Origin of the sequence: Lactiplantibacillus sp. DA1 (assembly GCF_032681335.1) — a bacterium.
In the GTDB taxonomy this organism is placed as follows: Bacteria; Bacillota; Bacilli; order Lactobacillales; family Lactobacillaceae; genus Lactiplantibacillus.
In genome coordinates, this window is the sequence record NZ_JAWHTQ010000007.1 from 1 (window position 1) to 57,671 (window position 57,671).

Annotated in this window: 57 protein-coding genes, 2 pseudogenes and 1 other annotated feature (1 of these 60 running past the window's edge); of the genes and pseudogenes, 17 read left to right on the plus strand and 42 right to left on the minus strand. The window is 44.4% G+C overall.

Annotated elements, in window-relative coordinates; all coding sequences use genetic code 11:
* Window positions 1–243: 243 nt before the first annotated feature.
* Window positions 244–600, minus strand: a pseudogene (locus tag RXV91_RS11435) (cation:proton antiporter); the annotation flags it as partial.
* Between the two features lie 516 nt (window positions 601–1,116).
* On the opposite strand from RXV91_RS11435, the pseudogene RXV91_RS15320 reads away from it, so the two are divergent.
* A pseudogene (locus RXV91_RS15320) lies at window positions 1,117–1,784 on the plus strand (transposase); the annotation flags it as partial.
* A 109-nt stretch (window positions 1,785–1,893) separates the two neighbouring features.
* Here the strand turns inward: RXV91_RS15320 and RXV91_RS11440 are convergent.
* The 6 genes from RXV91_RS11440 to RXV91_RS11465 all read right to left on the minus strand — a co-directional run bounded on the left by RXV91_RS11440 (window position 1,894) and on the right by RXV91_RS11465 (window position 6,845).
* The gene (locus tag RXV91_RS11440) at window positions 1,894–2,082 is read right to left on the minus strand and encodes a hypothetical protein (protein ID WP_050495850.1); all 189 of its coding nucleotides are present in this window, start codon (window positions 2,080–2,082) and stop codon (window positions 1,894–1,896) included.
* An 11-nt stretch (window positions 2,083–2,093) separates the two neighbouring features.
* The gene (plnc8A, locus tag RXV91_RS11445; RefSeq protein ID WP_003643800.1) at window positions 2,094–2,237 is read right to left on the minus strand and encodes a bacteriocin plantaricin alpha peptide precursor; all 144 of its coding nucleotides are present in this window, start codon (window positions 2,235–2,237) and stop codon (window positions 2,094–2,096) included.
* A 14-nt stretch (window positions 2,238–2,251) separates the two neighbouring features.
* The gene (gene plnc8B, locus RXV91_RS11450; RefSeq protein WP_015379764.1) at window positions 2,252–2,419 is read right to left on the minus strand and encodes a bacteriocin plantaricin beta peptide precursor; all 168 of its coding nucleotides are present in this window, start codon (window positions 2,417–2,419) and stop codon (window positions 2,252–2,254) included.
* Window positions 2,420–2,898: 479 nt separating this feature from the next.
* Window positions 2,899–4,083: a cation:proton antiporter gene (locus RXV91_RS11455; protein ID WP_061876047.1), complete on the minus strand. Its 1,185-nt coding sequence runs from the start codon at window positions 4,081–4,083 to the stop codon at window positions 2,899–2,901.
* Between the two features lie 44 nt (window positions 4,084–4,127).
* Window positions 4,128–5,504: a branched-chain amino acid transport system II carrier protein gene (gene brnQ / locus RXV91_RS11460; protein WP_011100994.1), complete on the minus strand. Its 1,377-nt coding sequence runs from the start codon at window positions 5,502–5,504 to the stop codon at window positions 4,128–4,130.
* Between the two features lie 165 nt (window positions 5,505–5,669).
* Window positions 5,670–5,949, minus strand: a binding site (T-box leader).
* 80 nt (window positions 5,950–6,029) lie between these two features.
* On the minus strand, window positions 6,030–6,845 hold the full coding sequence (locus tag RXV91_RS11465; RefSeq protein WP_003641966.1) for a Cof-type HAD-IIB family hydrolase: 816 nt from the start codon (window positions 6,843–6,845) through the stop codon (window positions 6,030–6,032).
* 159 nt (window positions 6,846–7,004) lie between these two features.
* On the opposite strand from RXV91_RS11465, the gene RXV91_RS11470 reads away from it, so the two are divergent.
* From RXV91_RS11470 to RXV91_RS11485, 4 genes are all read left to right on the plus strand, one after another.
* A complete protein-coding gene (locus tag RXV91_RS11470) occupies window positions 7,005–7,877 on the plus strand; it encodes an AraC family transcriptional regulator (protein ID WP_003641965.1) in 873 nt (290 codons plus the stop codon).
* A 70-nt stretch (window positions 7,878–7,947) separates the two neighbouring features.
* Window positions 7,948–8,739, plus strand: coding sequence for a Cof-type HAD-IIB family hydrolase (locus RXV91_RS11475; protein WP_011100993.1), 792 nt, complete (start codon window positions 7,948–7,950; stop codon window positions 8,737–8,739).
* Between the two features lie 3 nt (window positions 8,740–8,742).
* A complete protein-coding gene (locus RXV91_RS11480; RefSeq protein WP_316439961.1) occupies window positions 8,743–9,897 on the plus strand; it encodes an MFS transporter in 1,155 nt (384 codons plus the stop codon).
* Window positions 9,898–9,900: 3 nt separating this feature from the next.
* On the plus strand, window positions 9,901–10,518 hold the full coding sequence (locus tag RXV91_RS11485; protein ID WP_015379760.1) for a sugar O-acetyltransferase: 618 nt from the start codon (window positions 9,901–9,903) through the stop codon (window positions 10,516–10,518).
* 151 nt (window positions 10,519–10,669) lie between these two features.
* Here RXV91_RS11485 and RXV91_RS11490 read toward each other — a convergent pair whose 3' ends face one another.
* The 6 genes from RXV91_RS11490 to RXV91_RS11515 form a co-directional block, all read right to left on the minus strand.
* Window positions 10,670–11,392, minus strand: coding sequence for an MIP/aquaporin family protein (locus tag RXV91_RS11490; protein ID WP_080468212.1), 723 nt, complete (start codon window positions 11,390–11,392; stop codon window positions 10,670–10,672).
* A gap of 14 nt (window positions 11,393–11,406) precedes the next feature.
* Window positions 11,407–13,236 (minus strand): type 1 glycerol-3-phosphate oxidase, encoded by a 1,830-nt coding sequence (gene glpO / locus RXV91_RS11495; protein ID WP_027821514.1) that lies wholly within the window; start codon window positions 13,234–13,236, stop codon window positions 11,407–11,409.
* 14 nt (window positions 13,237–13,250) lie between these two features.
* Window positions 13,251–14,768 carry a glycerol kinase GlpK gene (glpK, locus tag RXV91_RS11500; RefSeq protein WP_220675333.1) on the minus strand — a complete coding sequence of 506 codons (1,518 nt, stop codon included), beginning with the start codon at window positions 14,766–14,768 and terminating at the stop codon, window positions 13,251–13,253.
* Between the two features lie 477 nt (window positions 14,769–15,245).
* Window positions 15,246–16,577, minus strand: a complete 1,332-nt coding sequence (locus RXV91_RS11505; RefSeq protein WP_316439962.1) for an NAD(P)/FAD-dependent oxidoreductase — start codon at window positions 16,575–16,577, stop codon at window positions 15,246–15,248.
* 78 nt (window positions 16,578–16,655) lie between these two features.
* A complete protein-coding gene (locus RXV91_RS11510) occupies window positions 16,656–17,627 on the minus strand; it encodes an ABC transporter ATP-binding protein (protein ID WP_021731941.1) in 972 nt (323 codons plus the stop codon).
* The gene (locus RXV91_RS11515; protein WP_316439963.1) at window positions 17,628–19,154 is read right to left on the minus strand and encodes an ABC transporter permease/substrate-binding protein; all 1,527 of its coding nucleotides are present in this window, start codon (window positions 19,152–19,154) and stop codon (window positions 17,628–17,630) included.
* A 237-nt stretch (window positions 19,155–19,391) separates the two neighbouring features.
* Between RXV91_RS11515 and RXV91_RS11520 the strand changes: the two genes are divergently transcribed.
* Window positions 19,392–19,838, plus strand: a complete 447-nt coding sequence (locus RXV91_RS11520) for a ribonuclease H (protein ID WP_316439964.1) — start codon at window positions 19,392–19,394, stop codon at window positions 19,836–19,838.
* Between the two features lie 304 nt (window positions 19,839–20,142).
* On the opposite strand, the gene RXV91_RS11525 is transcribed toward RXV91_RS11520, so the two are convergent.
* The gene (locus RXV91_RS11525) at window positions 20,143–21,054 is read right to left on the minus strand and encodes an oxidoreductase (protein WP_316439965.1); all 912 of its coding nucleotides are present in this window, start codon (window positions 21,052–21,054) and stop codon (window positions 20,143–20,145) included.
* Between the two features lie 136 nt (window positions 21,055–21,190).
* Here RXV91_RS11525 and rihC point away from each other — a divergent pair, with 136 nt between their 5' ends.
* Window positions 21,191–22,111 (plus strand): ribonucleoside hydrolase RihC, encoded by a 921-nt coding sequence (rihC, locus tag RXV91_RS11530; RefSeq protein ID WP_316439966.1) that lies wholly within the window; start codon window positions 21,191–21,193, stop codon window positions 22,109–22,111.
* Window positions 22,112–22,277: 166 nt separating this feature from the next.
* On the opposite strand, the gene RXV91_RS11535 is transcribed toward rihC, so the two are convergent.
* The 3 genes from RXV91_RS11535 to RXV91_RS11545 all read right to left on the minus strand — a co-directional run bounded on the left by RXV91_RS11535 (window position 22,278) and on the right by RXV91_RS11545 (window position 23,898).
* Window positions 22,278–22,850 carry an acetyl-CoA carboxylase biotin carboxyl carrier protein subunit gene (locus RXV91_RS11535; protein WP_003641936.1) on the minus strand — a complete coding sequence of 191 codons (573 nt, stop codon included), beginning with the start codon at window positions 22,848–22,850 and terminating at the stop codon, window positions 22,278–22,280.
* Between the two features lie 103 nt (window positions 22,851–22,953).
* A complete protein-coding gene (locus RXV91_RS11540) occupies window positions 22,954–23,349 on the minus strand; it encodes a hypothetical protein (RefSeq protein ID WP_224271916.1) in 396 nt (131 codons plus the stop codon).
* A gap of 78 nt (window positions 23,350–23,427) precedes the next feature.
* Entirely contained in the window at window positions 23,428–23,898 is a 471-nt protein-coding gene (locus tag RXV91_RS11545) for an Rrf2 family transcriptional regulator (protein ID WP_003646440.1), read from the minus strand.
* A 109-nt stretch (window positions 23,899–24,007) separates the two neighbouring features.
* On the opposite strand from RXV91_RS11545, the gene RXV91_RS11550 reads away from it, so the two are divergent.
* Together RXV91_RS11550 and RXV91_RS11555 are read left to right on the plus strand one after the other, a co-directional pair.
* A complete protein-coding gene (locus RXV91_RS11550) occupies window positions 24,008–25,204 on the plus strand; it encodes a DUF2075 domain-containing protein (protein ID WP_316439967.1) in 1,197 nt (398 codons plus the stop codon).
* A gap of 30 nt (window positions 25,205–25,234) precedes the next feature.
* The gene (locus RXV91_RS11555) at window positions 25,235–25,744 is read left to right on the plus strand and encodes a YbhB/YbcL family Raf kinase inhibitor-like protein (protein WP_316439968.1); all 510 of its coding nucleotides are present in this window, start codon (window positions 25,235–25,237) and stop codon (window positions 25,742–25,744) included.
* Window positions 25,745–25,848: 104 nt separating this feature from the next.
* Here the strand turns inward: RXV91_RS11555 and RXV91_RS11560 are convergent, their stop codons facing one another.
* From RXV91_RS11560 to rpiA, 3 genes are all read right to left on the minus strand, one after another.
* A complete protein-coding gene (locus RXV91_RS11560) occupies window positions 25,849–26,217 on the minus strand; it encodes a DUF1304 domain-containing protein (protein WP_316439969.1) in 369 nt (122 codons plus the stop codon).
* A 246-nt stretch (window positions 26,218–26,463) separates the two neighbouring features.
* The gene (locus RXV91_RS11565) at window positions 26,464–27,969 is read right to left on the minus strand and encodes a multicopper oxidase domain-containing protein (protein WP_316439970.1); all 1,506 of its coding nucleotides are present in this window, start codon (window positions 27,967–27,969) and stop codon (window positions 26,464–26,466) included.
* Window positions 27,970–28,128: 159 nt separating this feature from the next.
* Window positions 28,129–28,797, minus strand: a complete 669-nt coding sequence (gene rpiA, locus RXV91_RS11570; RefSeq protein ID WP_316439971.1) for a ribose 5-phosphate isomerase A — start codon at window positions 28,795–28,797, stop codon at window positions 28,129–28,131.
* Between the two features lie 193 nt (window positions 28,798–28,990).
* Between rpiA and RXV91_RS11575 the strand changes: the two genes are divergently transcribed.
* Window positions 28,991–29,554: a M57 family metalloprotease gene (locus tag RXV91_RS11575; RefSeq protein WP_316439972.1), complete on the plus strand. Its 564-nt coding sequence runs from the start codon at window positions 28,991–28,993 to the stop codon at window positions 29,552–29,554.
* Window positions 29,555–29,889: 335 nt separating this feature from the next.
* On the opposite strand, the gene RXV91_RS11580 is transcribed toward RXV91_RS11575, so the two are convergent.
* A complete protein-coding gene (locus RXV91_RS11580; protein ID WP_033611301.1) occupies window positions 29,890–30,159 on the minus strand; it encodes a hypothetical protein in 270 nt (89 codons plus the stop codon).
* A 102-nt stretch (window positions 30,160–30,261) separates the two neighbouring features.
* Complete coding sequence (locus tag RXV91_RS11585; protein ID WP_316439973.1) at window positions 30,262–31,221, minus strand: L-lactate dehydrogenase; 960 nt, start codon at window positions 31,219–31,221, stop codon at window positions 30,262–30,264.
* Between the two features lie 493 nt (window positions 31,222–31,714).
* Here RXV91_RS11585 and RXV91_RS11590 point away from each other — a divergent pair, with 493 nt between their 5' ends.
* Entirely contained in the window at window positions 31,715–33,031 is a 1,317-nt protein-coding gene (locus RXV91_RS11590) for an ammonium transporter (protein ID WP_316439974.1), read from the plus strand.
* 356 nt (window positions 33,032–33,387) lie between these two features.
* Here the strand turns inward: RXV91_RS11590 and RXV91_RS11595 are convergent, their stop codons facing one another.
* The 5 genes from RXV91_RS11595 to RXV91_RS11615 form a co-directional block, all read right to left on the minus strand.
* Complete coding sequence (locus RXV91_RS11595) at window positions 33,388–34,833, minus strand: MFS transporter (protein ID WP_316439975.1); 1,446 nt, start codon at window positions 34,831–34,833, stop codon at window positions 33,388–33,390.
* Window positions 34,830–35,372, minus strand: coding sequence for a helix-turn-helix transcriptional regulator (locus RXV91_RS11600; protein WP_316439976.1), 543 nt, complete (start codon window positions 35,370–35,372; stop codon window positions 34,830–34,832). Before RXV91_RS11600 ends, RXV91_RS11595 begins: the two co-directional genes overlap by 4 nt.
* Window positions 35,373–35,768: 396 nt before the next feature.
* Window positions 35,769–35,906: a hypothetical protein gene (locus RXV91_RS11605; RefSeq protein ID WP_316439977.1), complete on the minus strand. Its 138-nt coding sequence runs from the start codon at window positions 35,904–35,906 to the stop codon at window positions 35,769–35,771.
* 321 nt (window positions 35,907–36,227) lie between these two features.
* Entirely contained in the window at window positions 36,228–37,319 is a 1,092-nt protein-coding gene (locus tag RXV91_RS11610; protein WP_316439978.1) for an ABC transporter ATP-binding protein, read from the minus strand.
* Between the two features lie 12 nt (window positions 37,320–37,331).
* Entirely contained in the window at window positions 37,332–38,147 is an 816-nt protein-coding gene (locus RXV91_RS11615) for an ABC transporter permease (protein ID WP_316439979.1), read from the minus strand.
* Window positions 38,148–38,946: 799 nt separating this feature from the next.
* Between RXV91_RS11615 and RXV91_RS11620 the strand changes: the two genes are divergently transcribed.
* Window positions 38,947–40,113: a hypothetical protein gene (locus tag RXV91_RS11620; RefSeq protein WP_316439980.1), complete on the plus strand. Its 1,167-nt coding sequence runs from the start codon at window positions 38,947–38,949 to the stop codon at window positions 40,111–40,113.
* Between the two features lie 310 nt (window positions 40,114–40,423).
* Here the strand turns inward: RXV91_RS11620 and RXV91_RS11625 are convergent, their stop codons facing one another.
* The 10 genes from RXV91_RS11625 to RXV91_RS11670 form a co-directional block, all read right to left on the minus strand.
* Window positions 40,424–41,599 (minus strand): pyridoxal phosphate-dependent aminotransferase, encoded by a 1,176-nt coding sequence (locus RXV91_RS11625; RefSeq protein WP_316439981.1) that lies wholly within the window; start codon window positions 41,597–41,599, stop codon window positions 40,424–40,426.
* 2 nt (window positions 41,600–41,601) lie between these two features.
* Window positions 41,602–42,585: a ketopantoate reductase family protein gene (locus tag RXV91_RS11630; protein WP_316439982.1), complete on the minus strand. Its 984-nt coding sequence runs from the start codon at window positions 42,583–42,585 to the stop codon at window positions 41,602–41,604.
* A 20-nt stretch (window positions 42,586–42,605) separates the two neighbouring features.
* Entirely contained in the window at window positions 42,606–43,268 is a 663-nt protein-coding gene (locus tag RXV91_RS11635) for a methionine ABC transporter permease (protein WP_316439983.1), read from the minus strand.
* Window positions 43,261–44,289 carry an ATP-binding cassette domain-containing protein gene (locus RXV91_RS11640; protein WP_316439984.1) on the minus strand — a complete coding sequence of 343 codons (1,029 nt, stop codon included), beginning with the start codon at window positions 44,287–44,289 and terminating at the stop codon, window positions 43,261–43,263. Before RXV91_RS11640 ends, RXV91_RS11635 begins: the two co-directional genes overlap by 8 nt.
* A 12-nt stretch (window positions 44,290–44,301) precedes the next feature.
* Complete coding sequence (locus RXV91_RS11645; protein ID WP_316439985.1) at window positions 44,302–45,141, minus strand: MetQ/NlpA family ABC transporter substrate-binding protein; 840 nt, start codon at window positions 45,139–45,141, stop codon at window positions 44,302–44,304.
* A 392-nt stretch (window positions 45,142–45,533) separates the two neighbouring features.
* A complete protein-coding gene (locus tag RXV91_RS11650) occupies window positions 45,534–45,857 on the minus strand; it encodes a hypothetical protein (protein WP_316439986.1) in 324 nt (107 codons plus the stop codon).
* Window positions 45,854–46,825 (minus strand): biotin--[acetyl-CoA-carboxylase] ligase, encoded by a 972-nt coding sequence (locus RXV91_RS11655; RefSeq protein ID WP_316439987.1) that lies wholly within the window; start codon window positions 46,823–46,825, stop codon window positions 45,854–45,856. The genes RXV91_RS11650 and RXV91_RS11655 overlap by 4 nt, the downstream gene beginning before the upstream one ends.
* 1 nt (window position 46,826) lies before the next feature.
* Window positions 46,827–47,423, minus strand: coding sequence for a biotin transporter BioY (locus RXV91_RS11660; RefSeq protein ID WP_316439988.1), 597 nt, complete (start codon window positions 47,421–47,423; stop codon window positions 46,827–46,829).
* A 130-nt stretch (window positions 47,424–47,553) separates the two neighbouring features.
* On the minus strand, window positions 47,554–47,799 hold the full coding sequence (locus RXV91_RS11665; RefSeq protein ID WP_003641910.1) for a hypothetical protein: 246 nt from the start codon (window positions 47,797–47,799) through the stop codon (window positions 47,554–47,556).
* A 65-nt stretch (window positions 47,800–47,864) separates the two neighbouring features.
* Window positions 47,865–49,277, minus strand: a complete 1,413-nt coding sequence (locus RXV91_RS11670; protein ID WP_316439989.1) for a C69 family dipeptidase — start codon at window positions 49,275–49,277, stop codon at window positions 47,865–47,867.
* 623 nt (window positions 49,278–49,900) lie between these two features.
* Here RXV91_RS11670 and RXV91_RS11675 point away from each other — a divergent pair.
* From RXV91_RS11675 to RXV91_RS11685, 3 genes are all read left to right on the plus strand, one after another.
* Window positions 49,901–50,101 (plus strand): hypothetical protein, encoded by a 201-nt coding sequence (locus RXV91_RS11675; protein WP_316439990.1) that lies wholly within the window; start codon window positions 49,901–49,903, stop codon window positions 50,099–50,101.
* 11 nt (window positions 50,102–50,112) lie between these two features.
* Window positions 50,113–51,015 (plus strand): SPFH domain-containing protein, encoded by a 903-nt coding sequence (locus tag RXV91_RS11680; protein ID WP_316439991.1) that lies wholly within the window; start codon window positions 50,113–50,115, stop codon window positions 51,013–51,015.
* 180 nt (window positions 51,016–51,195) lie between these two features.
* Window positions 51,196–52,512, plus strand: coding sequence for an MFS transporter (locus RXV91_RS11685; RefSeq protein ID WP_316439992.1), 1,317 nt, complete (start codon window positions 51,196–51,198; stop codon window positions 52,510–52,512).
* A gap of 223 nt (window positions 52,513–52,735) precedes the next feature.
* On the opposite strand, the gene RXV91_RS11690 is transcribed toward RXV91_RS11685, so the two are convergent.
* From RXV91_RS11690 to fba, 3 genes are all read right to left on the minus strand, one after another.
* A complete protein-coding gene (locus RXV91_RS11690) occupies window positions 52,736–53,059 on the minus strand; it encodes a hypothetical protein (protein ID WP_316439993.1) in 324 nt (107 codons plus the stop codon).
* 4 nt (window positions 53,060–53,063) lie between these two features.
* Window positions 53,064–53,237 carry a helix-turn-helix transcriptional regulator gene (locus RXV91_RS11695; RefSeq protein ID WP_396426772.1) on the minus strand — a complete coding sequence of 58 codons (174 nt, stop codon included), beginning with the start codon at window positions 53,235–53,237 and terminating at the stop codon, window positions 53,064–53,066.
* A 351-nt stretch (window positions 53,238–53,588) separates the two neighbouring features.
* Entirely contained in the window at window positions 53,589–54,452 is an 864-nt protein-coding gene (fba, locus tag RXV91_RS11700) for a class II fructose-1,6-bisphosphate aldolase (RefSeq protein ID WP_021731972.1), read from the minus strand.
* A 435-nt stretch (window positions 54,453–54,887) separates the two neighbouring features.
* Here fba and RXV91_RS11705 point away from each other — a divergent pair, with 435 nt between their 5' ends.
* Together RXV91_RS11705 and RXV91_RS11710 are read left to right on the plus strand one after the other, a co-directional pair.
* Window positions 54,888–55,688: an aldehyde dehydrogenase family protein gene (locus RXV91_RS11705; protein ID WP_316439995.1), complete on the plus strand. Its 801-nt coding sequence runs from the start codon at window positions 54,888–54,890 to the stop codon at window positions 55,686–55,688.
* Between the two features lie 70 nt (window positions 55,689–55,758).
* The gene (locus RXV91_RS11710; RefSeq protein ID WP_316439996.1) at window positions 55,759–56,253 is read left to right on the plus strand and encodes a hypothetical protein; all 495 of its coding nucleotides are present in this window, start codon (window positions 55,759–55,761) and stop codon (window positions 56,251–56,253) included.
* A 120-nt stretch (window positions 56,254–56,373) separates the two neighbouring features.
* On the opposite strand, the gene RXV91_RS11715 is transcribed toward RXV91_RS11710, so the two are convergent.
* Together RXV91_RS11715 and RXV91_RS11720 are read right to left on the minus strand one after the other, a co-directional pair.
* A complete protein-coding gene (locus tag RXV91_RS11715; protein ID WP_316439997.1) occupies window positions 56,374–57,381 on the minus strand; it encodes an acetoin ABC transporter permease in 1,008 nt (335 codons plus the stop codon).
* Between the two features lie 12 nt (window positions 57,382–57,393).
* Window positions 57,394–57,671, minus strand: the final stretch of a protein-coding gene (locus RXV91_RS11720) for an ABC transporter ATP-binding protein (protein ID WP_316439998.1). Its footprint extends 616 nt past the window's final position; 278 of the gene's 894 nt are visible here — the last part of the coding sequence; the start codon falls outside the window, past its right edge; the stop codon is at window positions 57,394–57,396.

Below are 57,671 nucleotides of genomic sequence, written 5' to 3' on the forward strand. Positions count from 1 at the left end.
AAAATACAACACCAACCCGACCTATCGAACGATATTTTTACAAACGTCATATTTTTAGCTATTATCGTACAATAATTTACCGATACCACGAAAATAGCCGTTTAGTCGACAACCACCACGACAATAAGTCAACATGCTAATGCAACACCCTAACGCCTCGTTCAAATCTACCAGACTCAAAAAACGCCGTAGTCTCAAACTACGGCGTCCAAGCGGTTCTTAACTTCCGCCCAATCTATGTGGTTAATGTTCTTCTATGATGCTATGTGTTGCGGTCACCTGACCGGCACGATGAATGGCGTTCTTTAAGACGAACGGTGCAATCATCGTCACCACAATGATGACCAAAATAATATCCGAATAGTAATCGTTTGATAGTAAGTGCGCTGAAAGCCCAATTTGTGCCGTTATTAGCGCCATTTCACCACGCGAGATCATGCCGGCACCGACTAAGTAATTACTGTGGCGACTGAACCCATTTAACTTCGCACCCAGTCCACAACCCCACAACTTAGTTAACACACGGAGCACCGTCATGACCAAGATTTACCAGACCCCCTTGAACGTCATATTTAAACCCACACTGACGAAGAATAATGGTTCCCGAATTGTCCAATCAAAAGCAGTATTAAAGAATTCAAAATAGGCTCTCATTGTCACTAATTTTAAATACGACTAAACCAGCTTCACAGCCTTCCATTTCACGTTTTATCAATAGCCTAACGGTCAAAAACATCGACAAGTTTAATCAGCTATTGTTGCACGTACCAGATACGGCTTTTGATTGGTATAATTAACAGACATTAGCCCTGGATATTGACTCGACCCACGCCGATACATACGGGCAACAGGAAGCTGTCAGTTATGATGCTCATTACGATACCGAACCAATCTTAGTTTTTGATAGTGTCACCGACTTATTATTAGCTGTTAAACAGCACCCGGTAACGTTTATACTTCTAAAGACGTCGATAGATTTTTACGTCCCATTCTCAGCCATTAGCGTGGTTTAAGTTGCGACATAGACATTTTAGTACACGGTAATAGTGGCTTTTCGACACCCGCATTATATGATTTGTGTGATGAATTTAATTCGATGAATTTCATTGTCATTTTCTAATCAATTTAAAGTGTAACCGCCGACTGGTTACACTGGCCGAAAGCCAAGTCAATTACGATGACCAACCAGATTTTTCAAAGATAGAAGCCCATCAATTTGAGTTTGATTACCAAGTCACAACTTGGTCTAAATCTTATCGATCCGTTTCCCAGAATGTTTGCCCTAGTAATGAATTACTGTACCACCATGAGCTTGTCGTCACTAATTTAAACACGGTTGGGCCGACCGATTTGTTCACTACCTATCATCAACGAGGCGTGGTGGAAAATAACATTAAAGAAGTTAAACTCGTTTTTTTATGGACAAAACTAATAGCCATAGTTTCCTAGCTAATACGTTCCGACTGTTACTTAGTGCAGCCGCCTATAATATGGTCCTGGCTTTAAAAAAACGGTTTACCTACGGAAAAACGGTACTATCAACTCACAACACTCCGTTGGATTGCCTTTCACATCCCTGCGGTTGTCAGCGCCATACCCGGCGCTACATCCTAAAACTAAGTAGTAACAACGTTTTTGATGAGGTCTATTGGTCAATACTAACGCGAATTCGATGCTTAACGCAACGAGCAGTCCTATTTTTAAATTTTCCTGTAAAACCAAGGGATAAGTCTGCCCAAACTGACAGAATAGCGCTCAATCTGAGCTGCCGAATCTACATTTGATTGGTTCAGCCTCAAAAAAATAAGATCTGGGTGAGTCAAAAGACTCATTCAGACCTTATTTTTAAAATGTTTTAATTTTATCGATTCTATGAATAAACCGGGGATAAAATTACTTTTGAAAACTTTTCTTATGAAACAATACGTGGCAAATGCCTAAAATACTAACAATTGTAAAAACAGTCTGCACAATCCAGTCTAAACTGCTCATATCAATATTCACTGCTGCTTTTACGCTAAAAACAAAAACAATCAACCAACCCCAAAAATTAATGTCTTTCAAAAAAAATTTATTAATCACACTGAACACTCCTAAAATTGAACATATGGGTGCTTTAAATTCCAACGTGCTTTCTTGCCAAGATAATATCCCCAAGAGCTCCATAACTTGGTTGTTAAATCACCGCCAGAGATCTTTTCTAGGTTAGATGTACTAATTTTTTCAAATTTATCCATGTATCTCCAACTCCTTAATGATAAAAGCCTTTATTAAAACTTTTTTCAATCGTTTTGCGATGCTTATACGCAGACCATAGAATTTTAATTCCAAGCGTATATACTGAAGTTGGGACTGATCCGCCCTCAATTTGAGACAAGCTACTCTTGCCTAGAGTAGAAAATTTATTCAAGTTATTCATAATATATCCTTTCCATGCATCAAGAGGCTGACAACTCACACAAATTCATTTGCATTTCATATCATACGTTTGAAATGCAATTCCTCACTTTCCATCTCAAACACCCCCTCGTATATTACGTATCACTCAATATTGTTAGGCAATACTATAATTACAAGCCAATTTATCAATACACTATTTTTAATTCGGTTTACTTTTATTGCTTATCAATTCAATACTAATTGCTTTCTATAGCTTTAATATAACACCTACCCGACCTATCGAACGATATTTTTACAAACGTCATATTTTTAGCTATTATCGTACAATAATTCACCGATACCACGAAAATAGCCGTTTAGTCGACAACCACCACGACAATAAGTCAACATGCTAATACAACACCCTCACGCCTCGTTCAAATCTATCAGACTAAAAAAGCGCCGTAGTCCCATACTACGGCGTCCAAGCGGTTCTTAACTTCCGCCCAATCTATGTGGTTAATGTTCTTTTATGATGCTATGTGTTGCAGTCACCTGACCAGCACGATGAATGGCGTTCTTTAAGACGAACGGTGCAATCATCGTCACCACAATGATGACCAAAATAATATCCGAATAGTAATCGTTTGATAGTAAGTGCGCTGAAAACCCAATTTGTGCTGTTATTAGTGCCATTTCACCACGCGAAATCATGCCGGCACCGACTAAGTAATTACTGTGGCGACTGAACCCATTTAACTTCGCACCCAGTCCACAACCCCACAACTTAGTTAACACACCGAGCACCGTCATGACCACGATGAACGGTAGCAATTGCCAGACCCCTTTGAACGTCATATTTAACCCCACACTGACGAAGAATAATGGAATAAACGTCGTGTAGCCCACTGGTTCAATACTAACGTCCACCACGTGTTGGTAATCAGTTTGTGCAATTGCGACTCCGGCGAAGAAAGCACCTATAGCACCACTCAAGCCCACTAGTTCTGCCAACCATGCCAACGCTAAACAAATAATAATCGCCATAATAGTTGGACTGGCAGCCATCAACAGATGATCACTCAAGCGCATCAGATACGGGGCAACCCACTTAATCACGATGAAGACCCCTATGAAGAAGCCAACCTGTTCCAAGAGCACGATACCGAGATTAGTCTGGGCAACGCCACTCTGACCACCCATCATTGCAATCATGATACTCAACAGAATCACCCCGATAATGTCGTCAGCGACCGCTGCCCCTAGAATCGTGGCTCCTTCCTTAGTATCCAACACTTTAAATTCCTTTAGTACCTCCACGGAAATCGAAACCGACGTGGCTGAAAAGATGACACCGATAAACAGTGATTCAAACCAGCTAAACTGAAAGAAGCGACTCGCAAGCCCCATAATAACGACTGGAAAGATCACGCCAATAATAGCCACGATAATGGCAGGGCGTAAATACTTACGTAAAAGTGCTAAGTTGCTTTCCAGTCCACCGATAAACATCAGTACCACGACCCCAATATCTGAGAACGTTTGAACTAAAGTCGTTAAATGGACCCAGTTAAGTAGTGCCGGCCCTAATATCACCCCGACCAGAATCTCACCAATCACGGCAGGAATCCCCGCACGGTGAGCAAAGTGCCCAGCGAGGGTTGTCGCCAAAATCAACAAACAAAGTATTCCCAAAAAATCCATGTGCTCACCCATCCATCAAAAGTCTTACCATCTATCATACACCTTTAGTCCTGGCTCATCTTGTAAGCATGGGCGTTCTGGAAGCGGCGCGCATAGTGCCAGCCCAAGCCGATCAGTAGACCAATAATGGCGGGAAGTGCCCAATCAAATCCTAGTTTAGCTAATGGTAAGTAGCGTTGATCCCATGCAAGAATCGTTTGAACCCATCCTAACCGAGTAATCAGGGCTGGTGCAGCACCTAGACCATCAATGAACGCTGGAATCAAAGTTAACGCCGTCGTCCATCGATAAACGAGCGGATCACGATGAAATAGCGGTGAGGCAATCGCTAAGATAATCAGTGTAATCGCCAACGGATACAGGAACATCAGCATCGGCGTCGACCATGCAATAATTTGATCCAACCCAATATTAGCGATGAGAAATGAGGCCCCACAGGCCAAGCGGTTCCAAGCGCGATAACTGATTTTAGGAAATTTAGCGTGCAAGGCTTCCGCAAACGACGTCGCCAAACCCACTGCCGTTGTCAGACACGTCAAGGTCGCCATAATCGCTAAAACAATCGCACCCGGCGTGCCCATAAAAGCATTGGCAATCTGACCAAAGGCAATGCCACCATCCGCAGACAACTTAAATTGCGATAACGACGTCGCGCCAATCCAGATCAGGCCAAGATAAATGACTGCTTCTAAACTAATACTCAACAAACTAGACTTGGCGGCCGTCTTAGCAATCGCTCCGGCATCCCGTTGACCAAGGCCCCGAATCGTGGTGACAACTGCAATTCCGAACAACAAGGCAGCTAACGCATCCATCGTATTATACCCTTGCAAAAAGCCGTTCAAGAACGCGCCGTGTTGGTAGGCCGCGGTCGGTGTCGCATTCGTGGTCCCTAACGGCCGGCTGAAGGCAATCCCAAAAATTAAGGCGAGCAAAATCAGAAAAGCTGGGTTTAACAATTTACCGATCGTATCGACGATCCGGGTGGGCCTACGAGCTGCCCAGTAAGTGATACTGAAGAAAATCAATGAGTAAGCTAATAAATACCACTGTGCCTGTGCCGAACTCACATGGCTAGCGATGCCAATTTGAAACGGCGTAGTGGCTGTCCGCGGCGTCGCGAACAAGGGTCCCAAAGTCGCACAAGTCAGTACCATAAAAATCGTCGCGTAGCGTTTACCAATTGGCCGCGCTAGCTCATAAATCCCACTACTGTGCGTCACACTGATGGCGATAATTCCTAACAGTGGCAATAGTGTCCCTGTCAGCAAGAATCCCCAACCAGCTGTCAACCAATTGGCCCCCGCTAGCTGCCCTAAGTGAATTGGGAAAATCAAGTTGCCAGCCCCAAAAAACATCCCAAAGAGCATTGATCCAATAATGATGTAATGTTTGATTGTTAATTTTCGCGTTATTTGCATCGTCGTCTCTCCTCCGTTAAGCGTCGTTCTCATCAACCAGTTTGAACAATCACTAGTAAGAGCACTCGATACAAACCACCATCACTACTTGTTAAGCGCATTGTCTCCATCCTCTCAACTGCCATGGGACTAAAAAAGCGTCCTTACAAAATCATCAATTGATTTTGTAAGGACGCTAACGCGTGGTACCACCTTAATTCGTCACGAACCGCAGCTCGTCACCTTTGCGCGTACGGCCAATTACCAACACCGATGACGGGTTTCCCCAAACAGTAATGTTAACTGACGATACGTTGGCCCGTTAATGGGGGCACCCAGCTAACACTCCAGCTCGTCGCATTAGCAGTTCTCAGGCTACTTTCCAGCCAGGCTCACCACCGCTTCACACCATCCAGCGGCTCGCTTAAGATTACCCTGACTTTACTCTCCTGATCATCACGTTTAGTCTCATTTATTTTTAATATTTGCAATCATAAACTCATTGCGTAGTCTTGTCAACTGTTTCGCTAAAAATAATCATCCGAGTTAATCCGATAATGCCCACTGCCGAATCGCAGCTGCGACCCCGTTCGCATCATTAGTAGCCGTCACGTGATCAGCGTGTGCCTTAGCAATATCACTGCCATTGCCCATCGCGACAGCTGTTCCGGCGAAAGCAAACATTGGCAGATCATTCTGTTCGTCTCCCAGTGCCATCACTTCGTCCGGTTGTATTTCCAGAGCTGCCGCTAAATCCTGAACTGCCTGCCCCTTGTTGACACCAGTATGCATCAGTTCCAAGAAGTTAGTTGCCGCACGTACCACGTACAGGTCCCGACCAAAAGTCGTCTTAACTTGCGCTTCTACGGCATCGAGTTGCGGGCCTTCACCTACAAAGACCCCCTTGGCAATTTGAAAATCAGCTGGTAAATCGTCAGGGTCTCGAATCAGCAGCCCAGCTTTGTTTTCCCACGCCTGTACAACTGTGACCCAGTTAACATCGCGGTCAGCTGTATAGATCGTACTGTCCGCATCGAGCACGTTAAAGGGCACGTGATGTTGTTTTCCAAACGCGGTTAATTGCCGATAGTGCGCATTATCCACTAAATGTTTGGCGACGATCCGGCCAGCAATGCTCTCGATTACAGCACCGTTATACGTAATCACGTACTGGTCATCACCAGCAAGGCCTAACGCATCTAAATAATGTTGCGCCCCAGCAAGTGGCCGGCCGGTACACAAAACCACCTTAATCCCTTGGTCGTGGGCTTCCTTAACTGCCGCAATCGTACTTGGTAATAATTGCCCCTTTGAATCCAGAAGCGTGTCATCAATATCAATCGCAATTAATTTAATTGTCATGGATTTTCGTTCCTTTCAACTGCGAATACGGTTACAATTAAGTCATGCCACCGCTCATCGCGAACTATAATTCTAATATAGCATAGCGCGTCAGCCATCAAGGTTGATTTTTGAAAGGAAGCGGTGCGATTTTACAAAATCTTGAAGCGAGGTTTAGTGATGAAAATCTTACACGAGACGGTCCAGACAATTCCCCGCCTCCCCTTTAAATATTACGAACATGATCCATTGACTGATATCAACGTTGCCCCACACTGGCACCAAGGGATTGAGTTAAATTATCTCGTCAGCGGTACGACCTTAAAGTTCGTCACCGATGGACAGACGAATGAATATCGGCCTGGTGACCTTTGGACTACTAATCGACGCGTGGTTCACAGCGCTAGTGGGCCCACCGAAGTTGACTGGGTAGAGTTCGGCATCATCATTGACGACGATTTCCTACAAACTCAAATTCCGGCAAGTGCGAACTGGCAATTGACATTGAACGGCGCGGCCTCATCGAAAACTCACCCACAAGCCTACGCCGATGTCCGCCAACAATTAGTCACGATTCACGACCTGTTGACGACCCCCACGACCGATCTACTGAGATTACAAATCCTCAGCCACTTTTACCAGTTACTTGTCACTCTGGGGCAAACGTTTACCGTTCCTCTGACTGCAACAACGGTCAGCCCTAACTTGACATTAACGGATACGGTCATGACTGCCATCAATCAACATTACGCTGAGCCCATCGATGGTAATACCCTTGCCGAGCAATTTCACGTTTCGTTGACCACTTTGAATCAGCAATTCAATGCAAACGTTCAACTATCCGTTAACCGATACTTACGACTGATCCGATTGATGAACGCCCGTCGCCTCCTGTTAGAGACCGACCATAAGATTGAATATATTGCCATGCAATGCGGCTTTCCGAATAGTAAGACGTTCAATCGGAATTTTAAATCTTGGAAGGGTATGACGCCTACCGACTATCGTCAAGCCTATGCCCGGTATCACCGAATTGATACTAGTTGCCTCTAAAAATGTCCCTTCGTGGTCTGAATTTCGTGGTAAGCTACGGCTATCAATTAAACGACGGGAGATTTTAACCATGATTAAATTAATGGCAACTGATATGGATGGCAGCTTTTTGCGTGACGATATGACTTACGACGAAGCTCAATTTGCACTGCTTTATCAACAATTACAACTACGGGGCGTACGGTTCGTGATTGCAAGCGGCAATCAATATTTCCAACTCAAGTCCTTCTTCAAGGACTATCCTGAGATGATCTACCTTGCTGAAAATGGGGCTTATATCCGCGATGCCGACCACGTTTACGCACTTAACGCCTTTCAGCCAGACGCAATCCAGACGATTCTGAATAAGATTCAAACCATCCCGGATTTAAAGCTACTGGTTTGCGGTGCCAAAAGTGCCTACACCCTAACGACCACTAATCCTGAGCACGTGGCACAAATGCGACATTATTATCATCACTTAGCCGTCGTTGAAAGTTACGACCAGCTTGATGATGACATTATGAAGTTCGCCATCACATGTCCACCAGAACGCACCACAGCGATCGTGACGCAACTACGCGAGTTACTAACGGGTATCGCCGAACCAACCAGCAGTGGTCATGGCGACATCGACATTATCCAACCCGGCATGAATAAGGCGGCTGGCTTAGCGCAACTCGGACAGGTTCTCGGAATCGACCTCGCAGACATGGCTGCATTTGGCGATGGGGGCAATGACCTAGAAATGCTCCGGGAGGTCGGCTGCGGCGTTGCCATGGCGAATGCTCAACCAGCCGTGACAGCCGTAGCCAACGCCACGACAGGTACAAACCAAGAACAAGGCGTCTTACAGTGGATCAAAAACTGGTTGGAGGCGTAAGCCATGCAGCCACGGTTGACCACCACCATCAGTATTCTTAGCCTCTCCACTGTAACAGGCATCACTACCGTTATTACAGGAATCATTCCCCAGCTCAAACGGACCTTTCCCACCGTCCCGACTACGCTGATTGAATGGCTCGTCACCATCGCCAACTGTAGCGCATTGATTACTTTGTTACTCAACCCCCGATTAACAAGCCGGTGGGGATTACGGCCAATCGTGATTAGTGGACTCTTGATCAGCGCCATCATGGGACTGATTCCCGCTATCACGACTAACTTTACCGTAATCATGGTCAGTCGGCTCGGATTAGGATTAGGCGTCGGCCTCTTTTCACCACATGCCATCAGTTTGTTGACCCACAGCTTTACCGGTGATTTACGGGCCCGACTATTAGGTTACCAGACGGGCCTCTCAGCCCTAGGTAACGCGATATTGCTAGGATTGGCGGGCATTCTAATTGGCCTTAGCTGGCACGCCGTCTTTTGGCTATACGGGCTACTGGTGATTGTTGCTGGGGGCGTGGCGTGGTTCGTACCGGAACCCACTGTTCCATCAACAACGACTAATCACGCACGCACTGAAAAGACACAACTACCACGGCACCAGTTGACGTTACTAGGACTTACCTTTATCACCTATCTACTCATCTGGGGCGTTCAATTAAAGCTGCCGAGTTACTTTAGCGCCCGTCATTTTGGTAACGCTGCCACTATCAACTTAACCTTAGCAGCCATGAACATCGGTGGCTTGCTGGCTGGTCTCACCTTTGGCTATCTATACCGCTATTTACACCGGTTCACCTTAACCTTAGGCTATGCCGGAGCAGCTATTTCAGTCTTAGTATTATGGTTGGCATCCAATGCAACTGTGGCTATTGGCGCTGCCGTATTTTTCAACTTTATTTACTCGTACACCGGGCCATATTTGGTCTTCACTAGCAATACTGGCCTGGATACCATTCAAGTCAACGTCCTGAGTAGCTACCTGACGATTGCCACCATTATCAGCGCTTTCTTTGCGCCACTGGTCTGGAACAGTCTCGGCCAACTTGGGCCACAGACGCTCACCGCCAACGTTCTCATTTGGATTATGCTCATTTTAGGTGGCTTAGCCTTGATTACCGGCAGCCATCATCCACGAAAGGAAGTTTAATTAATGACCAATAATAACGATCGTCTTCATACTGGCGAACTCTACTTACCTAACGACCCTGAACTTGAAAAACGCCAATTTGGCTATCTCGATCAGCTCTATGATTTCAACCAAACTCGGCCCAGCGAACTAACCAAGCGCCAAATTCTACTTAGCAAGATGTTCGCAGAAATCGGCCCGAAGTGTTACATCGAACCACCGTTTCACAGTAACTTTGGTGGACACCATGTCCACTTTGGCAAGGGGGTTTACGCCAATTTTAACCTAACACTGGTAGATGATACCCATATTTACGTTGGCGACTATACGATGTTCGGCCCCAACGTGACAATTGCAACCGCGGGCCATCCGATTTTGCCATCATTGCGCGAACAAGCTTATCAGTACAATATGCCAGTTCATATCGGCCGTAACTGTTGGTTCGGCGCAGGTGCCATCGTACTACCCGGTATTACGATTGGCGACAATGTCGTCGTTGGCGCTGGTAGCATCGTGACCAAAGACTTACCCGATAACGTCGTCGCCGTGGGGAATCCCGCCCATATCTTGCGACACATTAATGATCACGACCGTCAGTACTACTTTAAAGACCGCCAGATTGATCCTAGCTTGTTAAATTAATTAAACAAACCCGCTGTATTCTACGCACACATCACAGTAGAATACAACGGGTTTACTTTAGTTTTAGGATGCTTTTCCAAATCCGTTCTATATATAAAGTCTAGTCAAACATCTCGGTTAACTCACGGTTTATATCAAATCAGTCATAAAATTATGGTAATACATTAAACAACATTGCGCCTAACGCACCACCAACCAATGGTCCAGCGATTGGCACCCAACTGTAGGCCCAATCAGAAGTTCCTTTATTGGCGATGGGCAATACCGCGTGCGCAATGCGGGGACCTAAATCCCGGGCCGGGTTAATTGCATACCCGGTCGTTCCACCCAGAGACAGCCCGATAGCGATAATCAGAATTCCGACAACAATCGGGTTTAATCCCGCCGTAAATTGGCCTTTCGTGAAGGCTAACAAGCCAAAGACTAGGACGAACGTTCCAATCACTTCACTGATAAAGTTCCAGAAATACCGCCGGATACCAGGACCGGTTGCAAAAATGCCGAGAATCGCGCCAGCATCCTTAGTTGCTTGCCAGTGTGGGTAGTAGTGCAACCAAACCACGAGGCCACCAATCACCCCACCAGCAATCTGAGCCGCACTATATGGAATCACGTAGGCCCATGGGAACTTACCGGCCACTGCCATTCCTAGTGAGACCGCCGGATTAAGATGTGCGGGGCTCATAAAGCTGGACGCATAGACGCCCATCGTGACTGCAAATCCCCAACCTAAGGTAATCGCGACCCACCCCGCATTTTGCGCTTTGGATTTATTGAGTGTTACCCCAGCTACAACCCCATCACCTAACAGAATCAAGATAAAGGTCCCGAGAAATTCCCCCAACAATTGTAGTGCTAATGGATCTTTCATCATGACCACCCCATTCCTTAGCCCTGCTTCAGTGCTGTTAAGTCCGATTCAGCAATCGTCTGATTCAATAATTCGGTTTGTGCTTTGACCGTTGCAGCATCCCAACCAAGGTAATCGGCCATTGTCGCTATGACGCCATCCTTTAAGCTATCCAGCGTATCTCGCATGAATAACAAGTGGTTAGTGCGCCGCAGCAAGTAGTCGACTGGCGTCAGGGTCATTTCTTCATCCAAAGCATAACGTAAGCTAATCGTTTCGGCTAAGCTCAGACCATGCGTCGGTTCAACTTTACCAATCAAACTAAAGACCCGCGCAGCATTGGAACCGTACATATTTGCAATCCGCAACGCTTCATCATTCGTCAAACCATTATCCGTCCCTTGTTTAGCATAAAATGCAATCGTTGCATCCACGTTGTGCGGATCAATATCGCCACCAGAAACGGGGAGGTTCTTCGAATTGATTTCATTAAAGTGGGCATCATACTTATCTGCTAAAATCTTGGCAATCAGCGCCATGGCACCCGCAGCCATTTTACGGTAATCAGTAATCTTCCCACCAGCAAGGGTCAACAGCCCGTCTGGACTACTAGTCAACGAACTACCGCGTGAAACCGCTGACGGACTGAGTTTGTCCTCTGCCAAGGAAGTTTCCAAGTCATTCAGGACACTTTCGACATCTTCACGACTGGCTTCCTGACTTTCAAACTGATCAACAACCTTGATAACTTCCTTGAAGCTCTTATCACTGATTTTTCCTGAATTACCACCGTTATAATCAGAACTACCGTTAGCGGCGATCAGTGGCCGCAATCCGGCCCAACTAGCCTCAATATCATCTAAGGTGATTTTAGCAGTTGGAAAGCGACGGTTGACGATTTCCAACAAGTAATCAACATCTTCTTGCGTAACGGTCGGGTGTTTCAGATCACCATGATAATCCGTATCAGTCGTTCCGAAATACGTCTTGTTTTCACGTGGCACCACGAAGATCATCCGGCCATCTTGATCACCAGAATCAAAATAGGTTGGTTGTGGCACTGGGAGTTTCTCAGCGTCAACGACTAAATGTACACCCTTGGTTGGCCGCATCTGGGATTGATACTTTTCAGTATGGTCCATCTTACGAATCGTGTCTGACCATGGACCGGTCGTATTGATGACGATTCGGGCATGAATCTCGAACGATGCACCAGTCAATAAGTCTTCAGCGGTGATACCATTGATCCGGCCATCATCATCATGTAAGAGGCCGGTCGCCTTCACATGACTTGCCATAATCCCACCATTTTCGTGAGCCTTCTTAATGTTTTCAATCACTAGGCGCGCATCATTATTCCGAAAATCAAGGTAAACACCGCCACCAACTAAATGTTTAGGGTTCAGCTGTGGTTCCCGTTGTAAGACTTCCTCGCGCGAAAGGGTATAATTGGTGAATTTAGGATCTTTAACTTCGGCGAGCTTATCATACAGATCCATCGCCACTTTGACAGAAAAGAGGTCGAAGGTCGCTCCCGTCTCATCATAAATCGGCAATAACATTGGGTCGGGCTTAGGAATGTGTGGCGCAATCCCCTGGACGACCGCCCGTTCTTTAACGGTATCGGCGACTACCCCCACGTCAAACGTCTTTAAGTAACGAATACCCCCATGGACCAGTTTCGTCGACCGTGATGAAGTCCCTTCTGCAAAGTCTTGCATATCGATCAACCCGGTCTTCATGTTCATTGCAGTTGATTGAATGGCGACACCGGCACCGGTAATCCCACCACCGATAACGAGTAAATCTAACGTTTCATTTTGTAAGCGTTCAATATTTTGTTGACGCGTCGTTGCTGAAAATGCCATGTTGTTGTCCTCCTCTATTTTCCTGCGTGGTATGGGGTGTGCTTAAAGACTTGGGTCGCTTTGACCGCTGCCTGCCATCCCTCGTATAAGTTCGTCCGTTCAGCTGGCCCCATCTCAGGGTCAAAACTCGTGCCGGGCTTATACGACGCTTTTAATTCTTCCAAATCCTGCCAATAACCAACGCTAAGCCCGGCTAAGAAGGCAGCACCAAGCGCTGTCGTTTCCAGATTAGCAGCCCGCATAATTTGCGTATCCAAGATATCCGCCTGAAATTGCATCAACCAGTCATTACGGGCAGCGCCACCGTCAACTTTTAATACTGGAATCTCAATACCGGAATCTTTCTTCATTGTTTCAACCACGTCCCGCGTTTGGTAAGCCAATGCTTGCAAGGTTGCTTTAATAAAATCTTCACGAGTCGTGCCACGCGTCAAGCCAAAGACTGATCCGCGTGCTTCAGAGTCCCAATATGGTGCCCCTAAACCAGTAAAGGCCGGAACCACATAGACTTCATTTTCATTATGCGATTCGCGCGCCGCCCGTTCAGAATCGGGAGCGCTTTCAACCAGGCGAATCCCATCACGCAACCACTGAATCGCTGAACCGGCAACGAAAATTGACCCTTCCAAGGCGTAGTACACTTTACCGTTGATGCCGTAACCGATCGTGGTCAATAGGTTATTATCGGATAATTGGAGTTTTTCACCGGTGTTCATCACGATAAAAGCCCCAGTCCCGTAAGTATTCTTCACGGTTCCCGGTTCAAACGCCAGTTGACCAAACAAGGCCGCTTGTTGATCACCAGCCATCCCACTAATTGGAACTTCCGACCCAAAGAAATGGTAGTCCTTGGTCTTGCCATAAACTTCAGAATTAGTGCGAACTTCTGGCAACATCGCCGCTGGAATATTTAATAATTGCAAAATCTGGTCGTCCCACTTCAAATCATGAATATTGAAGAGCATCGTCCGACTGGCATTGGAATAATCCGTCACGTGGGTGGCCCCACCGGTAAGTTTCCATAGGAGCCACGTATCGATCGTTCCAAAGAGTAATTCCCCCTTTTCAGCTCGTTCTTGGGCCCCCTTCACGTGGTCTAAGATCCAACGAATTTTAGTTGCCGAGAAGTAAGCGTCTGTGACGAGTCCCGTATGTTGATGAATCAAATCACCATAGCCATCTTTAACCAGCTTCTCAGCAATCGGCGCGGTTTGCCGTGATTGCCACACGATTGCGTTATAGATTGGCAAGCCAGTTTGCTTGTCCCAAACGATGGTTGTTTCCCGTTGATTCGTAATCCCAATACCACTAATTTGAGCGGGTTTGATTCCCGATTCAATGAAGGCATTCGCAATAGTAGACAAGACAGCATTCCAGATTTCATTGGCATTATGTTCGACCCAGCCCGGCTGCGGGAAATATTGTGGAAATTCCCGTTGTGAGTCGGCCACTTTATGGCCCGCATGGTCAAAGATAATGGCGCGGGTACTGGTTGTCCCTTCGTCAATTGCCATAATGTACTTGTCGGTCATGGTGTGTCACTCCTTAGTCATAACAGTTTTATGAAAACGCTATCATAATTGATGATTGAATCATACCATGTCGCGACCGTTTTGTGAATAGATTTGCATAAATTAAATTTTGCACAATTGAATTTACTTTAAAACTAGTTTTCACTATGAAACATTTTATCGTTGTCACACCAACCAATCAGGGCTTTAAGTATTTGCTACTAGTTTCATAAAATAATTAATTTACTGGCAGAATTATCCGACTGTCGCTAGTTAAAAATTGAAAGAAAACGGTCCTGAAAATTTTCAGTTTGGCTAGTAACAGTAACCGTGGAAAATGGACCACCTAGTTAGAACAAAAAACGACCGGCCTCAAAAAGCAAACCGCTCGTTATTATTGATTATTGGTATTTACTTGGATTGAAAACCAGGCTGGGTATCTGGTCCCGCCTGATTCCAGCCTTAACAGACAAATCGGTCATCCATACACTGACACGATTAATATAAATATTGTAAATCACTAGCAGGGGTGGGGTAAGCCAACACTAACCGTTGCAATTCCGCTAACGTCACGTGCTTTTCAATCAGTAATGTGACATAATTGATCATTTCGTCAGCCACATCACTCAACAAAGTAGCCCCAACGACCTGACCGCTGGCCTGTTCAACGACCACTTTGGCTTGCGCTTGCTGAGCATTGAATCGGTAATAGGTAAACCATTTGGTCATATCCAGTGTATTGACGCGGTATTTATCAGTTTGCTCAGCAGCTACAGTAGCCCCAATACCGACTTGTGCCAGCTTGGGTGCCGCAAAAACTTGCGTTGGGATAACCGGATACTTAATAGCCGCACCGGATTGCGTCAATTCGCCAACTAAATAACGCGCTTCAAAACCTGCTACCGGAGTTAACTTCGGTACCGGCGTGTCACTAACATCACCAATGGCGTAAATATGTGGATTAGCCGTCTGTAAGTGATCATTGACTTGAATGCCATGCCGATCAAAGGTTACACCCACGTTGGCTAGTTCCAATTGATCCGCATTTGGAATTCGTCCCGCTGAACTGATGACTAAATCCGTCGTCAATTCAAAATCATCAGCCGTTAGCTGCAGCCCAGTCGCCGTTTTGGTGATGGCGTGGATATCTGTGTTCAGATCAAACGTCACGCCATCAGCCGTCATTGCTGCCATTAAATCTCTAACTAAATCTGCATCGAATTCTTTCAACGGACGGTCATTATGATGAATCACATGAACATCGGCACCAGCGGCATTGGCAATCGTCGCCAATTCAAAGCCGACATAGCCACCACCAACGAATGTCACTCGTTTTGGCATCTGGTCCAAATCTAAGAAGTCAGTGCTCGTCTTAAAATATTCGTGCCCGGTAATCGGTAAGATTGCAGGACGCTGACCAGTAGCAATCACGTAATCAGTCGCACTGACCACTTGATCTCCGACCGCTAGCTGACCATCGGATTGAAAATGCGCTTGACCATGTAACGTCGCAATATCTTGCCCCTTTAGTCCGTTCAACGTTCCATCATTGATGCCATCCGTATAACCGCGTTTATGTGCCATCAGCGCTGGCCAGTCAATTTTAGGTGTACCCGTTAGACCCTGACCTTGCAAGTGTTGAGCTGATTGTTGGGCTTCAACTGCACTTAACAGAATTTTTTTGGGATCACAACCACGGTTAGGGCAAGTGCCACCCCACAAATCCGCTTCAACAATCAGCACCTTCTTACCGTGGGCCTTTAAGCCACTGGCCATAGCAGTGCCGGCCGGGCCGCCACCAATCACAACAACATCGTACTGTTCCGTCATCCGAAATTCCCCCTTAGATTCATTAACTACCGTCAGTTTTCACAATTATAGTTTAAACGATTTGACTCTAATTGACGATTATGACACTTCTTCATGTTGACTCAAGTAAGCCACAATTCGCTGACGGTCAAGATAGCCAATTACTCGCTGCTCTTCCGTAACAGCTAAGTAATCATGTTCAGTTAGTGCGGTGAAAGCAGTTCGTAAAGTGGCCTGAATATCTAATGCTTGAATTCGACCACTAGCAACTTTAGGTTGTTCCTTGAGATATCCTTGAATGAGTCCCACACGACCAATATAGACATCATAGACATTCTTGGCGCGACTGGCACCGAAGAAGTTGCGAACAAACTCGTTAACTGGGTGTTGAGCAAGTTCAGTCGGTGTATCAACTTGCACCAACTGACCGTGTTGCATCACGCCAATTCGATCCCCCAGCTTCAAAGCTTCGTTCATATCATGAGTTACGAAGACAATCGTATTATGATATCGCGCGTGCAATCGTAAAACTAAGTCTTGTAACTGCTGCCGCGAGATTGGATCCAGCGCACTGAATGGTTCGTCCATCAAGACAATATCTGGCTGTGCCGCAATTGCCCGCAAGATACCAATCCGTTGCTGCTCCCCACCGGATAATTCTGACGGCATCCGATCACGATACTCATTAGGATCAAGGCCAACTTCCGTCAACAACTCATCAATCGTTTGATTAATGGCCTTCTTAGCCGTTCCTTTCATTTCAGGAATCACTGCAATATTTTGCGCCACTGTCATGGTTGGAAACAAAGCAATTTGTTGCAAGACATAGCCCATTTGCCAACGTAGCTGTCGTACCGGTATCGTTGTCGTATCAGTACCATTAACTAGGATTTTACCGGCCGTCAGCGGTTCTAAACAATTGATCATTTTAAGTGACGTTGTCTTACCACTCCCGGAAGTTCCCACTAGAACAAATAACTCGCCCTGGTCAATTGTTAAATTAAGGTCAGGAATCACCGTCTGCCCATTAAAGTCTTTCTGGACGTGTTGAAATTCAATTGCTGCTGTCATTTAGCGTCCCTCCTTTAACAAGCCGTGCTTTACGAGATAGCGATGTGCAACCGTCGAAGCGGACTGTTTCTTAACATTAACTTCATAGTTCATCTCTTGCATGTCAGTTTCTGAAATTTTTCCAGCTAGCTTATTTAATGCTTTGACGATCTGAGGATGTTTATTGGCAAAGCTCGTCTTCATCAATGGTGCGCCTTGATACGTTGGGAAAAAGTGCTTGTTATCCTTCAACAGAGCCAAATGATACTGTCGTAATTCACTATCCGTCGCATAGGCATCTACTAAGTTGATTTTGCCTTTACTGATGGCTTCATAACGCAACGCCGGTTCCATTGATTTAGCGGTCACGTCCAAACCATAAGTCTTCTTAATCCCCTTCAAACCATCATCACGATCGATAAATTCTAGGGTCATTCCAGGTTTAAGAATAGGTTCGACCTGCGTTAAATCACTGATGGTTTTCAAATGGTGCGCCTGCTTGAACTTTTTAGTCACAGCTAAGGCATATGTGTTGTTATATTGCATCGGCTTTAAATAAGTCATCTGGTCCTGCTTAGCAAGCCGTTGCTTAGCAAGTTGATAAGTCTGGCTAGCCGTCTGATTTGCCGGATTGCTTCCCTTAACAAGGGTCTCCAACACCGAACCCGTAAATTCTGGATAAATGTCAATTTGATCATGCTTTAAAGCGCTAAATAGGAACGTGGTCTTCCCGAAGTTCGGTTTGAGGGTAACATGCACGTGGTCATCTTCCGCTTCAATCAACTGCTTATACATATTAATTAAGATTTCCGGTTCGGAGCCCAGCTTACCTGCAATCGTAATTGTTTCAACTCGATTGGCATAGACACTATAAGCACCACCGCCACCAAGTAACATTAAAATTCCCGCAAAGACGATTAAAGCGTGCCGTGGCTTGGCCGTCTGAAACCAACGTACGAGTGCACTCAGTAGAATAGCCAGCAATGCCGATGAGATGGCCCCAATTAATAGTAACGAGGTATCATTGCGGTCGATACCAAGCATGATGAAAGTCCCGAGTCCCCCAGCCCCAATCAGAGCTGCTAACGTTGCCGTCCCAATGATTAATACCAAGGCCGTCCGAATACCAGCAATGATTTGCGGTAAGGCAATGGGTAGTTCAACTTTAAACAACTTACGCATTCGTGACATTCCAAAAGCATCGGCGGCTTCCTCAATCGAAGCGTCGATTTCTGAAATACCCAAGTACGTATTTTGAAAAATCGGCAGTAAAGCGTAGATCACCAGCGCAATTACTGCCGGCACCGTTCCAATCCCAACTAACGGAATCAATAACCCTAACAATGCCAAAGACGGAATCGTCTGTAAGACACTCGTGAGCTGTAACAATCCCTCAGCCCACCGTGGTCGCCGAACGACCCAAATAGCCAACGGAATTGCAATCACCATTGCGATGACTAATGATGCTAATGAAATACCCAAGTGTTGCCATAGCGCAGTCAATAAATCCCCGCGTCGATCCATAAATGTCTGTATTAGGGTCTGCATATTTACCTCCCATTGCTCACCTTTATTAATTAATAACTTCTTAATTATCTATGTATTTAATCCTAGCATAATCCTATAAAAATAATAGTAATACGCACCGAAAATTTGATGTTTTTGTAACTTTTGAAGTTTCAAATAAATTTTATTCTTTATTTTAAATGACCAGTTTCAATTTTTACGAAACTACTTGATGAACCACTAATTTGAACGTCATTACTTTTAAGGAGGCCACAACCAATGGCTACTATTCATCTTTATCTTGCAAGTACCCCTCACCAGCCGGAGCACGTCACGGCAACTACCCCGGCCGCTTGGGTCGTGATTCTGCGTTATGCCGATCATCAAAAAGCGCTGAACAATGGTGGCTACGGGCACACCGAAACTCAGCTAACGTTAAGGGCACTAATCACTGCCCTTTCCACTCTGAAACGCCACGACTTGCCCGTTCACGTTCATACGACAACTGAACCGGTTGCCGCTATCATTAGCGAACAACGTTATTTAAGTTGGCAGCAAAACAACTGGCAAGTCCCAGAAACTGACCAGCCAGACCTGCCACAATGGCAAGAGCTGATTCCAATCATTGAAGAATTTCCAGACCTCACTATCACTTATCACACCACAGATGATCCCACGATGACCACTGCAACGACGACACTGACAGCGGTGATGACAAAACTATAATGTCTGGCGTAAGACGACACAGCATAACTAATTACTGAAATATACCGGACTTGTGATTCGTCAGTCGCCCTATTAAAGCCACCGAAGCCGGCTGATAATTACTAAACCCATCATGGCCGTCGATTGGTGCCCACGCCTAACTTATATCATTTCAAATACGTGCCTTAAGTCGGCTGTTTTTGAACTTAAACTTGGACTATTACAACCATTGTTCGCATCATTAATACTTAAATTCAAGCTAAAGAAGCGAACCCCTACCAACATTGTGATAGTTAGGTTCGCTTCTTAGATATTGTGATTCAAATTAATTATTCTCGGCCGGTCCTTTTCCATGCTGATAATGCCGGCTCCCGGTTCGCCGGTCCTTGTGCCGCGTAATCTTTGACAGCTTAGCCGCACCATTGACGGCTGAGTTCATCATGCGGTCAAACTGCCGGTCACTCAACCACTGACGAGCCGTTAATGAGACCCCCGCGCCCATGCCTGCGTGATAGCGAGTCTTGGGCTTCACATCATTGACAGCGCGAACCATCAGTTTAGCAATCACTCCCGGATTGGAAGCAAACTGATCGAACAATGACAGCATCGCACCGACCTTAACGGCTTGTTCATGATAGGCTGTTTCACCGGAAACTGCCAACAGCTTTTTTTCCGCAATACCAGCCCATTCAGTCTTGATTCCACCAGGTTCAACGATGACAACATCTATACCAAATGGTGCGACTTCCATCCGTAACGAATCGCTCATCCCTTCAATTGCGTGTTTGGTCCCCATATACCAAGCACTTAAAGGCTGATAGATCTTTCCCCCAATTGAAGAAACATTAATGATCCGACCACGATGTTGTGCCCGCATCAACGGTAAAACCAATTGTGTCAACCGCATCACACCAAAGACATTGACCTTGAATTGGTACTCACCTTCTGCGACCGGAACGTCTTCCAAGGAACCGTATGAGCCATACCCCGCATTGTTGATTAGGACATCAATGCGCCCCTGTTCGACCTGAATCGTTTTGACAGCCGCGATTAACGTCGCTTCATCCGTCACGTCGACTTTTAAAACGTGCACTCCAGCCGCTGCTAAATCCGTCATTTTTTCAATCCGCCGTGCGGCTCCGTACACAATGTTCCCCTGAGCTTGTAACTTCAAAGCAGTGGACTTGCCGATGCCTGAAGACGCACCCGTAATTAAGATGACCCGTGGTTGACTCATAATCCGTTCCTCCATCGTTAACTGTATTTACTGTCATGCTACGTCAAACCCTTCACAATTGCAATCGAATTCATTGCCCGTAGTATGCTAAAATAGAACTAATTTCAAGCACGTCAATTTAATTGGAGGAATGAACATGTCAACAAAGATTATCATGGACACTGACCCTGGTATTGATGATGCCGCCGCAATTACCTTTGCGTTAAATCATCCTGACTTGGACTTACAATTAATTACAACGGTCGCCGGCAATGTGACGGTCGACAAAACGACGCTGAATGCGCTCAAACTCACGCGCTTCTTTAACAGTGACGTTCCCGTAGCGGGTGGGGCTGCCCAACCGCTGATCAAACCGTTTGAAGATGCCGTCCGAATTCACGGTGTTTCAGGAATGCCGGGTTATGACTTCCCGACTGACCTGGCGAAACCATTACCAGAAACAGCCGTTGAAGCGCTACGTGACTACATCATGGCTGCTGAACAACCGATTACGTTAGTGCCAACGGGAGCCTATACCAACATCGCGCTCTTATTTAAGACCTACCCCGAAGTAATGCCACACATTAAAGAAATCGTTGCGATGGGTGGGGCCTTAGGCAAAGGTAATATGACCAGCGCCGCAGAGTTCAACGTCTTTACCGATCCGCACGCGGCTGAAATCATGTACCAATCCGGCGTTCCAATTACCATGGTCGGCTTAGACGTGACGATGAAGGCTCTTTTAACGCGCGAATCGATTGAACAGTTACCGACCCTCGGTAAAACTGGCGAAATGCTCCACGCCCTCTTTGGTCATTACAACGACCGCAACCAGACTGGCGTTGCGATGCATGATGTCAATACGCTCTTCTACTTACTACATCCAGAAGCCTTTACGACTGAAAAGATGTGGATTGATGTCCAGACGGAGGGCCCCGCTAATGGTGAGACCGTTGGCGATATTCGTGGTGCTTACCATGACGGCAAAACCAACGCGACCGTTTGTGTCGATATTGATTCAGCTGCTTTCAACAAGTGGTTCCTAGAAACCGTGGCAGCCATCGACCAACCTAAATAAGCAACTACCAATCGTCATTAATTAAGCTAAAAAAATGAACCACTTCAGCTTGCACAATTATCATGTGCGCTTGAAGTGGTTCATTTTTAGTTTGCGTCACGCTTTTATCAAGACATGGTGCTACTCAAAGTGCTTAATACGCTCAGCAACCACTAACCATACCTGATTAAATGTCATCCGGCGTATCTGGGATTAATTGAATCAATGGTTGACCGAAGTTGACTTCTTCACCATTCTTCACTAGGAAGGCTTTGACCGTCCCCGCTTGCTTAGCAACCACTGGCCGCATCATCTGCATCGCTTGAATGAGGCCGACTTGTTGACCAACGCTAACGTGGTCGCCTAACTTAACGTATGGCGCTTCTTCTGAAGAATGCGCTGGGTAATAGATTCCTACGACCGGTGCCGTCACGCATTCTTTAGGATCAATCGGCGCTGGTTCTGGTTCAGGATCAGGTGTTACAACGCTCGTCGGATTGCTAGCCGTACTGGTCGCCACTGGGGTTGGTTCCGCCTCCGCAACAACTGGGGTACTAACTGTTGAGACCGGCGTTGGTGTAACCGGCGTTGGGTCAATCACCGGCTGATTGGGAAGTGGCGCCGGCTGCGGGGTCACCGTCGTCTTGCCGTGTCCCTTCTTACCCATTTGAATTTCAAAATCTTGGTCCCGATACTCAAAACTAGTTAAACTGCTTTGTTCAAACTTGTCCATTAACTGATAAATCTTATCTAATTCCATACAACACCCTCCAATTAATTTACGCTTTGATTATAACGCATAGTTTAGCGCAGGAGTGTGGTGGAAGTATGAACGCTTCTTTAAGAATTCGTCAATATTTCGTTTAAGCAGACGCCAACTCATGATCCGCCGGAACTAATTTAAACAAAAATAATGGTGCTGGTGACTTACCTGCCTGCGCGTACGCTAACACTGTATCAACGTGATCTAGCTGTAACAACCGATCATCTAGTTGCCACAAGCCGCGTTGGTAATAGTCGCGGCAATATTGCACGAGGTTGGTCAAAAAGTTACCAACGGCCTCATTGACCGTCGCCCCACGCCCATCGACACCCCAAAAATCGGCGGATTCTAACCAGTACCGTTGTTCCGATAATTCTCGATAACGACCAACTTCATGAATTAACACTAACCGTGCTGTCATTGCCAAGGCCCCTTTCAATCTCAATGCCACTTTCATAATGACATCTAAGATAGCACCGATAATTAGCCCTGACAATCCTGAATGGCAAACCCGTTTCAAATTAAGGTTATTAACGAAAAGCGCCTTATTTTTCAATCAAGTGACGCTTTTTACTTAAGATTCTGAATCTTGTTCGTGTTGTAAAAACGTGCCGTGATGGTTCAGGTCGGCTTGTAAATCAGCCATTGTAAACTGATGATAGTAAGCCCGATATTGACGGTCAGCTACTGTAAATAAATCCGTCAACGTTTCACTAATATTGGCCGCAATCGGAGATTGATCAGCCTGTTCATCCGTTTTGGATGGTCCCGTAATGAAGCGCGCATAGCTAATTGTTGGGGGGATGGTCAAATCATATAGATCGCCGAGGTTCATATCGGCCAACGCCAAGTCTAATTGGTAACCCCCATTTTTACCAACCGTCCCCGTTAAATACCCATGCTTATGTAGAACTGATAAAATATTGCGAATCATCACCGGGTTAAGATGCAGTGACTGCGCGAGTTCCCGACTAGCGACCTTACTATCACGGTGTGCATCGAGGTACAGGATACTATGCACCGCCACCGAAAAATCAAGTTTCATTGTACTTCCTCCCACACTTTGGCATAATCCTATTCTACCACCAACTGTAATAACTCACATTTCAATTAACACCAACATGCAGGTATAATAATGATTGGGAGTGAAAAATATGTCATCTACAATCAGTGCCGCAACGTTCAAGCTAAATGATCAAGCCGCGTTGTCACCGGCACAACAAGTATTAGAGAACCAACTATTAACTTTTATCCGCACCCATCGCCAGCAAAAACAGCCGAGTCTCTTCGTGATTCATGGTGATGCGGGAACTGGCAAGAGTGCCGTATTAGCCGCCGCGTTTGCTCGGCTACAAACCCTCAATCGTAGCATGACACCAAACGATTTGCAGGCCACTGACAACTATCTCGTCGTCAATCACAATGAAATGCTCAAAATTTATAAGCGCTTAGCTGGTGAAGATCCCGTCTTGCGCAAAAAAGACTTCCAAAAGCCCACTCCGTTGATCAACCGGTTGGCAAAAGACCACCGGCAAGCAGACGTTGTTTTTATCGACGAAGCACACCTCTTACTCACGCAACCGGACCGCTACAATCGCTTTACTGGTCACAACCAGTTAACGGAACTGATCAATCATAGTCGTGTCGTTGTCCTCGTCTTCGACACCCGTCAAGTCTTGAAGTTAAAGAGCTACTGGCACAGCAACGATCTCAAGCCATTTTTAGACCAGTACCCGCACGCGACCTACAACTTAGATGAGCAATTCCGGGTCACTGGTGGCGCCGATGTTGTTGACTGGATCGATGGTTTTACCCGTGGCCAATTGCAACCAAAACCTGTTAGCGATAACTTTGATCTACGCTTTTTTGATGACGGGCAACCCTTATACGACCTGATCAAACAACGCGATCAGCAGTATGGACTCGCTCGGATGGTGGCGACCGCTGACTTCCCGTACGTCGTTAATCATGGCACTTGGTACGTGACGGCCGGACAATTGAAGCTTCCGTGGGATAAAGTCAACTTAACTGATGATCCTTGGGCCTTACGACCTGAGACACTGAATGAAGTTGGTTCTATTTATACCATTCAAGGATTTGATTTGAATTATGCGGGGGTCATTCTCGGCCCTTCTGTGGGCTATGATGAAGACCATGATCAGATTGTCGTTCGCCCTGAACGCTATGAAGATCAAGAAGCATTCAAAAACCGGACAGACTTAGGCAATCTGCGCCCCCTTAAACAGCAGATTATCTTTAACTCAATCAACGTCTTGATGAAACGTGGTCGTTATGGGCTTTATATTTATGCGGTTGACCCAGCACTACGCCAGCGACTATTAGCGTTATAATAAGACTAATTACACGAGGAGGGATTTGCAATGCAACTATCAATTCCGACCATCAATGGCGCCATTGCAGCCACCTATTCCAAACAAGCGGCCGTTGCCCAAACGTATAAGGGCCACCCCATCATCTCGTTTCCCGTTGACATTAGTGATGTGCCAGCTGGCACCCATTCACTGGCGTTCACTTTCGTTGACCACGATGCGATTCCGGTAGGTGGCTTCACCTGGATTCATTGGATTGCCGCCAATTTACCGGCAACCACGACCCACATCCCTGAAAATGCCAGTCAGACCGGTGCTATTCCGATGGTCCAAGGTAATAATTCCACAGCAGGCGCCTATGTTCACGAGACTGATCCGAAAGTTAGCCAACACTACGTCGGCCCGTATCCGCCTGACAAGGATCATCGTTATTCATTTAAACTATTTGCACTTGATACTGAGTTAGACCTCCAACCTGGATACTGGCTCAACGAATTTCATGATGCCATTGCCGGTCACGTGCTAGCAACTGCTAAAACGACGGTCATTGGCAAAGTGTAATCCAATCTGCCAGGATAGCTTAAACAACCAAAAACGTTGCTACAGAATCACGTAGCAACGTTTTTTATTAACACTAATATAATGGCATTACTTCAAAGAACCGGCTAAGCAAAACACATCAGAATAAACGCAATTAATGCCGGTAGCCCTTGAATCACGACGATCGCGCGACTGACAGTAATACTACCATAAATCGCGGCAACCATCACACAGGCTAAGAAAAACAGGGTTGCACCGGCGCTCGCGACGGCCGGAATCACAAACAAGCTGTATAAAATACCGACGGCCAAGAAACCGTTATATAACCCTTGATTTTTAAACAATAATTGTACTGACGGCGACTGTAGCGTTTGCCGTGGAATTCCAAACGCTTTTGCGGCCATTTCACTATCCGCATTAAACATTTCCAGCCACAAAATAAATAAATGTTCAACGGCAACCAAGATCGCCATAATCATTGCTGCAACGTGCATCCTAATCCCCTCCTTTTTCGATCCTTACTTGAATTGTACCAGTTACTGCGCCTAAACTGTAGAAATACAGACTTACTTGTCTTTATACGAGCTAATTCGTCACAAATCATGATTAAAACATGGTAAATTCGAGGTGCTTTTAGAGGTGCTTTTAAATGATAAAGCCCGGCTACGACCAAGCAGATAACTTGCTGGTTGCAACCGGACTTTATTCACATCTCATTACTAAATTAGCTTAATCTACACTTACATACCAGGCATCCAAACATCTTCGGGCTTGATGCCTTGTTCCTTCGCAAAAGCATTCCGTAAGGTGTCCATATCCATTAAATGATAAGTTTGTGGGTGTTGTGGATCATATGATTCAATCTGGGCCATCATACCACCATCTTCATGTTCGATGATATGGCAGTGATACATGTAAACCCCTGTCAGCTCAAATTTAACCTTGATCCGCACCGTTTCGCCAGGGTTGACACCGACCGTATCCTTCAACCCATGTTCATTAGGATAAACCGGACCATCATTCCGTGCCAAAACTCTAAACTGAGTCCCATGAACGTGGAATGGATGAACCATGCCGTTTTCAGTACTGTTAGTGTTACGAATTTCCCAAATGGCGACATCCCCAACTTTCTGCCGAGCGTCGATGCGACTCATATCGAATTTCTTACCATCCAGCGCGACTTCATCATCCATCCCGTCCATCGTGATTGTGCGAACAGGTAAGTCCGGTGTTGGCGTTTCATCAGGAATATCAACTAAATGCTCTGGTAGTTGCGTATCATCTGGCACGAACGATTTGATCCGAAAACGACATAGTGGCGTGTCATCGGTCATCAGCGTGACTTCATCACCTGGTTGATACTGACCGAAATCAACGACAATTTCGTCCCGTTCCGCACAGGTCATCATCACTTTGGTCATATAAACCGGTGTCGGCAAAATGCCACCATCGGAAGCGACTTGCGCAAATTCCAAATCGTCATTGAAGTGCAGACGCCATTCGCGCCGGTTCGACCCATCCAAGATTCGTAGCCGCACCCGCTGCGTCGTCACATCAAAATATGGGTTGACCGTCCCGTTAACTAACGCCGTATGCCCTTGAACACCATCTGGATCATAATCCGCACGATAATCAAATTGATTGTCATCGTGGAATTCACGGTCTTGTAATACCAACGGAATATCATCCACACCATAATTACGTGGTAACGGTAACTGGTCTTCAACGTCATCCTTAATAATCACCATCGTTGCTAGACCTTTCCAGACCTGCGTCGCAGTCGATGGGCACGGATGAGCATGTAACCACGTCGTTGCAGCTGGTTGGTGTACTTTAAAATCAATGTGATTTGTTTCACCGGGATAGACCGGTGCGTGGCAGCCACCATCGGTAATTGGCCCTGGCACGTTCAAGCCATGCCAATGGAAAGTCGTCAATTCTGGGAGTTTATTTTCCAAGTCAATATGGGTCTGCTTACCATTACGGAAGACGATGGTTTGACCTAGAAAGCCCGCATTATAGCCCCACGTTTTAGTCTTCTTACCAGGTAAAAACTGAGTTTCGCTTTCTTGCGCCGTAACGGTGTAATAGTCATCCGTATCCGTTTGGCGGTCCGGCTTCAATAGCGTTGGAATCGCTAATGGCTGTGGATCGACTTTTGGCGTGACTAGTGGAATATAGCCACCGTCATGTGTATTGTAAGCAGGTTCATCAAAAAAATAATCAGTATAGACTTTTTTTGCCATGTTGACATCCCCTTAAATATTTAAAATAACTTAGATTCAAAAAAATGGTGACGCTTTAATACGCCACCTTCAGTTTAGAATTATTTTAAAGAAGTGTCAAACGGGATTTCAGCATTCATTTTCTTGCCATTAGGGTAAACGCGTCGTCCCTGATGACACTTAAAATAGCGCTTTGACCGTATTCGTGGCCGCATCGCCCAACCAAGCATTCGTCACCAAGTGATCAAAATAGCTCGTTTCAACAACGCCAGCCAAAGTTGCTAATTCAGCATTTAGGGCCGCGAGCTTAGTATATGTTGGAAAATGGCAATCAACCAACAAATTACCATTATCAGTTAACGTGAAGCCATCCCGATTATCAGCTGTCCGCAGCGTCGCCTGACCGCCAAGATCACTCACCGTCCGCATGACCAATGACAACGCGGCTGGTAAGACCTCTAAAACTAACGGCGTCTTAATGTCAAATTGATCGACTAACCGGTCTTGCAACGTTAGTAACCAATATTCATCCGCCAAACTGGCAATAATCTTCTCATTGGCATGAATCCCACCGCCACTTTTGAGCGCATTACCGTGATGATCTAATTGATCACAGCCGTCAAAAGCAATATCAACCCGATCACAATAAGCAGTATCAACCACGGTATATCCCAGCACTGTTGCTAACTGGCGAGTCGTTGGTGACGGGGTCACGACCGTAATCTCATTCACGTAGTTAGCGGCCTCTTTGACCAGTTCACCAACCGTTGTTCCGCCACCAAAGCCAACAACCATCTGTGGTTTAATCAATGTTAAGGCTTGTTGTACGATTGACTGTTTAATCGTCATATCAAATTCCTTCCATCATCATAAGATGCTTTCATCATAGCACGCGATAGCCTATTTAACTAACTTCATTGTTAGCAAAAAAACGATATTTTCACATCATTTCAAGCTTGTGGGTCACCTTCTTTCTTAACAACGTTTTAAAATATAATTATTGATGGCAACCTTCGTTTTTGGGGAAAAGAGGGTTACAACAATGAAGAATAAATGCAGTGTTAAGTTAGGCCTGACAATATTAACCGTCATTATCGGGATTGCTTTGACCCCGATTGCTAACGCTAAAACAATTGCCACACCTTTTTCACGTAGTCGGTGGCCACACGCACAAGTCACTTATGTCATTCAAGCCTCGGCATACAATCGTCACGTCTATCAAGCTGCTATTCATGCTTGGAACGCAACCGGGCAGTTCAAATTTGTTCCGGGAACCACTGCTCACCATCAAGTAACACTAGGGACTAGTTCTGCTACGCGCGGTCAATACTATCGGCTGGCAGGAATTACTTTTTCAACTGGTTATACCAACGGCTACTACACAAAAGCGCAGGTTTACTTGTTGACCCGTAACTTCGCGCTCTACCACTATTCTTATTCAGATCAAGTCCATGTGGCCGAGCATGAACTAGGACACACCATCGGCCTAGAGCATAGCCATGATCGCCACAGTGTCATGTTAGCTGACAATCGTTATAACGGCATTAGCACAGCTGATAGTGCGGCCGTCCGCATCCGTTACCGTTTGCCAGTCGGCCGACTATAGGGCAAAGTTTTAGATACAGGTTTGCCATTAATGCCTTGGGTATAGCGACCCCACTTTGGTTAACACAATCAACGTTATGCCCAGGAAGGTCGCGATGACGAATCACGACCTTTTTTAGTGTTTTTGGACTTGTTTTGAAAAATGGTCACCCCCAGTGAGCTGATTAAATAAATGTCCATTAACCTTACCAATATCTTTTTTAGCACCACACCACTCGTATGCCAGGCATTAGGCTTCAAGCCTAACACCACAGTTCAGCTGCTTCGCCCAACACTCACCTGATAGACACTAAAAAAACACTTTGGTTTGGGTGTCCCCAGACCAAAGTGTTTCGCTTAGCTGTGTAGTAAATAGCCGTAGCTTCCTAAAATAACTAATACATACCCTGTAGCCGTGACTAATGCTAGCAACATTCCGCTCCCAGGTTGCCACCCGCGACGATGACAAAAAGTCAAACAACCACTGGTTAACAACATCAGTGCAAGCGTTGCCGCGATGACCCCGAATAACTGGCCCCATTGACCTAGCAAGGCACAGCCTACTCCTAGGATCGTCGCAATTACAATCACTAGCCACCGTTGCCGGTTCGTTAATTGTCGGCGCATATTCATCCCACCATATAGTTAATGCAGTCAACGTTCTGCTTAGTAAAATTTTAACATTTTGGTAGAAATATGCCAAACGAAACCATTAACAACCGTCACTTTTTAAGCTTGTTGCCGTTTTTGTACTGACTGAGCACTCAAAACATCATCAAAGGCGTGGAACTTCTCAATAATCGTATCCGCTGAATTGCGGAATTTAGCTTGTTCCGCCGCAGTCAGAGCCAAAGTAGTTACACTCTCAACCCCATCTTTGCCAATGATTGCTGGTTGGCCCACGTAAGTTTTAAAAGTCTCACTGTACGCCGACACCGGACATGCCAAGCGAGCATTCGCAAAGACCGCCTCACTTAACTTAACTGCACAAGTCGCGATGGCAAAACTGGTGTAACCCTTACCGGAATGAACAGCCCAACCACCATGACGAGCAGCGGCTTCTAACGCATCCAAGTCTAAGTGGTACTGATCAACCAAGGATGTAATTGGAATCCCATTAACTTGAACCGTTGACCACGCACTGAATTGCGATTCCCCGTGTTCGCCATAAACATAACCACTAATATTTTTCGGATCACAGTCGAATACTTCCGCAACGACTTTTTGCATGCGGGCTGTATCCAAAAAAGTCCCCGTTCCAAAGACCTGTTGACGTGACAACCCTGTTGCCCGTTGGAAATAATGAGTAATGGCATCACACGGATTCATCGTATCGATGACCACCCCATTAAACTTCGTGGCTTTAACTTTCGGAGCAATATCTTGAACAATTTGCTTGGTATACTCAAATTCCGCCCACCGGTTACCCGAAGCATGGTCTAACGCATGAATGTTTCCACTAGTAACAAACAGAATATCCGTATCGTCTAATTCATTATAATCATTAATCTTAATAATCGTGCGACTGTCTAATCGTGCCTGCGCATCTTGTAAATCTAATTGTTCCGCACGAGCCTTAGCCGCATTAGTATCAATCAAGACTAATTCATCCGCAATTCCTTTACAAACTAATGTATAGGCAATGGTCGCCCCAACGTGTCCGACCCCAATAATCGCATATTTTCGCATAAGCTAATCCTCCGTTTTAATTATTAAGATGTTATGTAATATTCTCATCATCTTTTAATTTATGTGATGATAACCTTACTGCTCGTATTAACAATGGTCAACTACTGAAAGCGCCTCAACTTTCATATCATTATTATGTTAAGAAAAAAACGCTAATTTCATTACTTTCAAGCCTATTTTATTTAAGATAATTAATCAGTAACGGCTAGTTTGCTAATTGTTTTCATTACCAAACTAATTGACTAACGTTAGCAGTTGACTGCAAATACCCCTTATTAGTACACCAAGACTGACTTTAATAATCATTCGCAATCAGCTAGCTTACACCATTAGTCAAATCACACGTCACAAAACATGACATTAATATCTTCACAATCGCTATAAAGGGCAATTGTAAGTTTGGTATTTAACCTAAATATAAAAAAAGAGTGCGTCACTCAATAATCAATGTTATAATTTCTAACATCAAATGGTATGGATAGGGGTTGGGAGTATGAACGCTGCAAATTCAACGTTTTTAGTTTTATCTAGTATATTGGTATTATTCATGACACCAGGATTAGCTTTTTTCTACGGTGGTTTAGTTTCCAAACGAAACGTCGTTAACACCATGTTATCTGTCTTCATGATTTGTGGGCTAGCAATTCTGTTATGGCTCGCATTTGGCTATTCACTATCTTTTTCCGGCGACCTTGGCGGTATTGTCGGTAATCTAAAAGCTACTTGGTTGCACGGTGTGGACTTAACCGCTCTCACTGCGACTAAAATCCCCAACGGTTTGTATCTCATCTTTCAAATGATGTTCGCTATCATCACACCAGCATTATTCGTTGGCGCTGTAGTTGGTCGCATTCGGTTTAAGTTCTTGCTAACCTTCATCATCTTCTGGTCACTACTCATCTATTATCCAATGGTTCATATGGTTTGGGATAACGGCCTATTAGCTAAACTCGGTGTTATCGACTTTGCGGGCGGCACCGTCGTCCACATCAATGCTGGTATCACCGCCCTAGTCTTGTCAGCCTTCTTAGGTGCTCGCCACAAGTATGGCAAAGACGCGACCCAACATTACAACATTTTATGGGTATTACTAGGTACCGCTATTTTATGGATTGGCTGGTATGGCTTCAACGCCGGCTCGGCACTCGCTATGAATGACATTGCCATCCAAGCCTTCTTAACCACAACCGTTGCTACCGCGACTTCCATGATGACGTGGATGGTCGTTGACATGCTAACGAAAGGCAAGCCAACCCTAGTCGGTGTCTGCACAGGAACCCTTTGTGGTCTCGTTGCGATTACGCCGGCTTGCGGCTACGTGACTATCTCTGGTGCCTTTTGGATTGGCCTCATTGCCACATTAACTAGTTATGGCTTCATTACGTTTATCAAACCACGCTTAGGAATTGACGATGCACTCGATGCCTTTGGTTGCCACGGCGTTTCCGGCATGATTGGCAGTATCATGACCGGTTTATTTGCAAGCAAGGCCGTTAACAATACGATTTCTCTGAACGGTCTTTTCTACGGTGGGGGGGTTAGGTTATTTGGACTACAACTACTTGCAACGGCCTTTACCATTGTCTTTACTACCCTCGTCTGCATCGTTATTATCGTATTGTTGAAGCGGGTTATCAGAATGCGGGTTGACGAACAAGAAGAAGAACTCGGACTCGATCAAGGTGAACACGGCGAGGTCGCTGACTACACGGTTCAAATGAGCCACGACTTGACGAACATTCAACATCACAGTGATGAATTCCGTGGTCAGTTAGCCCAACTGCTAGATAAGCAACAACGATTCCGGTAACTGAAATCATGGGCGAACCCAGCAGTTGGATTCCTGCTCGTCAGCGCTGGTCGTCCCCTCCGACCTCCCGTTTCTACCAATGCGCAGCACCACAAGCGTGTGGGGTTCAGACGGAGCGAAACTAAGGATTGTCTAGCTAGGGCTTTAAGCGGCGAGTTTGGTGTCATAACGTCGCTAATCCGATTTTTTACAGTAAGCTTAAACTGGCCGTCTTGCTTTTTTTAAACAAGCCCAATTCAACCATATCTGATTCCACCAATCAACAACAGCAGGTGCGCGGTAACAGGTAACGCAAAAACGTGTTGCGAGAAATCATTTCAGATCTCTCGCAACACGTTTTTTCAACTCGCTAATTTTTACTTAGCAAGTATTGTACGTCGGCGCTTTAACAACCGAACACCGGTAATAACAGTCGCAACTAAACAAATCCCTAATGAGACCATAAACGCAATGTGCATGCCATTAATGAAGATCTCCGGGTGCGCCGGCAGGTATGACGTGACTTTATATCCCGCTGATTGACTCATTGCCGAATACAGCACGGTCGTCGCAACCGAAATTCCAACAATCATGCCTAATTCACGGGCTAACGCGTTAATCCCACCAGCAACGCCTAACTCCTTAACTGCCACTGAACTCATAACAATCGAATTATTAGGTGCCATGAAGATTCCATTACCAAATCCAACCAAGCCGACGAATAGCAGGAAGAACCAAAGCGGCGTGGCTAACCCAACGACCATGTAGCCCACTTGACTGATTGAGATCAAGACCAACCCGACGAACGTCAGCAGTTCTGGACCAATTTTATCAGAAATCGTCCCAGCAATCGGGGCGACCACCACTTGTACAATTGGGAATACCATCAAGGCGTAGCCCGCGTAGTTTGCCGCTAGACCCCGAGCATTTTCTAAATAAAACGGGGCAATCACGTTAAAGAAAAAGTTCGCAATAAAAATTAATAACGCACATAAGATACTAATGCTAAAACGGGCATTCTTAAATAATTGTAGCGCTAGCAGCGGGTTTTCATGGCGTAACTCGACGCGAACAAAAATAATCAGCGTCACAATTGCCACTGCAAATAAAGCTAAGATAACCGGCTGCAAGAACCCAATCTGTTGCCCGATAAACACACCTGCAAATAGTGCAACCATGAGTACGGCAAATAACCCCGCCCCGGTCTTATCCAATGGTTGTTGTGTTGTCGTAACGTCTTTCGGTAAAATCATTGCGCCTAAAATCATCGCCAAAATCCCCACTGGAACGTTGATCCAGAAAATATACCCCCAGCTCAGATGAGCTAGAATCAGACCACCGATGCCCGGACCGGCAATGCTGCCCAAAGCAACGAATGAACCAATCATCCCGAGCGCCCGACCACGTTCCTTGAACGGGAATACTTCGGTAATAATCCCATTATTTGTACTCATCGTCATGGCTGCCCCAATCGCTTGAATACTGCGTGCAACTAGTAGAAATGGCAATCCAACACTGAATCCAGACAATAACGATCCAATGATGAATAGTAAGGATCCAATTTTGAACACTCGAATTTTACCGTAAATATCACCTAATTTACCAAATAATAGCAATAACGCACAAATCACAATCAAATAAATCGAGACGACCCATTCCGCCTGGTTCATTGGAATCGCTAGATCCTTACTCATTACTGGCAAGGCAATGTTCACAATACTCCCATCTAGCGTTGACATGAACGTAAATAAACAGACTGCAACCAGTATCCACCAGCGATGCTTTTGAATTTGTGGATTGGTTGCAAACGACATTGCTTTCATCTTTTAACTTCCCCTCTATTACCCAACTGGCTAGTAAGCCAGTCTAATTGCGCTTGGGCCCGTACCCGTTGTAAAGTATTGACCATCAACGCATCTTGAATATCAGCCGCAAGCATGTGGGTATTATTCATCACTCGTTCGTGTTGCATCGTCAGCCGTTCAACCTGCCCCTGTGCAAATTGCTGAAAATCCAACAAAATCACTTGCTGCTGATCCCGACTTAATAAATGTAAAAAATTTAGCTTCATTTGAAACGTCAACTGAGTTTGCTTATTAAGTGCGACTGGTGTCATGACTAACTGCCAAAATCGAGTTCGGCCAGTTGCCGTTATCGTGGCCAATTTTTGCGGTCGTTTATTAGTCGTCCGTTTAAACGCCAGCGTTAATTTCTCAGCCGCCGCCAACTTATCTAGCAACGGGTACAACGCACCAAAACTAATGGTTAATTCTGAACCGACTACGTTTACCAGCGCTTTACGTAACTGGTAGCCCGTCATCGGATGATCCATCAATTGTCCTAAAACAAATAATTCATACATTACATTCACCAATCTTTCGCGTTATTAAGTATATATATCTTTTAGATATATTACAAGGGGTTAAACTGATTTTTTAATGATGCCCATTCGTTACCGAATAACCCAGTTCACGTTCAACGCTAGCTTAATTGCCAAAAAGGACGACTAACCATCAGCGCTTCTCAAATCGATTTTTTTGCAAAAAAATAGCACCTCCCAGGACGACATCATCGCTTGAGGCGCTATCTCATTTAATAGTCACTTATGTTTCGATTTTTTATCTTTAATAAAGAAGTACCCGAATACTAACATGACCCCAATAACCGGTACATCTAACGCATTAAGGGGGCTCTGAAATTGCGGCCCAGCCAAAATCACCAGTATTGCGACAAAACATAGCCCAATTAACCACCACCCTTATTTTTGAAAGAAACGGATAAAGGCACTGTCTGGAAATTTGAATTTGATATATTGTAATACCAATATTAATAACACATAGGCGACAACATTGAAGAATAGTGGCATATCCATGATATGCCCCCTTTTATGCTCCATAAAAATAACCTAATGATTATAATTAATATAATTTGCTTGTTGAAATACCGCAAAAAATCAAGCGTCATTTAACCCGCAATCAACTCATAAATTGTTCATTGAAGTTTAGACGTTTTCCTTTCAAATCGGTAGTACGGTCAGCCCAAGTTCGTCCCCTCAAATCACAGTATCAGCGTCCCCCCAGTCCGAATAACGCGCGACGCTGTGTTGTACTTTACTCCAACCAAAGCCGTCTTGAATTCACGCAAAAAATGGGTGATTGCCATCGCAATCACCCATCGATATTAATGTTAACTTAATGCAACCACTAACCTGCCGCCATCACTTACTATTGAATAAGACCGACTGACTTTTAATATAATGATTGACTGGATGTAACAGTACTGTCGGATTCTCAATCGCTGAAGTAACCGAGTGACCTGAAACGTTAACTAGCGCAAAGAATAGGAATAAGACAATTGCCACTAACATGACGAGCTTAGTTGCAATCGTCATCTTTTCTGGCAGAATTTGCTTGTATAGCGTCCGATGAACTTGGCGGCTAACCGCCTGCTTACTTTTATCGCTATCCTTAGCCTTTTCTTCAACTAGTTGTCGTTCATAAGCGGCAATATCAAAGTCCGCTTGTTCCTTCTTCTTACCGACCTGATACTTCTTACGATAAGCCGCCGTTTGCGCTTTGAAGTCCTTAGAAAATTTCCGGTAATGATCAACAGTTTCCTTGGTCTCGCCGACTTCTAAAAGATCCCCAAAGTGCATCCAAGCGACCCGGTCACAAAGCAATTCCACTTGCCGTAAATTATGGCTGACAAAGATAATGGTCTTCCCTTGCTTCTTGAATTCCATAATCTTATCCACACATTTTTGATAGAAGGTATCATCACCAACCGACAATGCTTCATCAATAATCATGATATCGGGATTAATATGCACCGCAATCGCAAAACCCAATCGTGATCGCATCCCAGTCGAATAATCCTTAACTGGTTGACCAATAAAATCACCAATGTCCGCAAAGTCAACAATATCGTCACGAACGGCTTGGATTTCTTTAATACTCAATCCTTGCATGAGTCCTTTCAACCGAATGTTTTCATCACCGGTCAAATTCCACTTTAATCCGGCACCGATTGAAATAATGGACGTATCACCATGCACATCCACCGTCCCAGTCGTTTGAGGAATGATTCCTGAGATAATATTCGAAATCGTTGACTTACCGGAACCGTTGATTCCGATAATTCCTAGTGCTTCGCCCGGTTTAACGTTCAGGCTAACTCCTTTAAGTGACCAGAACCTTGGGACATCAACATTACCAATGTTAAAAAAGTGTTTTAACTTATCATTATTACTGCGATATAAATCATATTCTTTAGTGACATTATGCAATTCAACCTTATATTGATTTTCCATCAGTTCCGCCTCCTAAATCAAATCCACAAAGTTCGAACGGAACTTGTTATAGAGATACGTTCCAGTTAGAATCACAACGAGATTGAAAAGCCAAAAGACAATTGTCAGCGTAACGTTGGGCTGTTGCCAGATCCAACCACGATTAAGTAATGATTCCCGCATCCCGTTAAGCACATAGTAGAACGGATTTAGTTCTAGCAAGCGCACAAAAACAGCTGGGAAGTTAGACGTTGTAAAGTTAAACAGCACCCCACTCATGTAAAACAGCATCCGTAACACGGATTGGAGTGTAATGTGCCAGTCACGAATCAAAACACTGACCGTGGCGTTAAAAATCCCAAGTGAATACATTAATACAATCATGCAACCAAAGTAGTAAATAAATTGAATCCATGCAATTGAGGGCCAAATTCCATTAACAAACATCAGGAAAATCCCGAAGGCAATCATCGTCCAAAAGCTATATAAATTACCGTAAATCTTAATTGACGGTAACACGTTGACTGGGAATTTCATCTTGGAAACTAGCCCAACCTGACGATAAATGCTAGAAGACGCATCAAGTGTTGTCTTGTTCATGTATAGCCATGGTGCAATCCCAACTACCATCCATGGCAAATACGGAATTCCCGGCATCGGATCGCCACGTTTTAACGCGACCCCGAATACTAAGTAATAAATTCCGATTTGAATCAGTGGATTTAGAAATTCCCACGCTAACCCAAGGTAATGGCTTTGGTATGTGGCCCGATCATCATACTTCGCCATTCGCCGAATAATCTTGAAATTGGCGAACTGATCGCCAATCGTCTTAAACATCGTAAACATAGTGCACTCCTTAAATGTATGTCGCAACACGATCAAGCGCCTCTTGAAAGGTCATGACAGATTTACGGTCAAGGTGAACCGCAGCTTACATTATAACGATAAACTAGACGAATAGCATCGAAAATAACATTTTTTATTAAATATTTACTTCTTATCAGCCGGCACTTATCGTTTGGCATCATTGTTTTAACAACAAAGAAAGCCCTTACTATTTCGAGTGTTTTAACTACACGACATGCGCTATTTTAGACGATAACGTTTTAACAGATAGAAAACCAAATTTACAATTAAAGAACCATAAGTGAACAATAAGAACGCGTCGACTGAGCCCTATATTAGGAACCACAACAAATATTTAAAGAAACGCTTAGGCTATGCATTCGGATAACCACCCTAAAAGAACGCGAGTCTAATTTTTGAGGATAACGTAATTCTTTTCTATTACTGATTTAATCACTACTTCATGAACAGTGACTATTTTACGCGCCCATTATCTGAGTAATGATAATTCTGAAATCAGTTTATTTTTCAATTACCTTCAAGAATTCTTTCCGAAAACTATGTGAATAAGCCCTTTACTTCTGCTGTCCCTTAACTCACCGTGTGAGCTAAAACTGACCAGTCTTGCCGATACCCACCGTTTGAATTACACGTGCTCATCCGGACGCCTCCTCCTATCCATCCGTTCTCTCACTTAGCCATAACATACTTACAAACCAGCTAAATAATGACTTATAATAGCGTCTTGACACCAAAAAGTGCTATGATGAGGGAACATTAACTAAGGGGGTTAGACACGATGAGTTCAATAATTGAAAGTTTACAATTAGCCGCACAACAGGTTCACCTCATCAACCTATATCAAGCCAACAGCGAAGTGGTTTACACCGGTTACATCGATCGTCTGGCACCTGATGGCGTTGTCGTAAATACTTACGATGATGCTGGGCTCCAAGACGGCGCGGTCTTCATGCGCTATGACGTCATTGATGAAGTTGAAATGATGAGCGAAGACCTTGATAACATGGCTTTTCGTCTGGAGAATGCTGCCACCGAAGGGTTAAATGGTGTACCACAACCAACAGTCGCTCTAGATGAGCAACGACCAGTCCTAAAACAGTTAATTGATCAGGCCAAGGCCGATCAACAAATCGTCCTACTGGTCTTAGAAGATAACGAAAACTACCTTGAAGGCCAGGTTCAACAAATGACTGACCAAACAATTACGTTCACGACCTTTGATAAATTTAATTTTAAAAATAACGCACAACAAGAAATTTCATTGGCTGATATTCAAATTTTGGAATTTTGTGGTAACGAACTTTTATTGGAAAGCGCCTTTGTTAAGACGGCCCACACCCATCAACCAACTGTCAAAGTCAGCGATATTAATGACATTGATACTACTTTAAAGACTGCCTTGGCTGAACACCATCTGATTGCAATTCGGTCAGCCGATGGTTCTGATATGTTTTTTGTTGGCTTCATTAACGTGTTGAATGCTGACAGTGTCCTTCTTAATCTGATTGACATGACTGGTCAATTTGGGGGCTACACCCTTTGCCGTCGTTCACTGATTGAATCGGTTACGACCCAGTCGGACTATTTGCAGACCATGCGGGGGTTTATCGAACTGAACCGTCAATATGAGTTAAACGTTCAGCCAGTATTAAATGATGAACGCCTCTTTGACGCCACAACCGATCTTTTTGAGTCGTTATTACGACAAGCGGCAACCTTCAATAATTTAGTCCACATTACGACCGAAAACCCAATGCTTCCTACTATGACCGGTTACCCTGGAACGTTAACTAATGGTCACTTCATTTTCTACAATGTAGATGATGATAACCAGATCAACCATGTCGGTACGATGATTGAGCTCGATCAAGTCGTCGAATTATCTTTTGGGTACATGGACGCTTACCTATTAGAAAAACGATTAAAGAGTACTGGTAACTTATAATAATTTCAACACTCTAAATAGCACGACTAGCATTCATGCCAGTCGTGCTATTTTTTCGATTCTTGATGATCATCTAGTCCAATATATTGTCACATGCAGATGCAACCCTAAGGCTCCTAAAGCTGTAAAACAACGGTGTTCGACTTAGAATGGCGCAAAAATGGCATTAACCTAACCGTGCCAGCGATGAACGCCCCACTAAAAATGGTAATGAACAACTTGGTGATAAATAAGAAATCTAATCAATAATGACCAACCACCAATTTTCTGCTGGCAATCGTTGCCGCAAAAGCCATCTAAAGTGTTATGGTTACTTATCAAATAGATGCAATTTGGCAATCCGCTGGCACGCTTCGGTAAAGCGAGGTTCGTCAATCAGTAAGCCAACACGAACGTAGCCTTCGCCACCCGCACCAAAACCGTTTCCCGGTGCCACGGCCACGGCCACCTGATCTAGCAGTAAATCGGCAAAGCTTTCACTCGTATACCCTTCAGGAACAGGCATCCAAGCATAAAAGGATCCGCCCGATGGGTATGGTTCCCAACCAATCTTACGAGCCGCCGCAAAAAATTGGTTGCGCCGGCGTTCATACAAATTGACCAAATCACGGACGGTCTGTTGGTCACTGTTCAAAGCGGCAATTGCTGCATCTTGAATTGCTGGGAAGACACTGACAAATAGATGGTCTTGAATTAGGTTCAGAGCTTCAATCATGTCGGCATTACCAGCAGCAAAGCCAACACGCCAACCAGCCATGTTAAAAGATTTAGAGAGTGTGTACATTTCGATCCCCACGTCTTTCGCCCCTGGAGTCTGTAAGAAGCTCACGGGGCGTTGACCATCAAAACCAATCGCACCATACGCAAAATCATGCACGATTCCAATCTGATTTTTATTAGCGAACGCGACCGTCTCTCGGAAAAATTCTGGCGTAGCCACAGCGCCAGTTGGATTATTCGGGTAATTCAAGTATAGTAACTTCGCTGCGGCCGCAACTTGTGGATCGACCTGTTGATAATCTGGCAAAAAATGATTTTGTGCCGTTAGCCGCAATAACGCTAACTTCACTTGTGCTAGCGTTATTCCAGATAAATAGTCTGGATAACCGGGGTCGGGCAGGATCATCGTGTCGCCAGGATTTAGAAGCGCCAAGGGTAACTCTACTAATCCAATTTTACTGCCACCCAAAACGGCAATCTCAGTCTCCGGGTCCAACTTCACCCCATACTCGCGCTCGTAGAAATCGGCCGCTGCCTGTTTAAATCGAGGCAAACCGCGGAATAACGAATACTTATGATCCGCCGGGTCGGCAGTTGCAGCCTGCATGGCCTTAACGACAAATTCCGGAGTCGGTTGATCAGGATTTCCCTGACCCAAATTAATGACATCCGCACCGGATGCGACTTTCGCGTTGACCTTCTTAACCAAATTTGCAAAAAACTGTTTTGGTAATTGCTGTAAGATTTTGGATTCTTCAAATTTCAAACCTAGTGCTTCCCTTCTGTTAATGGCTTCAAGCTCGTAATGTCAAATGTACCAGCAAACTCGGCTAGATGAACAAGATTCCGCAAAAAGTCATGCGTCTTAGCCTCATAATGGTATTGCACCCCTAAATCATAAAGATAGCCATTGATATAATCAACTTCAGTTGGCCGATGTTTTGTAATATCTTGATACATTGACGGAAAATGTAGTGGATTCGTTTCACGACTAACATATTCAATCGTTTGCCACTCTTCTTCCCGAGTGTTCAGTAACGTAATTCCTGCCCGTTCACAAACATCAAAAGCTTCGTCAATCAGCTGCCGTCCAAGTTTCTGTGCTACTGGTGACTGGATAAATTCACCCATTTGGATTTGGAACATCGTACACAACGTGTTAATGACTGAATTAAAAATCACTTTAGCTAGCAAAGTGCCTAAGAAGTTCGTTGTCAGTGTTGGGTTAAGATGGGCGCTAGTAAATTCAGCTACGATTTGATGAGTCGTCTCATCCGGCCGTTCTGTCTGGTTCGCAATATTCATCGAACCCGCATTTTCAGCCCCTATAAAGTCCACGTCACCAGCTTTCTTTAAGACGGTTCCAATCAACGCCGTACCACCTAAGACCTTCTCTGGTTTGAAGTATTGATTGATCTTTTCAATGTGGCCCATGCCGTTCATCGCTGTAACCACGTATTGCCGGTCATTGAAGAAATGTGCTGACCTTGATAATATCTCTGCCAAGCCCATTTGCTTGGTGAAAATAATCAAAACATCTGGTTGACCACGATAATCTTCCGGGGTACTAATACGAATAGGAACTAAATGTCTGTGTTGCCCATCACGAGCAACGTAGACACCGCCCTGCTTCTGTATCGTTTGGACCTGTTGATCCCAAGTATCCACAAAATCAACTTGATACCCAGCTGCTTGTAATAAAATACCGTAACGCAATCCCATAGCTCCTGCACCCAATACCGTATACTTCATGATTATGCTTCCTTTCCTGACTACGAACGTGTGTAATGCTCTGCAAGGCGATCACCACACCACTGAACGATTTGAACAATCACAATTAAAATGACAATTACGCTGATCAATACGCCTGTATTATAGCGGTTATAACCATATTGAATTGCCAAGTCACCAATTCCACCAGCGCCGATCGTTCCAACCATGGCCGAATAGCCCAACAGACTAATCAGTGTTAAGACAACGCCTCGAATTAATGCCGGCAAAGCTTCTGGGAATAAGACTTCTTGAAAAGTCAGCCAAAAGCTTGCTCCCGTTGAGCGTGCCGCTTCAACGACGCCCGCATCGATTTCTGCAAATGCCCCTTCGGCGAGTCTGGCAAAGAATGGAATCGCTGCAACCGATAACGATACTGCTCCACCCAGTGGCGTATATGGATCTCCCGCAACAAACTTAGCAAACGGTATTAGAACTACCATTAAAATTAAAAAGGGTAGGGAACGAATCGCATTAATAATAAACCCCGCGACACTATTGATGACCGGATGAGGCGCAAACAGTGGGTTAGAATAGTAATACAAGAACAATCCAATTACGGTTCCGAAGACAATGCCAATAAAACCTGAAATGAAGACCATTTTGGCAGTGTCCCAAAGTGCAGTTCCAAGATTCTGCTGTAATATTGTCCAAGTCTCATTCATGTACTTGCACCTCCTCTACATAATCGACGCGTTGTTGGAATAATTGAATAGCTTGCTTAACCGCCTGGGGTTTGCCCGTCAGATAGACAGCTAAGACTCCAATAGCGCGTTCTTGAATAAACTCGATCCGGCCCTGAATAATATTGATATCAATATCGGTTGTCTTAGCAATTTCAGTAATAATCGGTGTCAACGAGTCACTGCCACGATAACGTAATGCCAATAGTTGACCATCTTCTTGACCTAATTGTGCAGCTACCTTGGCTGGCAATTGCGTATCCAAGAAACGATTAACCAGCCGCTGACCCATATCTGATTGGGGCGCTGCGAATAAATCATACGTACTTGATTGTTCAACTAGTTTTCCCGCCTCCATGACCGCAACTCGATCAAACAAGCTCCTAGCCACTTCTAACTGGTGCGTAATAAAGACGATCGTTATGTGTAATCGTCTATTGATATCCTTTAAAATCTGAATTATTTCTTCGGCCGTTTCAACATCTAACGCACTGGTCGCTTCATCGCATAGCAAGACATCAGGATTATTGGCAAGCGCCCGCGCAATTCCGACTCGTTGCTTTTGACCACCCGATAATTGAGATGGGTAACTGTCCTGCCGATCTGCAAGTCCAACTAACGCTAGTAAAGACTGAATACGCTTAGGCTGCTCTTTTTCAGGATAGCCGCCTGCTGTTAGCGCAAAGGCGAGGTTCTGTGCAACTGTACGATTACTGATCAAATTGAAATTTTGGAAAATAAAGCCGATTTTACGGCGTACATTCGCAATCTGTCGTGGATTTGCTTTGGTTAAATCATGACCATCAACAATGACTTGGCCCCGGCTTGGCGACTGTAAGTAATTAATCGTTCGAACTAAAGTCGACTTACCAGCACCGGATAACCCCACGACACCAAATATTTCGCCCTTCTCAATAGTTAAGGAAACATCTTTGACGGCATGCACCGTCCGCTTTTTCTGTTGAAACGTCACATCAAGGTGTTTTAATTCAATCTGACTCATACCATTGCCCTCCTACTGCCACGAAGCCGGTTGGTCAAAATCCTTAAACTCAGATTTTGCAATCGCCTTTTTAAAGGCCTTACTGTTAAGAACTGCTTTGACCGCTTTACCAAACTTAGAATTTTGTTGACTTGTTTTGACTACGAAGACTTCCTTGTAATTTTCCTTTAATTTCTCCAGCGCCAATGCTTTTGATGGCTTTAACTTGGCATTCCACGAATAATTCCCCGGAATTAAAGCGATTGTCACGTTGCTCATCGACTGTGGTAACTGAGCAGCATCTAGCGTCTTGATTTTCAATTGCCGCGAATTAGTCACAATATCCGCAGTACTGGCCGTCGTAACGTTAATGTTTTTCTTTAAAGTAATTAACTTTTGGGCCGCTAATAACTGTAGTGCCCGTGCTAAATTAGATGGATCATTGGGTAACGAAACCGTATCGCCAGCTTTCAAATCGGCTAGTGAAGTGATCTTCTTAGAATAAATCCCCATGCCTAACGTTGGCGTCTCACCGATTGCGGAAAGCTTCAAATGATTAGCTTTAGCAAAAGTTTTAAGATATAACGTATGCTGAAATAGGTTGGCGTCAATCTCCCCAGAATTCAAGGCTTTATTCGGTTGAACGTAATCATTAAATTCTTTCGTCACTACCTTGTAGCCTTTCTTCTCAAGTAGTGGCCCAATCACTTTCGTTGCCATATCGCCATAAGGACCAGGGGCAACGCCAATCTTAACCGTTGTCAACTGACTACCACTTGACTTCGAAGCGCTTGTCCGACTAAACCCCACAATTGCAACTAAAACAACAATAATTCCACCTAAAGCTAACAACCATTTCGTATTTCTTCTCATCTTCCATACCCCGTTTCTCTCTTTTCATGCCATAAAAAAGTCGTCCTCGTTATGATTTATAACAAGGACGACTCTAGCCGCGGTACCACCTTCATAGCATCCAATTGGATACCAACTCATGCAGAACTAACTGCTGCGTTAACGGGCATTAACCGCGACCACTTAACATTATTGCTCATCGATCGTTCATTAGGAAAGACCATCTTCTCAACGTTTGCCGGGTCATCTTTCAGCACTTGACAACTCTCTGTTGCCGGCTTCACCATTGATACTCATCTTTCATGATACAACACATTATGAGTATTTGATTAGATATTGTCAAGTTTTTGTTAAAATAATTTAATTATTCTGTGAACTTTTAATTATCGTCTTAGATATTATCAAAATTGCATCTATTCACAATCAGCACCAAAGTAAATCCGATCATGTAGTCGACACCGTGGATTAAAAGCTCGATGACAATGTGGGCACTCGCCCAAATGATAAGCAGCAACGGTCATTCGATAGCGACAAGCACCGCACATAACCACTAAACTCGTTGATGAGCTGGCAACAAAGGCGTGTCGGCATAACGCATCATGACACTGATAACATGCATAATATCGCCGACACTGTTCACACCATAACGCAGCAATGTCGGTTTCAAGGTGATAGTGCTGACAACGTCCGGCAGCATCCAATCCTAACCCATAGATGACGGGCATACCGCTAGTCACGCTGGTAAACCCACTTTAACGACCTCACCACTAGTGAACGTTCGCCGTTCCCCAGTAGTCATACGCACCACTAAGCCACCATGCTCATCAATGGCTTCAGCCACCCCAGCTACTACATCATCACCGATTTGGAGCGCTATTTGCTGACCTAGTACTAATGACTTAGCACGATACATTGGCAAAAAGTCCGCCGTAGCGTAGCGTTTCGATAGCGCTACTAACGAGGTTAATAACGCCGCTGCTAGTTGATTACGGTCTACCGGCATTGTCGGGTCCACCGACTGAGCACGTGCTTGCAACGCCCGGGGGAAATCAGTTGTTGTCAAATTAAGCCCAACGCCAACAATGAAGGCTGCCGCAGAAGTTGATTCCAATTCTAAGCTTGCTTCAGTGATAATACCACCAACTTTATGTTGATTGAGATAGATATCATTGACCCATTTCAGGGCAAAATCCTTATTGGGATAAAAACGCTGTAAAACGTCTACGACACTAACTGCAACGCCAGTTGTTAGTAAACCCACATTCGCTAATGCATTCGTTGGATTAGGTAAGATCAAGCTAAAATACAAGCCAGTTTGCGCAGGAGAATAGAATTCACGACCCCGACGACCATAACCAGCTGTCTGTTCATCTGCTAAGAAGGCTGCCAGTCGCGGCTGATGATGACTTAGAAAAGTTTTTGCTAAAATTTGAGTTGATGGTGTCTGAGCAACGACTTCGATTGGCCCCGCAAATTGCTGGTCACTATAAATTTGAATTGCATTAGCATCTAAACGACGACTGCCCACATAGCAATACCCTCGATTCTTGCGACTTTCAATCTGATGGCCTTGCTTCTTCAACGCGTTAATTGCTTTCCAGATACTTTCTCGACTACGCTTAGTCTGTTGAGCTAATTGGTCACCAGAAAGCCAGTCACCAGGATTAGCCAATAAAGCCATTAAGACTTGTTCCTTAGTTGACATACTACTTACCTCGTTTTCTAACATCTGCCACACCTGTCGTAGTAATACCAAAATCAACGACCGCTCGAACTCGACGTGCAATAAATACCGCCAGAGTAGCCTTGATTACATCGCCCGGGATAAACGCCAAGTTGGACAATAAGGCCGCCGATAATGTCATATGTGATTGTATTGCAAGCCAACCAGCCCCGACCACGTCAATAAACAGGATGCCGGCCAGCCAGACGATGCCAACTTCTAACCACCAATAACCACTCTCCATTGCCCGCGTCATCTTAATTAACGTACCAATCAGTAGTGGGGCCAACAACCAAGCCACTAGGTAACCACCAGTTGGTCCTAGAAAAACTGCTGCGCCACCACGACCACCAGATAATAACGGTAGTCCTAGGGCTACTAATCCTAAAAATAGCCCCACCGCCATCGTTCCATATTTGCGGCCCAGTAATTCTGCCGCTAAAAAGATCCCCATATTTTGTAAAATAATTGGTACCGGAATAAACCCAACTGGAATTCCAGGAAAAAAGCCCAATACAATAATTAGCGCAGTTACCATCGCCGTCTGGGTTAAGTGTTTAATCGCCTGCTGATTTGTCATTATCGCACCCCTATTAATCAATTTTAATCGTTATTATAAATCAATAGTAACCTAACATCAATATGAAGGGTTACTATTTAGCGAACAAAAAATCCCATAACCAACTTTACTGGCTATGGGATCCACTTAACTATTCTTTCGGGATACGTTTTTCAACGTGATATTGACGTGCTTCTGGTCTAGGCGTATCAGCTGTCAGTAAGTCATCCGCGTAAAATACCGAATAACCATGATCCTGTTCTAACGGTCGCGCAATCATGAGTCCACGCTTACGTCCGTGACGCGCATTATAAATGTCCGCACTACGGAGCGCTTCATTATAATCGTGCGATTCAGATATTGCGTCACCGGGATTAAATAAGACATTTTCATCCATCTGCCATCAGCTCCTTGTCCTCTTAATACTTTAATTATACACGCTGACACCGCAATGAAGAAAGTTTAAAGATTGATGTCAACATTATAAGTTAATTTCGAGAGCGTTAACCCCTTAGTTACTAATTGGCCAATTAGCACTTGAGCCTTATCACGCATTTTCGCGACCATCACTTTATCTTGCTCAGTCAAGAAGGTCGTCAATTCAGCACCAGACAACTTAGCGGCCTTTTTATCCGTTTCAGCTACGAATTGACCTAGTTCAATTCGACATTCCTTCAAATAGTCAATATCATCTTGAACAAAGTCAGCATAGTGTGATTCAACAATCATTGACAACGTCCGGTAGAGCCAATATGCACTATTCATATCATGCTTTAATGGTGTGTTCGCAAAACTAGGATCGGTTTCGGTCACATTCGCATGGAATGGTAAGTACGGCGCAAAAGCGGGCACGCCAAAGGTCATCCACATAATCGCACTTTGTTCTTCAGGTACATCATTACGAACTTGCATGACGTGTGAATTTTGAGTCCGATTCATTGAGATTGGCCGGAACTTCTTAGCTTCTGGCGTATTCAAGAAGGGATCATACTTTGTTTCGTTATAATGTGAACCGAGTACAAATTCAACGTCGGCCACTGAGATTTTCTTAGCTGCGTGACAAATGAATGGTAATTCGCTTGATTGAGGATCCTGTTCAATTTCTGGATTAAAGTAACGTTGTCCATACCAGACCCGCGGCGTATTGTAGTGCCGATCCTTCTCGTTATCAGTACCAAAAATGTGGCGGAAGTTAAAGCCGGTTTTATCGGGGTTCAAATGATGTTCAGCAACAAATTCCTGAATACCATCGGACCACATAAAGTTGTCAGGGTCATCAAAGTCAACCCATTGAATCGCAACTTGGTTGGCAGCCACCGCGTAAGCATCATCCGGAATCCGTTGGGCAACCCAATGATGTCCTGTGACGATTTCCATGTACCACACGTCGTCTTTATCATTGAACAAGACGCCGTTACCTTCTGGCGAGCCATACTTCGCGATCAACTGGCCCAAGTATTCAACCCCACCGCGGGCAGAATCAATAAACGGCGTGAGCATGGTTGGCAAGGAATCTTCTGCGAGACCATTAGGAACGAAGGGGTCAAAAGTCAGCGTATGTTCATTACCATAGACACTTTCAGTCGAAGAAACACCAACATTTTTTTCGTTAAAGCCATTTTCTTCAAAGACACCCTTCTCAGCAACTTCAATGTTCGGTACAGCTTGGTAACGGTAACCATCTGCTGGAAGTGGTGCGGTAAAGCCATTCTTTCCAGAAGTTAACGTTTCGTTACGACCATGAACGGCGGGATGGACGATAAATTTTTGCGGTGTAATCGGCATAAAGGTATCATCATTGCGGGCAATCATCGTTGAACCATCAACGGTCGCCTTTTTCCCAACTAAAATTGTGGTACAAGCTTGTTCGTACATGCAAGCATCTCCTGTCTTTAATTTCCGTGATCATTATTAATGATACACGCTCTAATTTAAAAAGCCACCATTGCGAAAGCGCTGACAGATAATTCTTACGTAATTTTAATCGCTGATAAATTTATTGAGTTCCATAAATCTTTTCGTAATCTAATCAATAATTCTTAATTTTGAAAAATCATCATCACATTTTCTTCACAATTCGCTGTTAATATGTACTCATAGCAATTAAGGATCCCCCTCCAAGATTGCTACTATAATAATTAACATTCTTTTCATTTACTCCTCCAAAGTAATGAAATCCGTCAAAGCGTAACAACTTTGACAGCTTGATGAGCGGCATGTGAACGTCCCCCCGCTTATATGAATAAACGCTCATCAAGTTATCAGCATATGATTCCCCGTCATATGCTGACCTACTCCTTTTGACCTTCGTATTCCCGTACGAAGGTTTTTTTGTCGGCTTAACGTCCACACACGATTGATAAGCCTATTAACTAACACATTGCATATTAAATACTTTATATTATGTATTCGGTGTACTGAATTTCGGTCAGCGCCCTATCAATCTAACCAAAAACAGCATATAATTTAATTATTATCACATTAAAGGTGGGTCATCTATGCAAGAGGGATACTTAGATCAGCGCTTAATCGGTCAGCGCTTCATTATCAAACCGGCCGATCTAACTGACGGCGTCGCATTCTATGGCATCTTGTACCATTTGCACGCCGCAACACCACTGCACACCGGCGATACCGTTGAAATCACGGCCGTCAGTGCACATGGTCTAACGGTAACGATTATCGCACCACAACAATAGGGGGAATTATTATGGTAGGCATCATCGTTGCAATTATTATCATTCTACTGGTCGTTTTAGTCCTAATCGCTTCCATCCGCATCATCACCCAACCGAACCAGGGTGTCGTCTTAACATTTGGAAAGTTCGAGCGCGTCATTAGTTCTGGCTTTCACTTTATTAAACCGTTCATCTCACGAGTCATCACCGTTAACACGGCCCAGACACCCGTTGATCTTAATCAACAAGTCGTTATCACCAAGGATAACGCTGAAATTTCAGTCAAAATTTCGCTTAAGTACCACGTCACTAACATCGAAGATTTCGTCTTCAAAAATGAAGATTCCGTTCGTAGTATGATTCAAGATACCCGGGCAGCATTACGGGGAATTATTGGAAACAAGGAATTAAACGAAGTCTTAAATGGAACGCAAGAAATCAATGCCGCCCTCTTCAAAGAAATCTCCTCCGTCACGGCGGGCTACGGTTTAAACGTCGACCGGGTCAATATTGACTCCGTTAATCCTTCCGCGGATATTCAAGCCTCAATGAACAAACTCTTACAAGCAACTCGGGAACGGGATGCCACCATCGCAACTGCTGAAGGTAAGAGTAAGTCAATCACACTGGAAAATGAAGCCAATAACCGGGCCTTATTAGCCACCAACAAAGCCCAAAACGAAGCTTTAGTGAATAGTGCAAAGGCGAAAGCAACAGCCGTTCAAACTGAAGCAGATGCTGATGCTTACCGGACGCGGATTTTAAACGAAGCCTTGGCACAATCATCCGAAAACTACTTTATCTTCCAAAACACGGAAGCTGTCAAAGCCTTAGCGGACGGCAACGCCAACACCGTTGTTTTACCTAACCAGACATTAGATAGTTTAGGCTTAATTCCAGCCCTCACAAAGGTTGGTAAATTAACTGCTAAGTAACCCACCAATTATCATAAGTGTTCAAAAAAGTCTTCAGGTTGGTTAACCCCACTTGAAGACTTTTTTGTGCCGTTATTAATATGATGGCAATCATTCAATTCTATAAACCTTTCCGTTAGGTTTCCCCACTCAACTAGGTTAGAATTAGATTGTGCAAAACCATACTTAGAGGTGTTAATATTGAAACAACCTTGGCAAACAGCTTGGCCAGAAAGAATTAGTTACGGACTCAGCGATGCCGCAGATAACCTAGTCTTTCAGATGATGACCACGTACTTATTATTCTTCTATACTGACGTTTACGGTTTATCGACGAGTGCCGCCGCAATTTTATTCGTGGTCGCGCGTCTCGCCGATGTTATTGAAAGTCTGATTATTGGCGTCATGATCGACCACACCCATTCACGCTTCGGTAAGAGCCGCCCATTCTTCTTGTGGTATGCGTTTCCCTACGTCTTGTTTGCAGTACTCACTTTTGTGACTCCTAACTTCGGCGATACTGGCAAATTAGTGTGGGCTTATGTGACCTATTTAGGATTAGGATTCTTTTATACCGCCGTCAATTTACCAATTACATCGATTTTACCGGCACTTTCTCAAAATGAACGTGAATTAACGCTATTAGGGGTTATTCGTCAATTCTTCGGTAGTAGCGTTCAAATCATCGTTGCCGTCTTCACCTTGCCGCTAGTTGCGCTATTCGGTCAGGGTAACCAGCAACGGGGCTTTTTATTAACGATTGTCTTATTTGGTCTGATCTCACTAGTGCTAATTCTGAATACTTTCTTCCAAGTCAAGGAACGCTTTAGCCAACCTGAACGCCCCCATCAATCGCTCAGTGCCGTGTGGGGTATGCTTAAGCAGAACCAACCTTGGTTTATCTTATCTACGGTAATTCTATTATATTGGCTAACAACGGCCATCAAGAATCAAACGACCATCTACTATTTCAAATATTTAATTCAACGCGAAGACTTAGTTCCAGTCGTTAACGGCTTTACGTTTGCCTCGCTAATTGGGGTGATTTTAATTGTGCGCCTAGCTAACCATCACGGTAAGAAGAATACCATGTTGGCCGGGATTGCAATCGCAGCCGTGGGGCAATTCATTTTAGGAATTGGTACTGCTATCAATCAATTGACCTTCGTCTTTAGCGGAACTTTGATCAACGCCATCGGCAACGGCTTGATTATTGGCCTAGTCTCAATTATGATTGCCGATACAATCCGTTATGGCACGGCACTTGGCATTCAAGCAGAAGGCATCTTAGCCTCCACCGATGACTTCGGCGTTAATGTCGGCTTAGGACTTGGTGGCTTAGTCACCGCCGGACTTTTCCATTTAAGCGGCTACACTGCCAATCACGCGCAAAACATCGCCACTCAGCATATGATTACCCTGAACTATGCTTGGTTGCCGTTACTGCTCTACATCGTCATGTTTATCGTGTTGATTTTCTATAATGAACGACAATTGCAGGATGCGATTGATATTTAGTTATTAATCTTTAATTTTGATCACTAAAATGCAATGAGAGTGGGACTAAAGGTGGACTGCTTGCGAGCAAACTTTTGACGCACGTTTCGACAATATTGACAGAAAAATTGTGTTCGATTTCTTGAGAAGAAGTCTTTTCTTTAGAAACCGAACACTTTTAGTTTTGTTCCAAACCCACCTCATTTTTCTACATCTAGATTCATCCCAATAACATTCAACAAAATCACATCGTTTTATCTAATCGTGCAATGACAAAACATTCTACAACTTGTCCTCCCATAATAATCACCATTCCAATGGCCAACATGCAATCCAGTGGTATCATTATTGGCGTTGGAACCCACAATAGAATTACCGTTAGCACAGCAATAATTATAATTAATGACTCATAGTATATTTTAGTAACGTTTCCTGCCCTTAGCTTAAGCAGTTGCCACCGCTCATCATTATGATAATTCTTTTGTAACTTTGCTATTCTGTGAGTCGCATACAAATAGCTTCCCATGATAATCAATAAGATTATTACTAATCCGACCTGTTCAATCATTATTTCACCCCCGATAAAAGATATCCTCAATAGTACAAGTAAAAACTGTCGCAATCTTGAATGCCAAATATAATGATGGATAATATTTAGACTTCTCAATCGAAATAACCGCTTGTCGTGAAATTCCTAACCGTTGCGCGAGCTCCGCTTGAGTCCAGTCGCGCTCTGCTCGTAACACTTTAATTTTATTGTGAATCAAAGTAACACCATCTTTACAAAAAGTAATGTTTTATTTACATTATTAGTATAACAATCTATTATTCTTTTGACTAGCCATTTTTAAAGTAACACCGCTTGACCAGATTCATGGATTAAAACTACGATCATCACAATCATTAAATCGCTTTAACAGCGGCACTTAGCAATCTTAAGAATGGTGACCCACAAGAATGTCCATCAATTACGACTTAAAATCCAATTGGCGTCATAATTTATCGAAAATTTGCTCGGTTGTTACTAAGACTAACTAAAAAAGCGCATGAAAAAAGCCGACCCCGCGGAGTCGACTTTTTCTGAATCAAAAATCCAATTATTTAACAGCTGGAGTCTTGAACCAGCCAATCCGTGATGTAACAACATCAACGATGGCTTTCTTACCAGGTGCCAATAACTTACGAGGATCGTAGCCCTTACCGATTTGGTCTGCGCCAGATTCGATGTAAGCACGAGTTGCGTTGGCAAAAGCAACTTGGTTTTCGGTGTTAACGTTAACCTTGCTAATTCCCAATTCAACAGCCTTAACGATTTGGTCCTTAGGAATACCAGAACCACCGTGAAGTACCAATGGCATCTTAACGGCTTCTGAGATTTCTTGAAGACGATCGAAGTGTAAGCCAGTCCAGTTTTCTGGGTACTTGCCGTGGATGTTACCAATCCCAGCGGCTAAGATGTCGATACCAGTAGCAGCTAAAGTCTTAGCTTCTTCAACATCAGCTAATTCACCTTCACCGATGATACCGTCTTCTTCACCACCAATTGAACCAACTTCGGCTTCAACAGAGATGCCCTTAGCATGAGCTAATTTGACGATTTCCTTAGTCTTTTCTAAGTTTTCGGCAAATGGTAGGTCATGGCCATCAAACATAACTGATGAGTAACCAACTTCGATACATTCCTTGGCAGCTTCGTAGTTACCGTGGTCTAAGTGCATAACAACAGGAACAGTGATGTTCATGCTTTCCATGGTATCAGCAACTAAGTCCATAACGAGCTTGTAACCGCCCATGTACTTAGCAGCACCCATTGAAACTTGGATAATAACTGGGGTGTTAGTGTCTTGAGCACCCTTCAAGATGCAACGAGTCCATTCAAGGTTGTTTGTGTTGAACGCACCAATAGCATAATGGTTCTTGTATGCGTCTTGTGTCATATCAACAGCATTTACAAATGACATAAAATAACCCTCCTAGGTTAATTAAGAGATACGATTTTTGAATCACATTCATTTTAGCACATTTTACATGGGAGTGATAACCGATTTGTCATATTTATTAACCAACGATTACCGGCCAATCGCTATTTTTTGGATAGTCGTCACATTGTAAGCCCTTCCACGTTCATTAAAATCATTTTTCTAACCGCCTTTTTCAAAATGGTGTGCCAGAAATTCAACAGTTATTCATTTGTGATCGTTATAACAACCATTGGCAAAACTAAAATGTAAGAGTTTGTTTTAATTACATTTTCAATTGCCTGTATATCAGTGATTTTGCTAAAAAATCACAAAATAGTGAAATCAAGAATCAACTATTTACATTTGTGAAAAAGTATTTATAATAGTGATTGTGAAATAAACAACAAGTTATTTTTTGCATGGGAGGAACCGTTAATGTTGAAAGAAATTGATGAACACACTAATATCGTGCGTTCGATTGATCGGTTAGTTCTAAACGCCTCATTAGCCGCTAACCGGCTAGAAGTCATGGATCAAGCACAAGTTGATAAGGCCGTGGCTGCTTTGGCACGTGCTGCTCACGCTGCCCGGGGTATGTTAGCAGCAATGGCTGTCGAAGAAACTGGTCGTGGTAATTATCGTGATAAAGTCGCTAAAAATGACTTTGCTGCTCGTAACGTTTACGACTACATCAAGGATGACAAAACTGTCGGTATCATTAATGATGATCCCGTTAATGGCGTGATGAAAGTCGCAGAACCAGTCGGTATCATTGCTGGTGTTACCCCCGTTACAAATCCAACATCAACCGTTATTTTCAACGCCATGTTGGCGCTGAAAACACGTAATCCCATCATCTTTGGTTTCCATCCCTTTGCACAAAAAGCTTGTGTCGAAACTGGTCGCATTATTCGTGATGCAGCAATAGCTGCTGGTGCACCTAAAGATTGGATTCAATGGATTAAAGCCCCTAGTTTAGAAGCAACTAATACGCTTATGAATCATCCAGATGTCGCCACAATTATCGCCACGGGCGGTGCTGGCATGGTCAAAACAGCTTACTCGACTGGTAAACCAGCTTTAGGTGTTGGTCCCGGTAATGTCCCTTGTTTTATTGAAAAAACGGCAAACATTCAGCAAGCGGTCAGTGATGTTATTACCTCCAAGTCGTTTGACAATGGAATGATTTGCGCGTCTGAATCTAATCATTGCCGATCAAATTTACGATCAAGTTAAAAGTGAATTAAGTCACAACGGTGTTTACTTTGTCGGTTCCGACAACTTCAAGGCCTTAGAAGCAACCGTCATGAACCTTGATAAACAAGCGGTAGACCCTAAAGTTGCCGGACAAACACCATGGCAAATTGCTCAATGGGCTGGTTTCAACATCCCAACTGACACTAAAGTCCTCGCCGTTGAATTACCTAGCATCGGCGGCGACCAAGTCTTATCACGTGAAAAACTATCACCAGTCCTCGCTGTTGTTCATGCCAAAGATACTGCGACCGGCTTCAATCTGATGAAGCGCAGTCTGGCACTTGGCGGCTTAGGTCATACTGCCGCTTTGCACACTACTGATGAGACAGTCATGACAAAGTTTGCCTTAGAAATGACTGCTTGTCGCGCGCTGATCAACGTACCGTCATCTCAGGGGGCCATTGGCTACAAGTACGATAATGTTGCCCCTTCCTTAACCCTCGGCTGCGGAACATGGGGACACAACTCAATTTCTCATAACTTAGAGGATTGGGACTTGCTTAATATCAAGACTGTTGCCAAGCGCTTACACCAAATTCGTTAACGATTTGTCAAAATAATCAGGTTATAAATTTAAAATAGTCCATTTGCCGCTAAAAAACGTGACCGCTAATGTCAGTTTAATCTGACACTAGCGGGCACGTTTTAGTTATGACCTCGTTACCTAAGCCAATTTTTTAAACGTCCACACATCCCGGAATTTGTCTGGCCGGTATAGGAACCACCGTCCCAAACTCCAAGTCAAGTAGGCAACGATTAAGGCCATAATAATCCCTGCTAACAACGGCATTTGTGCCCGGTAGTTATCAGTCACCATACCCAAAATTCCCGTTCCAAATTGCGAACAACTAATTGCCACAATCAAGTAACCGATCGAGAATCCCAGCACCGCGCCCCGCCACTGTGGAAAGCGGAAAAAATCTTGGCTACTTTCTAATGATAGATGCTCAAAGGCCCACTGATCTAGCCAATACAGACAACCGCTAATGACTAGGCACAGTGCCAGGATCGTCAATACCCCACTTAACTGATGCCCTTGTAATCGTCCTAGCACGTCCACTTGCCGATATTTCAGACCGGTTAATCCGGCAAGGACATTGATCAAGCCATCATACGCAAAAACAAGACTGCAGGTGAAGACAAAGGCCGCCAACACACTCGCAAAGACGTGCCCGACCCATAAACCAAACGTAGCTGCCAATAAGCTAAGTGTTAAAATCGCTGCCAAAGTTTCAAGGTCTTCATACAAGGTCGCATTCCAGTTAATCTGTACGTGTCTATTAACTATTGCCCGCCAAGCAATTAATCCAAAACTAACTTCCATCACGACATAACCGCTGATCAGTGTCCCTATCAGCAAGCCGATTTTACGTCGATAGATTCGTCGACGCGTTACCGGTAAACTAAATAGATATTGGTCAAAATTCGTAAAATTATCGGTTAAGAATAGCAAGATACCCAATACAAAACTAACGCCCAAACTGACAATTGTCCGTACCCCCGTTACACTCGTTAACGTAAAGTTGGTTGCATGGGCCGCGATATATAGGGAAGGATTGTGGGTAACACTGTAACCTTCTTTTATCCCAGCTAAAAGCAGAATAACCCCTGCTGTTAATAATAAAGTCCGATAGTGGCGCCATAGTAACTGCCACAATTTCCGTTTAGTCATTTCAACGCCCCCCTAAGATAACAATTCAAAATCCGCTTCATCCGTTAGATTAGCCATAAACAAATCAACCAACGAAAGTGGTAACTCCTCTTGAAACACTGGCTTAGTCGCAGCTAGCTTGGCCTGCACCGTGGCGTTAAAGTCCTCAAATACGACAACAATCACCCGCCCAGAAACGTGGACGATGCGTCCTAACTGCTTAACAACAGCTGGAATTTGTTTGTCACGATACACCAGTTGTACTTTACGTGCATTACTACGCATTGTTTCCAGTTGATAGTCATTCACAA

Coding starts and splice junctions, on each gene's coding strand:
- RXV91_RS11690 (WP_316439993.1), bottom strand. CDS start 53,059: ATGATTGAACAGGTCGGATTAGTAATAATCTTATTGATTATCATGGGA.
- rihC (WP_316439966.1), top strand. CDS start 21,191: ATGTCAACAAAGATTATCATGGACACTGACCCTGGTATTGATGATGCC.
- RXV91_RS11455 (WP_061876047.1), bottom strand. CDS start 4,083: ATGGATTTTTTGGGAATACTTTGTTTGTTGATTTTGGCGACAACCCTC.
- brnQ (WP_011100994.1), bottom strand. CDS start 5,504: ATGCAAATAACGCGAAAATTAACAATCAAACATTACATCATTATTGGA.
- RXV91_RS11680 (WP_316439991.1), top strand. CDS start 50,113: ATGGTAGGCATCATCGTTGCAATTATTATCATTCTACTGGTCGTTTTA.
- RXV91_RS11550 (WP_316439967.1), top strand. CDS start 24,008: ATGTCATCTACAATCAGTGCCGCAACGTTCAAGCTAAATGATCAAGCC.
- RXV91_RS11595 (WP_316439975.1), bottom strand. CDS start 34,833: ATGAAAGCAATGTCGTTTGCAACCAATCCACAAATTCAAAAGCATCGC.
- RXV91_RS11610 (WP_316439978.1), bottom strand. CDS start 37,319: ATGGAAAATCAATATAAGGTTGAATTGCATAATGTCACTAAAGAATAT.
- RXV91_RS11675 (WP_316439990.1), top strand. CDS start 49,901: ATGCAAGAGGGATACTTAGATCAGCGCTTAATCGGTCAGCGCTTCATT.
- RXV91_RS11605 (WP_316439977.1), bottom strand. CDS start 35,906: ATGGAGCATAAAAGGGGGCATATCATGGATATGCCACTATTCTTCAAT.
- RXV91_RS11515 (WP_316439963.1), bottom strand. CDS start 19,154: ATGCAGACCCTAATACAGACATTTATGGATCGACGCGGGGATTTATTG.
- RXV91_RS11480 (WP_316439961.1), top strand. CDS start 8,743: ATGCAGCCACGGTTGACCACCACCATCAGTATTCTTAGCCTCTCCACT.
- RXV91_RS11670 (WP_316439989.1), bottom strand. CDS start 49,277: ATGTACGAACAAGCTTGTACCACAATTTTAGTTGGGAAAAAGGCGACC.
- plnc8B (WP_015379764.1), bottom strand. CDS start 2,419: ATGAATAACTTGAATAAATTTTCTACTCTAGGCAAGAGTAGCTTGTCT.
- RXV91_RS11705 (WP_316439995.1), top strand. CDS start 54,888: ATGTTGAAAGAAATTGATGAACACACTAATATCGTGCGTTCGATTGAT.
- RXV91_RS11590 (WP_316439974.1), top strand. CDS start 31,715: ATGAACGCTGCAAATTCAACGTTTTTAGTTTTATCTAGTATATTGGTA.
- plnc8A (WP_003643800.1), bottom strand. CDS start 2,237: ATGGATAAATTTGAAAAAATTAGTACATCTAACCTAGAAAAGATCTCT.
- RXV91_RS11575 (WP_316439972.1), top strand. CDS start 28,991: ATGAAGAATAAATGCAGTGTTAAGTTAGGCCTGACAATATTAACCGTC.
- RXV91_RS11645 (WP_316439985.1), bottom strand. CDS start 45,141: ATGAGAAGAAATACGAAATGGTTGTTAGCTTTAGGTGGAATTATTGTT.
- RXV91_RS11585 (WP_316439973.1), bottom strand. CDS start 31,221: ATGCGAAAATATGCGATTATTGGGGTCGGACACGTTGGGGCGACCATT.
- rpiA (WP_316439971.1), bottom strand. CDS start 28,797: ATGACGATTAAACAGTCAATCGTACAACAAGCCTTAACATTGATTAAA.
- RXV91_RS11635 (WP_316439983.1), bottom strand. CDS start 43,268: ATGAATGAGACTTGGACAATATTACAGCAGAATCTTGGAACTGCACTT.
- RXV91_RS11490 (WP_080468212.1), bottom strand. CDS start 11,392: ATGATGAAAGATCCATTAGCACTACAATTGTTGGGGGAATTTCTCGGG.
- RXV91_RS11520 (WP_316439964.1), top strand. CDS start 19,392: ATGGCTACTATTCATCTTTATCTTGCAAGTACCCCTCACCAGCCGGAG.
- RXV91_RS11470 (WP_003641965.1), top strand. CDS start 7,005: ATGAAAATCTTACACGAGACGGTCCAGACAATTCCCCGCCTCCCCTTT.
- RXV91_RS11580 (WP_033611301.1), bottom strand. CDS start 30,159: ATGCGCCGACAATTAACGAACCGGCAACGGTGGCTAGTGATTGTAATT.
- RXV91_RS11565 (WP_316439970.1), bottom strand. CDS start 27,969: ATGGCAAAAAAAGTCTATACTGATTATTTTTTTGATGAACCTGCTTAC.
- RXV91_RS11660 (WP_316439988.1), bottom strand. CDS start 47,423: ATGACAAATCAGCAGGCGATTAAACACTTAACCCAGACGGCGATGGTA.
- RXV91_RS11475 (WP_011100993.1), top strand. CDS start 7,948: ATGATTAAATTAATGGCAACTGATATGGATGGCAGCTTTTTGCGTGAC.
- glpK (WP_220675333.1), bottom strand. CDS start 14,768: ATGACCGACAAGTACATTATGGCAATTGACGAAGGGACAACCAGTACC.
- RXV91_RS11640 (WP_316439984.1), bottom strand. CDS start 44,289: ATGAGTCAGATTGAATTAAAACACCTTGATGTGACGTTTCAACAGAAA.
- RXV91_RS11465 (WP_003641966.1), bottom strand. CDS start 6,845: ATGACAATTAAATTAATTGCGATTGATATTGATGACACGCTTCTGGAT.
- RXV91_RS11715 (WP_316439997.1), bottom strand. CDS start 57,381: ATGACTAAACGGAAATTGTGGCAGTTACTATGGCGCCACTATCGGACT.
- RXV91_RS11535 (WP_003641936.1), bottom strand. CDS start 22,850: ATGGAATTAGATAAGATTTATCAGTTAATGGACAAGTTTGAACAAAGC.
- RXV91_RS11600 (WP_316439976.1), bottom strand. CDS start 35,372: ATGTATGAATTATTTGTTTTAGGACAATTGATGGATCATCCGATGACG.
- RXV91_RS11485 (WP_015379760.1), top strand. CDS start 9,901: ATGACCAATAATAACGATCGTCTTCATACTGGCGAACTCTACTTACCT.
- RXV91_RS11505 (WP_316439962.1), bottom strand. CDS start 16,577: ATGACGGAACAGTACGATGTTGTTGTGATTGGTGGCGGCCCGGCCGGC.
- RXV91_RS11655 (WP_316439987.1), bottom strand. CDS start 46,825: ATGTCAACTAAGGAACAAGTCTTAATGGCTTTATTGGCTAATCCTGGT.
- RXV91_RS11510 (WP_021731941.1), bottom strand. CDS start 17,627: ATGACAGCAGCAATTGAATTTCAACACGTCCAGAAAGACTTTAATGGG.
- RXV91_RS11665 (WP_003641910.1), bottom strand. CDS start 47,799: ATGGATGAAAATGTCTTATTTAATCCCGGTGACGCAATATCTGAATCG.
- RXV91_RS11615 (WP_316439979.1), bottom strand. CDS start 38,147: ATGTTTACGATGTTTAAGACGATTGGCGATCAGTTCGCCAATTTCAAG.
- RXV91_RS11525 (WP_316439965.1), bottom strand. CDS start 21,054: ATGAGTCAACCACGGGTCATCTTAATTACGGGTGCGTCTTCAGGCATC.
- RXV91_RS11560 (WP_316439969.1), bottom strand. CDS start 26,217: ATGCACGTTGCAGCAATGATTATGGCGATCTTGGTTGCCGTTGAACAT.
- RXV91_RS11630 (WP_316439982.1), bottom strand. CDS start 42,585: ATGAAGTATACGGTATTGGGTGCAGGAGCTATGGGATTGCGTTACGGT.
- RXV91_RS11710 (WP_316439996.1), top strand. CDS start 55,759: ATGAACCTTGATAAACAAGCGGTAGACCCTAAAGTTGCCGGACAAACA.
- RXV91_RS11620 (WP_316439980.1), top strand. CDS start 38,947: ATGAGTTCAATAATTGAAAGTTTACAATTAGCCGCACAACAGGTTCAC.
- fba (WP_021731972.1), bottom strand. CDS start 54,452: ATGTCATTTGTAAATGCTGTTGATATGACACAAGACGCATACAAGAAC.
- RXV91_RS11545 (WP_003646440.1), bottom strand. CDS start 23,898: ATGAAACTTGATTTTTCGGTGGCGGTGCATAGTATCCTGTACCTCGAT.
- RXV91_RS11555 (WP_316439968.1), top strand. CDS start 25,235: ATGCAACTATCAATTCCGACCATCAATGGCGCCATTGCAGCCACCTAT.
- glpO (WP_027821514.1), bottom strand. CDS start 13,236: ATGGCATTTTCAGCAACGACGCGTCAACAAAATATTGAACGCTTACAA.